At 68.1% G+C, this 47,805-nt stretch carries 50 protein-coding genes, 1 pseudogene and 1 riboswitch (1 of these 52 running past the window's edge); of the genes and pseudogenes, 28 read left to right on the top strand and 23 right to left on the bottom strand.

The features are described from left to right. Positions 1-258: pseudogene (locus ACFOMP_RS16515) on the bottom strand (class I poly(R)-hydroxyalkanoic acid synthase); the annotation flags it as partial. Positions 259-373: 115 nt separating this feature from the next. Between ACFOMP_RS16515 and phaZ the strand changes: the two are divergent. Continuing rightward, entirely contained in the window at positions 374-1,717 is a 1,344-nt protein-coding gene (gene phaZ, locus ACFOMP_RS16510; RefSeq protein ID WP_379032514.1) for a polyhydroxyalkanoate depolymerase, read from the top strand. A gap of 27 nt (positions 1,718-1,744) precedes the next feature. On the opposite strand, the gene ACFOMP_RS16505 is transcribed toward phaZ, so the two are convergent. Then, entirely contained in the window at positions 1,745-2,491 is a 747-nt protein-coding gene (locus ACFOMP_RS16505) for an alpha/beta hydrolase (RefSeq protein ID WP_379032511.1), read from the bottom strand. A 166-nt stretch (positions 2,492-2,657) separates the two neighbouring features. On the opposite strand from ACFOMP_RS16505, the gene thrS reads away from it, so the two are divergent. The 13 genes from thrS (at position 2,658) to ACFOMP_RS16440 (ending at position 17,008) form a co-directional block, all read left to right on the top strand. Next, positions 2,658-4,604, top strand: a complete 1,947-nt coding sequence (thrS, locus tag ACFOMP_RS16500; RefSeq protein WP_379032508.1) for a threonine--tRNA ligase — start codon at positions 2,658-2,660, stop codon at positions 4,602-4,604. A gap of 225 nt (positions 4,605-4,829) precedes the next feature. Then, positions 4,830-5,036, top strand: coding sequence for a cold-shock protein (locus ACFOMP_RS16495; protein ID WP_011747293.1), 207 nt, complete (start codon positions 4,830-4,832; stop codon positions 5,034-5,036). 184 nt (positions 5,037-5,220) lie between these two features. Further along, complete coding sequence (locus ACFOMP_RS16490; RefSeq protein ID WP_379032504.1) at positions 5,221-6,681, top strand: class I adenylate-forming enzyme family protein; 1,461 nt, start codon at positions 5,221-5,223, stop codon at positions 6,679-6,681. Further along, positions 6,678-7,337 (top strand): DsbA family oxidoreductase, encoded by a 660-nt coding sequence (locus ACFOMP_RS16485; RefSeq protein WP_379032501.1) that lies wholly within the window; start codon positions 6,678-6,680, stop codon positions 7,335-7,337. Before ACFOMP_RS16490 ends, ACFOMP_RS16485 begins: the two co-directional genes overlap by 4 nt. A 167-nt stretch (positions 7,338-7,504) precedes the next feature. Further along, on the top strand, positions 7,505-9,769 hold the full coding sequence (locus ACFOMP_RS16480; protein WP_289893582.1) for an adenosylcobalamin-dependent ribonucleoside-diphosphate reductase: 2,265 nt from the start codon (positions 7,505-7,507) through the stop codon (positions 9,767-9,769). 634 nt (positions 9,770-10,403) lie between these two features. Next, positions 10,404-11,936 carry an acyl-CoA carboxylase subunit beta gene (locus ACFOMP_RS16475; protein WP_379032498.1) on the top strand — a complete coding sequence of 511 codons (1,533 nt, stop codon included), beginning with the start codon at positions 10,404-10,406 and terminating at the stop codon, positions 11,934-11,936. Positions 11,937-11,962: 26 nt separating this feature from the next. Further along, positions 11,963-12,628, top strand: coding sequence for a DUF6497 family protein (locus ACFOMP_RS16470; protein WP_379032496.1), 666 nt, complete (start codon positions 11,963-11,965; stop codon positions 12,626-12,628). Between the two features lie 193 nt (positions 12,629-12,821). Beyond that, positions 12,822-12,956, top strand: coding sequence for a hypothetical protein (locus ACFOMP_RS16465; RefSeq protein WP_379032493.1), 135 nt, complete (start codon positions 12,822-12,824; stop codon positions 12,954-12,956). A 93-nt stretch (positions 12,957-13,049) separates the two neighbouring features. Next, positions 13,050-13,463 (top strand): hypothetical protein, encoded by a 414-nt coding sequence (locus tag ACFOMP_RS16460; RefSeq protein ID WP_289893604.1) that lies wholly within the window; start codon positions 13,050-13,052, stop codon positions 13,461-13,463. A 145-nt stretch (positions 13,464-13,608) separates the two neighbouring features. Next, positions 13,609-13,848 (top strand): hypothetical protein, encoded by a 240-nt coding sequence (locus ACFOMP_RS16455; RefSeq protein WP_199258365.1) that lies wholly within the window; start codon positions 13,609-13,611, stop codon positions 13,846-13,848. A 66-nt stretch (positions 13,849-13,914) separates the two neighbouring features. Further along, positions 13,915-14,142, top strand: a complete 228-nt coding sequence (locus tag ACFOMP_RS16450) for a hypothetical protein (RefSeq protein WP_289893605.1) — start codon at positions 13,915-13,917, stop codon at positions 14,140-14,142. A gap of 96 nt (positions 14,143-14,238) precedes the next feature. Then, entirely contained in the window at positions 14,239-16,296 is a 2,058-nt protein-coding gene (locus ACFOMP_RS16445) for an ATP-binding protein (RefSeq protein ID WP_379032488.1), read from the top strand. A 49-nt stretch (positions 16,297-16,345) separates the two neighbouring features. After that, positions 16,346-17,008, top strand: a complete 663-nt coding sequence (locus ACFOMP_RS16440; protein ID WP_289893607.1) for a hypothetical protein — start codon at positions 16,346-16,348, stop codon at positions 17,006-17,008. Here ACFOMP_RS16440 and ACFOMP_RS16435 read toward each other — a convergent pair. Beyond that, positions 16,974-17,165: a hypothetical protein gene (locus ACFOMP_RS16435; protein ID WP_289893608.1), complete on the bottom strand. Its 192-nt coding sequence runs from the start codon at positions 17,163-17,165 to the stop codon at positions 16,974-16,976. The two genes, ACFOMP_RS16440 and ACFOMP_RS16435, sit on opposite strands and share 35 nt — an antisense overlap. Before the next feature lie 102 nt (positions 17,166-17,267). After that, positions 17,268-17,792 carry a DUF4174 domain-containing protein gene (locus tag ACFOMP_RS16430; protein WP_379032484.1) on the bottom strand — a complete coding sequence of 175 codons (525 nt, stop codon included), beginning with the start codon at positions 17,790-17,792 and terminating at the stop codon, positions 17,268-17,270. Positions 17,793-17,849: 57 nt separating this feature from the next. On the opposite strand from ACFOMP_RS16430, the gene scpA reads away from it, so the two are divergent. From scpA to ACFOMP_RS16405, 5 genes are all read left to right on the top strand, one after another. Then, positions 17,850-19,994 (top strand): methylmalonyl-CoA mutase, encoded by a 2,145-nt coding sequence (gene scpA / locus ACFOMP_RS16425; protein WP_379032481.1) that lies wholly within the window; start codon positions 17,850-17,852, stop codon positions 19,992-19,994. A 116-nt stretch (positions 19,995-20,110) separates the two neighbouring features. Then, positions 20,111-20,599, top strand: a complete 489-nt coding sequence (locus ACFOMP_RS16420) for a GNAT family N-acetyltransferase (RefSeq protein WP_379032479.1) — start codon at positions 20,111-20,113, stop codon at positions 20,597-20,599. Between the two features lie 60 nt (positions 20,600-20,659). Beyond that, a complete protein-coding gene (locus ACFOMP_RS16415; protein ID WP_379032476.1) occupies positions 20,660-21,484 on the top strand; it encodes a glycosyl transferase in 825 nt (274 codons plus the stop codon). Next, positions 21,472-22,005 carry a hypothetical protein gene (locus tag ACFOMP_RS16410; RefSeq protein ID WP_019352253.1) on the top strand — a complete coding sequence of 178 codons (534 nt, stop codon included), beginning with the start codon at positions 21,472-21,474 and terminating at the stop codon, positions 22,003-22,005. Before ACFOMP_RS16415 ends, ACFOMP_RS16410 begins: the two co-directional genes overlap by 13 nt. Positions 22,006-22,096: 91 nt before the next feature. Continuing rightward, entirely contained in the window at positions 22,097-23,413 is a 1,317-nt protein-coding gene (locus ACFOMP_RS16405) for a homoserine dehydrogenase (protein ID WP_289893613.1), read from the top strand. 72 nt (positions 23,414-23,485) lie between these two features. Here the strand turns inward: ACFOMP_RS16405 and ACFOMP_RS16400 are convergent, their stop codons facing one another. Both ACFOMP_RS16400 and ACFOMP_RS16395 read right to left on the bottom strand, forming a co-directional pair. Further along, on the bottom strand, positions 23,486-24,130 hold the full coding sequence (locus tag ACFOMP_RS16400) for a GntR family transcriptional regulator (RefSeq protein WP_289893614.1): 645 nt from the start codon (positions 24,128-24,130) through the stop codon (positions 23,486-23,488). A 46-nt stretch (positions 24,131-24,176) separates the two neighbouring features. Beyond that, the gene (locus tag ACFOMP_RS16395; protein WP_379032472.1) at positions 24,177-24,860 is read right to left on the bottom strand and encodes a M48 family metallopeptidase; all 684 of its coding nucleotides are present in this window, start codon (positions 24,858-24,860) and stop codon (positions 24,177-24,179) included. Positions 24,861-25,009: 149 nt separating this feature from the next. Here ACFOMP_RS16395 and ACFOMP_RS16390 point away from each other — a divergent pair, with 149 nt between their 5' ends. Beyond that, complete coding sequence (locus tag ACFOMP_RS16390) at positions 25,010-25,333, top strand: FYDLN acid domain-containing protein (protein ID WP_289893616.1); 324 nt, start codon at positions 25,010-25,012, stop codon at positions 25,331-25,333. 71 nt (positions 25,334-25,404) lie between these two features. Continuing rightward, complete coding sequence (locus tag ACFOMP_RS16385) at positions 25,405-25,878, top strand: NUDIX hydrolase (protein WP_379032469.1); 474 nt, start codon at positions 25,405-25,407, stop codon at positions 25,876-25,878. 3 nt (positions 25,879-25,881) lie between these two features. Here the strand turns inward: ACFOMP_RS16385 and ACFOMP_RS16380 are convergent, their stop codons facing one another. Beyond that, a complete protein-coding gene (locus ACFOMP_RS16380) occupies positions 25,882-26,523 on the bottom strand; it encodes a TenA family protein (RefSeq protein ID WP_379032467.1) in 642 nt (213 codons plus the stop codon). A 78-nt stretch (positions 26,524-26,601) separates the two neighbouring features. Beyond that, a riboswitch (TPP riboswitch) is annotated at positions 26,602-26,717 on the bottom strand. 181 nt (positions 26,718-26,898) lie between these two features. Between ACFOMP_RS16380 and ACFOMP_RS16375 the strand changes: the two genes are divergently transcribed. Beyond that, a complete protein-coding gene (locus tag ACFOMP_RS16375) occupies positions 26,899-28,092 on the top strand; it encodes an AI-2E family transporter (protein WP_289893619.1) in 1,194 nt (397 codons plus the stop codon). A 91-nt stretch (positions 28,093-28,183) separates the two neighbouring features. Here the strand turns inward: ACFOMP_RS16375 and ACFOMP_RS16370 are convergent, their stop codons facing one another. The 4 genes from ACFOMP_RS16370 to rpiA form a co-directional block, all read right to left on the bottom strand. Continuing rightward, positions 28,184-29,323, bottom strand: a complete 1,140-nt coding sequence (locus tag ACFOMP_RS16370; protein ID WP_379032463.1) for an SPFH domain-containing protein — start codon at positions 29,321-29,323, stop codon at positions 28,184-28,186. Further along, positions 29,323-30,561, bottom strand: a complete 1,239-nt coding sequence (gene hflK / locus ACFOMP_RS16365) for an FtsH protease activity modulator HflK (protein WP_379032460.1) — start codon at positions 30,559-30,561, stop codon at positions 29,323-29,325. Before hflK ends, ACFOMP_RS16370 begins: the two co-directional genes overlap by 1 nt. Positions 30,562-30,627: 66 nt before the next feature. Next, on the bottom strand, positions 30,628-32,028 hold the full coding sequence (gene gorA, locus ACFOMP_RS16360; protein WP_289893622.1) for a glutathione-disulfide reductase: 1,401 nt from the start codon (positions 32,026-32,028) through the stop codon (positions 30,628-30,630). Further along, positions 32,025-32,750 carry a ribose-5-phosphate isomerase RpiA gene (rpiA, locus tag ACFOMP_RS16355; protein WP_289893623.1) on the bottom strand — a complete coding sequence of 242 codons (726 nt, stop codon included), beginning with the start codon at positions 32,748-32,750 and terminating at the stop codon, positions 32,025-32,027. Before rpiA ends, gorA begins: the two co-directional genes overlap by 4 nt. 167 nt (positions 32,751-32,917) lie before the next feature. On the opposite strand from rpiA, the gene ACFOMP_RS16350 reads away from it, so the two are divergent. From ACFOMP_RS16350 to ACFOMP_RS16340, 3 genes are read left to right on the top strand one after another with little or no spacing between them, the layout of a single operon-like run. Next, the gene (locus ACFOMP_RS16350) at positions 32,918-34,060 is read left to right on the top strand and encodes a bifunctional 2-C-methyl-D-erythritol 4-phosphate cytidylyltransferase/2-C-methyl-D-erythritol 2,4-cyclodiphosphate synthase (protein ID WP_379032456.1); all 1,143 of its coding nucleotides are present in this window, start codon (positions 32,918-32,920) and stop codon (positions 34,058-34,060) included. A gap of 2 nt (positions 34,061-34,062) precedes the next feature. Beyond that, the gene (locus ACFOMP_RS16345; protein ID WP_379032453.1) at positions 34,063-34,563 is read left to right on the top strand and encodes a phosphatidylglycerophosphatase A family protein; all 501 of its coding nucleotides are present in this window, start codon (positions 34,063-34,065) and stop codon (positions 34,561-34,563) included. After that, positions 34,560-35,027 carry a CinA family protein gene (locus ACFOMP_RS16340; RefSeq protein WP_379032451.1) on the top strand — a complete coding sequence of 156 codons (468 nt, stop codon included), beginning with the start codon at positions 34,560-34,562 and terminating at the stop codon, positions 35,025-35,027. The genes ACFOMP_RS16345 and ACFOMP_RS16340 overlap by 4 nt, the downstream gene beginning before the upstream one ends. Here ACFOMP_RS16340 and ACFOMP_RS16335 read toward each other — a convergent pair. From ACFOMP_RS16335 to ACFOMP_RS16290, 10 genes are all read right to left on the bottom strand, one after another. Beyond that, on the bottom strand, positions 35,024-36,067 hold the full coding sequence (locus tag ACFOMP_RS16335) for a threonine aldolase family protein (RefSeq protein ID WP_379032448.1): 1,044 nt from the start codon (positions 36,065-36,067) through the stop codon (positions 35,024-35,026). The genes ACFOMP_RS16340 and ACFOMP_RS16335 overlap by 4 nt on opposite strands. Next, a complete protein-coding gene (locus ACFOMP_RS16330; protein ID WP_019353490.1) occupies positions 36,064-36,504 on the bottom strand; it encodes a YcgN family cysteine cluster protein in 441 nt (146 codons plus the stop codon). Before ACFOMP_RS16330 ends, ACFOMP_RS16335 begins: the two co-directional genes overlap by 4 nt. After that, positions 36,504-37,433, bottom strand: a complete 930-nt coding sequence (locus tag ACFOMP_RS16325) for a bifunctional riboflavin kinase/FAD synthetase (protein WP_379032445.1) — start codon at positions 37,431-37,433, stop codon at positions 36,504-36,506. The genes ACFOMP_RS16330 and ACFOMP_RS16325 overlap by 1 nt, the downstream gene beginning before the upstream one ends. Positions 37,434-37,465: 32 nt before the next feature. Next, positions 37,466-37,909, bottom strand: a complete 444-nt coding sequence (locus ACFOMP_RS16320) for a MaoC family dehydratase (RefSeq protein WP_289894868.1) — start codon at positions 37,907-37,909, stop codon at positions 37,466-37,468. 106 nt (positions 37,910-38,015) lie between these two features. Further along, positions 38,016-38,885, bottom strand: coding sequence for a TIGR01459 family HAD-type hydrolase (locus ACFOMP_RS16315; RefSeq protein WP_379032442.1), 870 nt, complete (start codon positions 38,883-38,885; stop codon positions 38,016-38,018). Positions 38,886-38,901: 16 nt separating this feature from the next. Continuing rightward, a complete protein-coding gene (locus ACFOMP_RS16310; RefSeq protein ID WP_289893629.1) occupies positions 38,902-39,822 on the bottom strand; it encodes a manganese-dependent inorganic pyrophosphatase in 921 nt (306 codons plus the stop codon). Positions 39,823-39,888: 66 nt separating this feature from the next. Continuing rightward, complete coding sequence (locus tag ACFOMP_RS16305; protein ID WP_379032439.1) at positions 39,889-40,530, bottom strand: DUF1345 domain-containing protein; 642 nt, start codon at positions 40,528-40,530, stop codon at positions 39,889-39,891. After that, positions 40,530-40,865 carry a nuclear transport factor 2 family protein gene (locus tag ACFOMP_RS16300; protein WP_289893631.1) on the bottom strand — a complete coding sequence of 112 codons (336 nt, stop codon included), beginning with the start codon at positions 40,863-40,865 and terminating at the stop codon, positions 40,530-40,532. Before ACFOMP_RS16300 ends, ACFOMP_RS16305 begins: the two co-directional genes overlap by 1 nt. Further along, complete coding sequence (locus tag ACFOMP_RS16295) at positions 40,855-41,898, bottom strand: TraB/GumN family protein (RefSeq protein ID WP_379032436.1); 1,044 nt, start codon at positions 41,896-41,898, stop codon at positions 40,855-40,857. Before ACFOMP_RS16295 ends, ACFOMP_RS16300 begins: the two co-directional genes overlap by 11 nt. A gap of 60 nt (positions 41,899-41,958) precedes the next feature. Then, positions 41,959-43,260 (bottom strand): glycosyltransferase, encoded by a 1,302-nt coding sequence (locus ACFOMP_RS16290; protein ID WP_379032522.1) that lies wholly within the window; start codon positions 43,258-43,260, stop codon positions 41,959-41,961. A 190-nt stretch (positions 43,261-43,450) separates the two neighbouring features. On the opposite strand from ACFOMP_RS16290, the gene groES reads away from it, so the two are divergent. The 3 genes from groES to ACFOMP_RS16275 all read left to right on the top strand — a co-directional run bounded on the left by groES (position 43,451) and on the right by ACFOMP_RS16275 (position 46,149). After that, positions 43,451-43,738 carry a co-chaperone GroES gene (gene groES, locus ACFOMP_RS16285; protein ID WP_019353022.1) on the top strand — a complete coding sequence of 96 codons (288 nt, stop codon included), beginning with the start codon at positions 43,451-43,453 and terminating at the stop codon, positions 43,736-43,738. Positions 43,739-43,776: 38 nt separating this feature from the next. Continuing rightward, positions 43,777-45,414 (top strand): chaperonin GroEL, encoded by a 1,638-nt coding sequence (gene groL, locus ACFOMP_RS16280; RefSeq protein WP_289893634.1) that lies wholly within the window; start codon positions 43,777-43,779, stop codon positions 45,412-45,414. A gap of 267 nt (positions 45,415-45,681) precedes the next feature. Beyond that, positions 45,682-46,149, top strand: a complete 468-nt coding sequence (locus tag ACFOMP_RS16275) for a MarR family winged helix-turn-helix transcriptional regulator (RefSeq protein WP_379032432.1) — start codon at positions 45,682-45,684, stop codon at positions 46,147-46,149. A gap of 15 nt (positions 46,150-46,164) precedes the next feature. On the opposite strand, the gene ACFOMP_RS16270 is transcribed toward ACFOMP_RS16275, so the two are convergent. Next, positions 46,165-46,551: a putative zinc-binding protein gene (locus ACFOMP_RS16270; RefSeq protein ID WP_379032429.1), complete on the bottom strand. Its 387-nt coding sequence runs from the start codon at positions 46,549-46,551 to the stop codon at positions 46,165-46,167. A 103-nt stretch (positions 46,552-46,654) separates the two neighbouring features. Then, positions 46,655-47,805 carry the 3' portion of an ABC-F family ATP-binding cassette domain-containing protein gene (locus ACFOMP_RS16265; RefSeq protein ID WP_379032426.1) on the bottom strand. The gene runs 658 nt beyond the window's last position, so the window shows 1,151 of its 1,809 coding nt (coding positions 659-1,809); its start codon lies off the right edge, out of view — the gene reads right to left on this strand; the stop codon is at positions 46,655-46,657.

Here is a 47,805-nt window from a genome sequence, read left to right as displayed (position 1 = left end):
CGGGCCGGCGGCTGCGGCCGACCCCTTCGCCGGTTCCGCCGCAGGGCTCACGGGCTTGGCCGCCCGGCCGCGCGGCGCGGCGGATTTCGCGGCCGGCGCGGCGGCCGACTTGTCGGCGGCAGCGGGGACCGAATCGCCGGCGGGAGCGGCCGTTTTCGCCTCGGTCCGGGCTTTCGCCCTGCCGCCGCGGCCCCTGCCCGGTTTGTCCGCCGCCTGCGCTCCGGCGCCGGTCTCCGGCTTTTCGTCCTTGCCTGCCATAATTGACAATCCTCCCCTAACCGTAAAATCATTATGCCTAGCATAGAACGCAGGTAAAGCCGTGACCTCTTCCGTCCAGGCCAAATCCGGCGAACCCAACGGAGATCTGGTTACGATGGCGACTTACAAAGGGCTGAGGGGCATCATCTCCTATGATGCGATGGAGACGATCCGGAACACCAACGAATGGATGGGGGCGAGCGCGCGCGCCCTCGCCTCCTATCCCGCCTTTGCGATGATCCCCAATCCGCTGTTCAAGCTGATGTCGGCCTGGGGCCGCGTGACCGAGCGCAGCTTCTCGCGCATGGTGATCAAGCCGGACTGGGAAATCCCGCCGATCGTCTCCGAGGACGGTCAAGACCATATCGTCTATGTCGAGCCGGTGATCGAGCGGCCCTTCGGCGACCTGGTGCATTTCTGCGTCGCCCGGCGCGAGCCGATGGCCCGCAAGATCCTGCTGGTCGCCCCGATGTCCGGCCATTACGCCACCCTCCTTCGCACCACGGTGACATCACTGCTGCCCGATTGCGAAGTCTATGTGACGGATTGGCACAATGCCCGTGACATCCCGGTCAGCTGCGGCAAGTTCGACATTGAGGACTACACCCAGTATCTGGTCGACTTCATCCGCCATCTCGGCCCGGACGTGAACGTGATCGCCGTCTGCCAGCCGGCGCCGCTGGCGCTGGCCGCGACCGCCCTGCTCGCCGAGGAAGATCCCAAGGCCCAGCCTCGCTCGCTGATCCTGATCGGCGGCCCGATCGACCCCGACGCCGCCCGCACCGAGGTCACCGATTTCGGCAACCGCATCACCATGGGCGAGCTCGACTACCTGATGATCCAGCAGGTCGGCTTCAAGTATCGCGGCGCCGGGCGCATGGTCTATCCCGGCCTCGCCCAGCTCTCCTCTTTCATCGCCATGAATGCCGAGACCCATGCCAAGGCCTTCCTCGACAAGGTCTTCGCCGAGGCGCGCGGCCAGGCTTCCGAGGGCGACAAGCACAACACCTTCTACGACGAATACCTGGCGGTGATGGACATGACCGCCGAATTCTACCTCTCGACGGTCGAGCGCATCTTCAAGGAACGCGAGATCGCCCAGAACCGCTTCGCCGTGAACGGCAAGCCGGTGGACCTGGGCAAGATCAGCAATGTCGCGGTCATGACGGTCGAGGGCGCCAATGACGACATCTCGGCCCCCGGCCAGTGCGTCGCGGCGCTGGACCTGTGCACCGGCGTGCCGGCAAGCCGCAAGACCCAGCACCTGGAACCCGGCGCCGGCCATTACGGCATCTTCGCCGGCAAGAGCTGGCGGCTGAACATCCGCCCGCTGGTGCTCGACTTCATCGACGAACAGGTTCCCTCGGCTCCGCATCGCAAGCGCCGCCGCGGCGGCGCGGCGCCGGTCGATTGCGGCGCGATCAACCTCTCGGAACAGGATTCCAAGATCGCGGTCTGATCGCCCGGCAACCGGAGGCGGTCCGCCTCAGGTCGCCCGTGCCAGCACGTCCTCGACCGCCGCGCCGATCAGCGCCAGGCAATCGGGGGTCGAAAAGCGGTGATCGGCCCCCTTGACCAGCGCCAGCCGCATGTCTTCGCCCGCGGCATGGCCCAGCAGGTCCAGCGCCCAGGACATCGGCACATCGGCATCCGCCGTGCCCTGCAGGAAGCGTGCCGGGAAGGGCAGCGGCAGCGGCTGGTCCAGCACCAGATGCCCGCGCCCGTCCTCGATCAGCCGGCGGGTGATGACATAGGGATCGCCATAATCGCTCGGCTGCTCGACCCGGCCGCGCTCCAGCAGCGCCGCGCGCTCGGCATCCGAGAACCCGGCCCAATAACCGCGCTCGGTGAAATCCGGCGCCGCCGCCACGGTGACCAGCCCGGCCAGCCGCTCGGGCATGGTCCGTGCCAGCAGCAGGCCGATCCAGCCGCCCATCGAGGAACCGACCAGCACCTGCCGCCCCTCGGTCAGCCCGCGGATCGCGGCCATGGCATCGGCCAGCCAGTCGCCGACGCAACCCTCCTCGAAGGCGCCCGGGGATTCGCCATGCCCCGAATAGTCGAAGCGCAGGAAGGCCCGGCCCTGCGTCCGCGCCCAATCATCCAGCCACAGCGCCTTGGTGCCCTGCATGTCCGAGCGGAACCCGCCCAGGAACACCACGCCGGGCCCCCGGCCCTCGATCCGGTTATAGGCGATGCGCCGCCCCTGCGGCCCGTCCAGAAACTGCGTCATTTCTCCGTTTCCCAAATACCCTGCGGGGGAGTCGCGGAACGCGACGGGGGCGCAAAGCCCCCCCGCATCCCTAGCCGCATTGACAACGCCCGGCAATCGCGCCACACCCGCCCGACATACCCGCAACCGGGCGTTCCGTGGGCGCCAAACCGACGAGGAGGACTCCATGTCCCAGATCTCCCTGACTTTTCCCGATGGCAATGCGCGCGCCTATCCCGCCGGGGTCACGGCGGCCGAGGTCGCGGCCTCCATCGCCCCCAGCCTCGCGAAAAATGCCATCTCGGCCAGCCTCGATGGCCGGCATATCGACCTGCAATGGCCGATCACGGCCAGCGGCAAGATCGCCATCAACACCATGAAGGACAGCGAACCGGCGCTGGAGCTGATCCGCCACGACCTCGCCCATATCATGGCCCGCGCCGTGCAGGAGCTGTGGCCGGACGTCAAGGTCACCATCGGCCCGGTGCGCGATTACGGCTGGTTCTACGATTTCGACCGCGCCGAGCCCTTCACCCCCGAGGATCTGGGCGCCATCGAGGCGCGGATGAAGCAGATCATCGCCGCCCGCGATCCGGTCCGCACCGAGCTCTGGGACCGCGCCCGCGCGCTGGCCTATTACGAGGACCGCGGCGAGCCCTTCAAGGTCGAGCTGGTGAACCGCATCCCCGAGGGCGAGGATCTGCGGATGTATTGGCACGGCGACTGGCAGGATCTCTGCCGCGGCCCGCATCTGCAGCATACCGGCCAGGTGCCGGCCGACGCCTTCAAGCTGACGCATGTCGCCGGCGCCTATTGGCTGGGCGACGCCTCGCGGCCGATGCTGCAGCGCATCTACGGCGTGGCTTTCAGGAACCGCGACGACCTCAAGGCGCATCTGACCATGCTGGAGGAGGCCGCGAAACGCGACCACCGCAAGCTCGGCCGCGAAATGGAGCTGTTCCATTTCCAGGAGGAAGCGCCGGGCATGGTGTTCTGGCACCCGAACGGCTGGTCGATCTATCGCGAGCTGGAAGCCTATATGCGCCGCCGGCTGATCCGCGCCGATTACAAGGAAATCAAGACCCCGCAGGTCGTCGACCGGATCCTGTGGGAGAAGTCGGGGCACTGGGAAGCCTATCGCGAGAACATGTTCATCGTAGAGGTGGACGAGGAAGGCGCCAAGGAAAAGCGCGTCAACGCGCTGAAGCCGATGAATTGCCCCTGCCATGTCCAGGTCTATAATCAGGGCCTCAAATCCTATCGCGATCTGCCGCTGCGGCTGGCCGAATTCGGTTCCTGCCATCGCTACGAGCCCTCGGGCGCGATGCACGGGCTGATGCGGGTGCGCGGCTTCGTCCAGGACGACGCGCATATCTTCTGCACCGAGAACCAGATCGAGGCGGAATGCGCCGGCTTCATCGGGCTCTTGTCCTCGGTCTACAAGGATCTCGGCTTCGAGAAATTCGACATCAAGCTCTCGACCCGCCCCGAGGTGCGCGTCGGCTCGGACGAGATCTGGGACAAGGCCGAGGCGGCGCTGAAAGGCGCCATCGAGCATCTGGGCCTGCCCTATGAGGTCAATCCCGGCGACGGCGCCTTCTATGGCCCGAAGCTCGACTTCAAGCTGACCGACGCCATCGGCCGCGAATGGCAATGCGGCACCTTCCAATGCGACTTCAACCTGCCGCAGCGGCTCGAGGCGGAATATGTCGGCGAGGACGGGGCCAAGCACATGCCGGTCATGCTGCACCGCGCCGTGCTCGGCAGTTTCGAGCGCTTCATCGGCATCCTGATCGAGAACTATTCTGGCAAGCTGCCGCTCTGGTTGGCGCCGCGCCAGGTCGTGGTCGCCTCGATCGTCTCGGGCGCCGACGATTACGTGCATCGGGTGGTGGCCGCGCTGCGCGAAGCCGGGCTGCGGGCCGAGGCCGATACCCGCAACGAAAAGATCAACTACAAGGTCCGCGAGCATTCGGTCGGCAAGGTGCCGGTCATCATGGCCGTGGGTCTGAAGGAGGTCGAGGAGCGCAGCGTCTCGGTGCGCCGCCTCGACCGGCAGGGCAGCGAAAGCCTGGGGCTGGATCAGGCCATCCAGGCCCTTGTCGCCGAGGCCACGCCGCCCGATCTGCGCTGACGACGCAGATCAGCAAGAAGTTGCCCATGACACTGCGCGAGCTGACCGGGGGTCAATTTGCGCGGTGCATTATTGCTTGCGTTTTTTCGCGAATCGTTCATCCTCTCGTCCGCGTGAGCACGACTTTCTACCGCCTCCCTTCACGGGGCAGCCGGACTTGACGGGAAAGGGCTGCACGGCCCGGGCGCAATCTCGCCCCGGGAGACTTGAAGGAGAGACGGTAAAATGGCTACCGGCACCGTAAAATGGTTCAACGCCACCAAAGGCTATGGCTTCATCGCACCCGATGACGGCGGCAAGGACGTGTTCGTCCACATCTCGGCGGTCGAGCGCGCCGGCCTGACTGGCCTGAACGACAACCAGAAGATCGCCTACGAATTGCAATCCGGCCGCGACGGCCGCAGCTCGGCTTCGGATCTGAAGCTGCTCTGATTCGGCGGCACCCGGAATTTCGGAACCGGCCGGGCCGCAAGGCGCCGGCCGTTTTCATTGGGACGACTGCGTCTTCGTTGCGCCGATACCCTGGGGGAGTCGCGCAGCGACGGGGGCAAAGCCCCCTTCCCACCCGCGCCGCAAGCCTCTATCCCGAAACCCTGGACCGGGCGGAGGCGACGGAATGAATCTGGCCGAACATGTGCTGCAGGCGGGGCTGGCGGTGCCCGACAAGCTGGCCATGTCGGTGCTCGGCCTTGGCCGCGCCGATCGCTGGTCGCACGCCCGGCTGCGCCAGGCGGTGCTGGGCACCGCCACCGGCCTGCTGCGATCCGGCCTTGGGCCCGGCGACCGGCTGCTGATGCGGCTGGGCAACAATCCCGGCTTCCCGGTGACTTATCTCGGCGCCATCGCCGCCGGCATCGTGCCGGTCCCGACATCGCCGATGCTGACCGCGCCCGAGATCGGCAGGATCGCCGCCGCCATCCGCCCGGCGATGATCGTCGCCGATCAGGGCATCGCCCTGCCCGAGCACCCCGCCCCGGTGCTGTCCGCCGCCCGGCTCGCCGATTTCGCCACCCTGCCGCCGGCCGGCTTCGCGCAACGGGATCCCGACGACCTGGCCTATATCGTCTTCACCTCGGGCACCTCCGGACAGCCGCGCGCCGTCTGCCACGCGCATCGCGCCATCCTGGCCCGCGGGATGATGTTCGACGGCTGGTATGGGCTGACCGCGCAGGACCGGCTGCTGCATGCCGGCGCCTTCAACTGGACCTTCACGCTCGGCACCGGGCTCATGGACCCCTGGACCCTCGGCGCCACGGCGCTGATCCCGGCCGAGGGGGTGGCGCCCGAGCAGATCCCGCTGATCGCCAGCCGCCACGGCGCCACCATCCTTGCCGCCGCGCCCGGCGTCTTCCGTCGCATGCTGCGCGCCGACTGGCAGCCCTGGGCCGGGCTGCGCCATGGCCTCGCCGCCGGCGAAAGGCTCGATCCCGGCCTGCGCCGCGACTGGCAGGCGCGCACCGGCACCGACCTGCACGAGGCCATGGGCATGTCGGAATGTTCGACCTTCCTGTCCGGCAGCCCCGCCCGGCCGGCGCCCGAGGGCACCGCGGGCTTCCCGCAGCCCGGCCGCCGCATCGCCATCCTCGACGATGGCGGCGCACCGGGCCAGGGCCCCGGCATCCTGGCCGTGCACCGCTCGGATCCCGGCCTGTTCCTCGGCTATCTCGACCAGCCGGGGGAAACCGTCGCGCGTTTCCGGGACGAGTGGTTCCTGACCGGCGACCTGGCCGAGGTCACGCCCGAGGGCGCGATCCGCACTCTGGGCCGCGCCGACGACATGATGAATGCCGGCGGCTTCCGCGTCGCGCCGGGCGAGGTCGAGGACGCGCTTTCCACCCTGCCCGATGCCGGCGATGTCGCGGCCGCCGAACTTCCGGTCGGCCCCGGTTCCAGCATCATCGCCGCCTTCTGGACCGGCACCGCCACGGCCGAGACGATGCGGCAACAGGCCGAGGCGCGGCTGGCGCGCTACAAGCAGCCGCGCGAATACATCCGCCTGTCCGCCCTGCCCCGTACGCCGACGGGCAAGATCAACCGCCGCGCCCTGCGCGACGCCCATCGCAAGGACCAATCATGACCGAACCGCTGCCCGGCCAAGTCCGCCTCGACATCTTTGCCGACCCGGTCTGCCCCTGGTGCCTGATCGGCAAGGCCGAGCTGGACCGGGCGCTGGAAAGCCGCCCCGGCCACCCTTTCGCCATCACCTGGCAACCCTTCCGCCTGGATCCGCAGATGCCGCAGGCCGGGATGGATTACGTCGCCTATATGAAGATGAAATTCACCGACGAGAAGGGCATCATCGCCGCCATGAAGCCGGTGATGGAGGCCAGCGAGCGGCAGGGCCTGTGGATCAACCCCTCATTGATCGAGCGGATGCCGAACACGCTTGACGCCCACCGCTTGCTCTACTGGGCCGGGCTGGAGGGCGTGCAGACCCCGGTCATGTCCGGCCTGATGCGGGCGCATTGGCGCGAGGGCCGGAACATCTCGAACCCCGACGTGCTGGTCGAGATCGGCGAAAAGGCCGGCATGCAGGGCGCGATGATCCGCCGCCTGCTCGCCACGGCCGAGGATCGCGACCAGGTCGCCAGCCGCGAGCTGCATGCCCGGCAGCGCGGCATCAACTCGGTCCCGACCTTCATCGTCGCCGACGGCCATGTCGTCACCGGCGCCCAGCCGGCCAGCCTGTGGCAGAACGTCATCGACGAGCTGACCGGCGGTCAGGCCCAATAGGTTGCCCCCACAGGTTGCGCTGACCGCCCCGGGATCCTCAAGATCTGGAAATCGGCGCCGGTTTCGCCTATATTCCTATCTCTCATGTTTTTCCGACTCCAACCGGGCGGGCGCGGCTGTATAAGACCCGCTCGCCCCGATTCCGCCCCCAGCCAAGGACACCCGCCATGAGCCGATTCTCCGCCCCTATCGCCGAGCAGATCTGGGACATGAAGTATCGGCTCAAGAACGCCGAGGGGCAGCCGATCGACCTGTCGGTCGAGGACAGCTGGCGCCGCGTCGCCCGCGATCTGGCCCGCGTCGAGAAGGAGCCGGCGCTGTGGGAGGACCGCTTCTATGCCGCGCTCGAGGATTTCAAGTTCCTGCCCGCCGGCCGTATCCTGGCCGGGGCCGGCACCGGGCGCGAGGTGACGCTGTTCAACTGCTTCGTCATGGGCACCATTCCCGACAGCATGGCCGGCATCTTCGACATGCTGAAAGAGGCCGCGCTGACCATGCAGCAGGGCGGCGGCATCGGCTATGACTTCAGCACCATCCGCCCGCGCGGCGCCGAGGTGAAGGGCGTGGCCGCCGATGCCTCGGGGCCGCTGTCGTTCATGGATGTCTGGGACGCCATGTGCCGCACCATCATGTCGGCGGGCTCGCGCCGCGGCGCGATGATGGCGACGATGCGCTGCGACCATCCCGATATCGAGGCCTTCATCGAGGCCAAGCAGGACAGCGCCCGGCTGCGCATGTTCAACCTGTCGGTGCTGGTCACCGATGCCTTCATGCAGGCGGTCAAGGCGGATGCCGCATGGGATCTGCAATTCGACGGCAAGGTCTATCACACGGTCCAGGCCCGCGACCTGTGGAACCGCATCATGCGCGCGACCTATGACTATGCCGAGCCGGGCGTGATCTTCATCGACCGCATCAACCAGCAGAACAACCTGAACTATGCCGAGACCATCGCCGCGACCAATCCCTGCGGCGAACAGCCCCTGCCGCCCTATGGCGCCTGCCTGCTCGGCTCGGTCAACCTGGCCCGGCTGGTCGAGGCGCCCTTCACGGCCCAGGCCCGGCTGAACCCCGAGGCGCTGGACGAGCTGGTCCGCACCGCGGTGCGGATGATGGACAATGTCGTCGATGCCTCGCAATTCCCGCTGCCGCAGCAGGCGGCCGAGGCGCAGGCCAAGCGCCGCATCGGGCTGGGGGTCACCGGGCTGGCCGATGCGCTGCTGATGCTGGGCCTGCGCTATGGCGCTGCCGACGCGGTCGAGCAGACGCGGGTCTGGATGAAGGCCATCGCGCGCTCGGCCTATCTGGCCTCGGTCGATCTGGCCCGCGAAAAGGGCGCCTTCCCGCTGTTCGATGCAAAGAAATACCTGGCCTCGGGCTTCATGCAGCACATGGACGCGGATCTGCGCGCGGCGGTCGAGCAGCACGGCATCCGCAACGCGCTGCTGACCTCGATCGCGCCGACCGGCACGATCAGCCTTTACGCCGGCAATGTCAGCTCGGGCATCGAGCCGGTCTTCGCCTATGCCTATACCCGCAAGGTGCTGCAGAAGGACGGCTCGCGCACCGAGGAAGAGGTGGTGGATTACGCCGTGCAGATGTGGCGCGACCTTCATGGCGATGCGCCCCTGCCCGACTATTTCGTCAACGCCCAGACCCTGGCGCCGCTGGATCACGTCGCCATGCAGGCGGCGGCGCAGGACTGGGTGGACAGTTCGATCTCGAAGACCATCAACTGTCCCGAGGACATTTCCTTCGAGGATTTCAAGGATGTCTACCTGGCCGCCTGGGACAAGGGCTGCAAGGGCTGCACCACCTATCGCCCGAATGACGTGACCGGCTCGGTCCTGTCGGTCAGCGAAAAGGCCGAGGAGGCGCCGCAGGCCGACAAGGGCGCCGACGTGGTCTACCTGACCGAGCCGCTGGACCGCCCGGCGGCGCTGGAGGGCGCGACCTACAAGCTGAAATTCCCCGGCAGCGAGCACGCGATCTACATCACCATCAACGACATCGTGCAGGGCGGCCACCGCCGGCCGTTCGAGGTGTTCATCAACTCGAAGAACATGGAGCATTTTGCCTGGACCGTGGCGCTGACCCGGATGATCTCGGCGGTGTTCCGGCGCGGCGGCGACGTGTCTTTTGTGGTCGAGGAGTTGAAGGCGGTGTTCGATCCGCGCGGCGGCGCCTGGATCGAGGGGCGCTATGTGCCCTCGATCCTCGCCGCCATCGGCGGGGTGATCGAGCGTCACATGGTCGCCACCGGCTTTTTGGCCGGCGAGGGCATGGGCCTGAAATCCGATCCCCAGGCCGAGGTCATGGCGGTGGGCGAGCGCCCGCGCGGCCCGGCCTGCCCGGCCTGCGGCCAATATGGCATGCGCATGATCGAAGGCTGCATGACCTGCCCGTCCTGCGGTCATTCGAAATGCGGGTGACGGGCGGGCGGCTTCTTGTGCTGCCAGGCGTGAATTGAGCCCCGCGCGGTGTGTGGCTGCCGCGCGGCAGCCGAGAGCGGCCAGCGATGCTGGCCGAACCACGGCCGCCAGTGCATTGCCCTTTCTGGGCATCCTGCACCGTTTCCAACGAAAACCCCGCTCCGGGATGGAGCGGGGTCGGATTGGGGCCTGCGGGATGGTGGGTTAGTCCGCCCGCAGCGGAGAATCAAATGCCTTGGTACCAATATGTCCGAAGGATAGGATCGGAAACCGCCGGGCGATATTCGTAGATTTGCCTATCTCATGGGCCCCTGCCCTTACATCACCCCTCCCATCGCCACCCGTCGCGCATTCGGCTCGCAAGCGGCCTCAGGCTCGCCCGGTCTCGACCGGCCGGCTTGCCGCGTCGATCCGCGGCCTCGATCCGCCGGGCCGGCAGTTCCTCGACCGTCCCTCTGGGCGCCGCCCGGCCTGTGGCCATAGGCGCCCGAGACCGGCGATAACCGCAAAACGGCATTGCCTATTTTGCTATTTGCAGCGCGATGATCTAGCATAGTTTGCAAATATTCGCCTTTCCGCTTCCCGCCCGGACGGCAAGCCGATAGTTTGCCGCAAACCCCAAGGGAGACGGCTCATGAAGGACATCCTCGGCGAACTGGAATCGCGCCGCCGCGATGCGCGGCTGGGCGGCGGACAGCGGCGCATCGACGCCCAGCACGCCCGTGGCAAGCTGACCGCGCGCGAGCGGCTCGAGCTGCTGCTGGACGAGGGGTCGTTCGAGGAGTTCGACATGTTCGTCCGCCACCGCTCGACCGATTTCGGCATGGAGGAGGACCGCCCCTATGGCGACGGTGTCGTCACCGGCTGGGGCACGATCAACGGCCGCATGGTCTATGTGTTTTCGCAGGACTTCACCGTCTTCGGCGGCTCGCTGTCCGAGACCCATGCGCAGAAGATCTGCAAGATCATGGACATGGCGGTGCAGAATGGCGCCCCGGTGATCGGGCTGAACGATTCCGGCGGCGCGCGGATCCAGGAAGGCGTCGCCTCGCTGGCCGGCTATGCGGACGTGTTCCAGCGCAACGTCATGGCCTCGGGCGTGGTGCCGCAGATCAGTGTCATCATGGGGCCCTGCGCCGGCGGCGCGGTCTATAGCCCGGCGATGACCGACTTCATCTTCATGGTCAAGGACACGTCCTACATGTTCGTGACCGGCCCGGACGTCGTCAAGACGGTGACGAACGAGGTGGTGACGGCGGAACAGCTCGGCGGTGCCTCGACCCATACCAAGAAGTCCTCGGTCGCCGACGGCGCTTTCGAGAACGATGTCGAGGCCATGTCGGAGATCCGCCGGCTGGTGGATTTCCTGCCGCTGAACAACCGCGAGAAGGCCCCGACCCGGCCGTTCTTCGACGATCCGGCCCGCGTGGAATCAAGCCTGGACACGCTGATCCCCGACAACCCGAACCAGCCCTACGACATGAAAGAGCTGATCCTGAAGGTCTCGGACGAGGGCGATTTCTACGAGATCCAGAAGGATTTCGCCGCCAATATCATCACCGGCTTCATCCGCATCGAGGGCCAGACCGTGGGCGTGGTCGCCAACCAGCCGATGGTGCTGGCCGGTTGCCTCGACATCGACTCGAGCCGCAAGGCGGCCCGCTTCGTGCGCTTCTGCGACGCTTTCGAGATCCCGATCCTGACCTTCGTCGACGTGCCGGGCTTCCTGCCGGGCACCGGCCAGGAATATGGCGGCGTCATCAAGCACGGCGCGAAGCTGCTCTTTGCCTATGGCGAGGCCACCGTGCCCAAGGTCACCGTCATCACCCGCAAAGCCTATGGCGGCGCCTATGACGTCATGGCCTCCAAGCACCTGCGCGGCGATTTCAACTATGCCTGGCCCACCGCCGAGATCGCGGTGATGGGCGCCAAGGGTGCGGTCGAGATCCTGTATCGCAGCGAGCTGGGCGATGCCGAGAAGATCGCCGGCCGGACCAAGGATTACGAGGACCGCTTTGCGAACCCCTTCGTCGCCGCCGAAAAGGGCTTCATCGACGAGGTGATCCAGCCGCATTCGACCCGCCGCCGCGTGGCGCGCGCCTTCGCCTCGCTCCGGGGCAAGAAACTGTCGAATCCCTGGAAGAAGCACGACAACATCCCGCTGTAACCCGCAGCGGACCAAAGGGGGGAACGATGTCGAGACTCGCCGTGTTCGGCCTTGCGCTGTCATGTCCGGCCCTTGTCGCCGGGGTGACGCCGGCTGCCGGCGAGCCGGCCGAGATCGCGCTTCCCTCGGGCGCGACCGTCCTCTGGCAGGAGACCCGGCACGACAATTCCGCCGGCCAGGGCCTGACCTATCGCTTTCGCTTCGTCATGCCCGACCTGGCCGGCCGGGTGCCGGCGACCAGCGGCCCGGCCTCGGATTTCGATGCCGCCGGGTCGGGCGAGGATGAGGCCGGGCGTCCGCCGATCGACATCGACACCGAAACCGGCGAGGTCGTGGGCGCGCCGGCGGCCGCGGAGCCCGAGGCAGGGCTGATCGACCCGGCGCTGCCGGACGACCAGCCGGTCGAGGCGGATGCCGCCGAGGAAGCCGCCGACGCCCTGATCGACCAGCCGGTGCTGCCGGCCGCCCCGGACGTGCTGGCCCAGGATCCGGTGCATGACGACATCGTCTGGCTGTGCGAGCACTGGGTGCTGCCCCGGATCGCCAGTCCCGCGCCGCGTCCCAGCCAGATCATCATCAGCCTGGCGGATCGCAAGCTGGCCTTCGGCGCCTACGACCCCGAGGCGATCCAGCTTTTCGAGGCCTTCCGCCTGCCGCCCGACCGCGATGCCTGCGAATGGGAGCCGTGGTGATGCGCGCGATCCGGCCCGAACCTCCTGATGCAAGCCTGCCACAGACCCCGGCAGGCTCGGTCCCGGCCTTGCCGCGCGGCTGTCGGCCCCTGACGGCGCTGGCTATCATGCCGCCGCGGCCGTGTCTTGCTGCGGCCGAATCTCAACCGAGCAGTCGGGACAGAACCGTCCCGCCATACAGGAGCACGACCCCATGTCGAAGAAATTTGTTCTGGCCCTCGTCCTCGTCGGCCTCGCCGCGGCTTGCGCCAAGAAAGAGCCCGAAGTGGTTCCGGCCCCGGTCGTCCAGCCCGAGCCCGTGTTCCAGGGCAAATACGGCGCCAACTAAGCCGATTGCCGCGCGCGGGCTGCCAGGCGGCCCGCGCCAACCGCGCGCCGCCCTGCCCCCGCGCCGCGGTGCATCTTTTCAAGGGGGCATGACATGCTGAAGCATCGCGGCTTTCCGGGCCGCCTTCCCGGCACCGATTTCCAATTCACCATCCGTCGCGCCAACAAGAAGGGCGCCACGCCGCTGATCCGCCGCGAGCGGTTCCGCGACCGCAAGCCGGCCGACCGCCGTGCCGACATGGCCTTCCTGGCGGCGCTGATCGCGCATTTCGGCGAGGAACCGTTTCCGCGCGGCAATCTGGATGCCGGGCGCCTGTCCTGGCTGCTGGGCCGCGAGGTGGTCGCGGTCGGCAAGCTGGTTCCCACCGATTACGAACAGTTGCTGCGCGTCGACATGAAGCGCGCCGAGGCCGGATTCCCCGAGCTTTTCGCCGAGGAACCGCCCGAATTCGACTGGGACGAAGCCGGCTGGGACGACGAGGACTGGGACGAGGAGGCCGAGGATTGATGGCCTGCGGAGCGATGGGCGGAATGCCGCGTAGTCTTGTCTTTTCACACCGTTGTCAGTTTCTTCGGGGCATGGTGCGTGCAATATTATCTGCACCTCTATCATCCACGGCCCGGAAGCGGGTCCATAATACAGGCACAGAGCTATGCAAAAATCCGTCATCCTCCGACTCTCCGGCGTGGCGCTTATGGTCGCCGGCCTTGCGGCCTGCGACCAGGGCTATGGCGGCGGCATCTCGCCCGATGCGCAGCGCGCGGCGGGTGGCGCCCTGGCCGGGGCTGCGGTCGCCAAGATCATCGACGGTGACGTGGGGACCGGCGCGCTCATCGGTGCGGCTGGCGGCGCGCTCTGCGACGACGCCGGCGTCTGCCAGCAGCGCTACTAATCGCAACAGGGCTGCCGGCCCGGGGCACGCGCCCCGCGCCGCGGCCCGCATCCCGGAGCAAACGAGATGTCCAAGAAACTCGTTCTTGCGCTTGGCCTTGGCCTGTTCGGCCTGGCCGGCTGCACCCAAGGCATCAACCCGACCGACATGGACCGCGGCCTCATCGGCGCCGGCGTCGGTGCGACCGCTGCCTATGTCGGCGGCCATAACGTCGCCAAAGGCGCGGCCATCGGCGCTGCCGCCGGCGCGCTTTGCGACGACGTCCGCCTTTGCGAGCCAACCCGCCGCTACTAAGCCGCGCGGCGACGGCTCAATCCACTTTTCAAGCCGTCCCGGCATTGCGCCGGGGCGGCTTTTTCACGTCCGGGATCTGCCCCAAGGGAAAGAAGCATGTTCAAGAAAATCCTGATCGCCAACCGGGGCGAGATCGCCTGCCGGGTCATCAAGACCGCGAAAAAGATGGGCCTCCAGACCGTCGCCGTCTATTCCGACGCCGATCGCAACGCGCTGCATGTCAAGATGGCGGACGAGGCCATCCATATCGGCCCGCCGCCCGCGAACCAGTCCTATATCGTGATCGACAAGATCATGGAGGCGATCCGCCAGACCGGCGCCGAGGCGGTGCATCCCGGCTATGGTTTCCTGTCCGAGAACATGAAATTCGCCGAGGCGCTGGAGAAGGAGGGCGTCACCTTCGTCGGCCCGCCCTCGCCCGCCATCGAGGCGATGGGCGACAAGATCACCTCGAAGAAACTGGCGCAGGAAGCCGGGGTCAGCACGGTGCCGGGCTATATGGGCCTGATCGCCGATGCCGAGGAGGCGGTGAAGATCTCGGGCGAGATCGGCTATCCGGTGATGATCAAGGCCAGCGCCGGCGGCGGCGGCAAGGGCATGCGCATCGCCTGGAACGAGCAGGAAGCCCGCGAGGGTTTCGAATCCTCGAAGAACGAGGCGGCGAACAGCTTCGGCGACGACCGCATCTTCATCGAGAAATTCGTGACCCAGCCCCGGCATATCGAGATCCAGGTGCTGGCCGACAAGCACGGCAACTGCGTCTATCTGCACGAGCGCGAATGCTCGATCCAGCGCCGCAACCAGAAGGTGATCGAGGAAGCCCCCTCGCCCTTCCTCGACGAGGCGACCCGCAAGGCCATGGGCGAGCAGGCCTGCGCCTTGGCCAAGGCGGTGGGCTATACCTCGGCCGGCACGGTGGAATTCATCGTCGACGCGCAGAAGAACTTCTATTTCCTGGAGATGAACACCCGCCTGCAGGTCGAGCATCCGGTGACCGAACTCATCACCGGCATCGACCTGGTCGAGCAGATGATCCGCGTCGCCGCCGGCGAGCCCCTGCCCTTTACCCAGGCGGATCTGAAGATCAACGGCTGGGCCATCGAGAGCCGGCTTTACGCCGAAGACCCCTATCGCAACTTCCTGCCCTCGATCGGCCGGCTGACCCGCTATCGCCCGCCGGCCGAGACCGCCGCCGGCCCGCTGCAGGCGGCCGACAAATGGGTGCCCGCCCATCCCGGCGACCATCCGCCGGTCGCCGCCGCCGGGGTGCGCAACGATACCGGCGTCTACGAGGGCGGCGAGATCAGCATGTATTACGACCCGATGATCGCCAAGCTCTGCACCTGGGCGCCGAACCGGGCCGAGGCCATCGAGCAGATGCGCTTGGCGCTGGACGAGTTCGAGGTCGAGGGCATCGGCCACAACCTGCCCTTCCTGTCGGCGGTGATGGACCATCCCAAATTCGTCTCGGGAGACATCTCGACCGCCTTCATCGCCGAGGAATATCCCGAGGGCTTCCTGGGTGCGACCCTGCCCGAGGCCGAGATCACCCGCGTCGCCGCCTCGGCTGCGGCCATGCATCGCGTGGCCGAGATCCGGCGCGCCCGCATCTCGGGCCGGCTCGACAACCACGAGCGGCATGTCGGCGAGCATTGGGTCGTCTTCGTCGCCGGCAAGGAGATTCCGGTGCGCATCACCGCCGACCGTCAGGGTTCGACGGTGGAAATCGACGGGCGCAGGCTGCGCGTCGAAAGCGACTGGCTGCCCGGCCAGTCCCTGGCGCGGCTGTCGGTCGACGGCGAACCGCTGGTGATGAAGGTGGACCGGCTGCCCTCGGGCTTCCGGCTGCGGGTGCGCGGCGCGGACCTGAAAACCTATGTGCGCCGTCCGCGCGCCGCCGAACTGGCGCGGCTGATGCCCGAGAAACTGCCGCCGGACACCTCGAAATTCCTGCTCTGCCCGATGCCGGGCCTGGTCGTGCGGATCAATGTCGCGGCCGGTGACGAGGTGCAGGAGGGCCAGGCGCTGGCCACGGTCGAGGCGATGAAGATGGAGAACATCCTGCGCGCCGAGAAGAAGGCGGTGGTGAAATCCGTCAACGCCCAGCCGGGCGAAAGCCTCAAGGTCGATGACGTGATCATCGAATTCGAGTGACGGGAAACCGCCGGGCGCATCCGCGCGCCCGGCACAAGGATCGGGGATCATGCCGGTTTTCGACGACTATCTCAGCCCTCATGCGCAGCAGGCGGTGATCGCCGGGCTGTTCATTGCCGCGGGCTGGTGGGTCGTCGCTTTGCAGAACCGCCGGCGTGACGCCAAGCAGCGCGCCGAGCGGGTCGGCGATGTGCAGCGTGCGCTGCTGGCCGAGATCCGCGCCCATGTCGTGGCGCTGGAAGCGCAGCGGCTGGACGAGGACGAGGCGCGGCGGCTGCTGGACAGCCTGCGGGACAGCGGCCGGGTGCCGGTGATCCCGACCCAGGCCAACGACCGGATCTTCGCCGCCATCATCGACGAGGTGCATATCCTTCCGGCCTCGGTCATCGACCCGGTGGTGACCTATTACCGGCAGCTTTCGGTGATGGCGGCCTTTGCCGAGGCGATCCGCAATCAGGCCAGGAAGGACGCGGCCCGGGCGGTCGAGATGTTCGGGGATTACCTGGGACTGACCGAGGCGGCGCGCGAAACCGGACACGAGGCGATGCGGCTTTTGATGGCCAGCATCTTCGGCGGCGAACGTGCGGTTCAGGAATTGCTGGAGCAGGAAGAACAGGCGGGCGCCCGGCGCATCGCCGCCGCCCTGCCGGGCGAACTGGCGGACCTGCGCGACCGTCTCAGTAAGCGATCTTCGGACCGGAGCGGCCTTTGATGGGTTTCAGACCGACGATGATGGCCATCTCATTGGCGGTGCGGGCACGGGCCAGCCGTTCGGCCAGCGAAGCCGTGGCCGGACCCGGCTTGGGCTGGCCGGACACCGTCGCCGGGGCGGGTTCTTCCGTCGCGCGCAGCAAGGGCGATTTGGCCATCGGGCATCTCCTTGTCATCGGGCATCCGTGCTGCCCTGCCCCCAAGATAATGCCTGAACGGCCGTCCCGCAACGGAATCGCTGCGATTTTCGCAACCTTGCGTCACGGCAGCCCGGCCCGGCCGATCTCCTGCAGGCGCAGCGGGAACTTGTCGATGGCGCGGGTGATCTCGCGCACCGACCAGGGCACGGGCTTGCGCTGCTTGACCTGGCCGTCCTTGTCCATCAGCACCAGCGAGAATCCCTCGGGACGCAATCGCCGGCGCCAGAGGCTGGCCGCCGCCGGGTCGGTATCGGTCACCACCACCACGTCGCGCGCGATCAGCGGCGCCGGGTCGCGCTGCAGCGCCGCCAGCTGCTCGACGAAGGCGGGATCGGCGGCGGTGTCGGCAAAGACCACCACCGGCCGGGCTTGCCACAGGAATTCCGCCGGATCGGCCTCGGCCGCCGGCAGCACGGTCAGCTCGTGCGCCGCCGTGCCGGCCGGCGCGGCCGTGCCTTCGTTGCGCGCGGCGGGCACTTCGCCGCGGACATACGGGCGATGGCCGTCGGCCTCGCCCTCGGGCCTTGGACCCATCGCTGCGATCAGCGGCACCACCGCCAGAAAAATCAACCGTTTCAGTTTCATCGTCCCCTCTGCTCTCTCTTCATATAAGAGCCGAGGCGCCATGGGAAAGGATGCAAGATGACCGAAAGCACGAAAGCCGCACTGGAAGAATGGCGCCGGCTCGCCAGCAAGGAGCTCAAGGGGGCCGATCCGGACAGCCTGATCTGGCACACCCTGGAGGAGATAGAGGTCAAGCCGCTTTATACCCAGGCGGATGTGCAGAACCTGCCGCATCTGGGCAGCCTGCCCGGAATCGAGCCCTATACCCGCGGCCCGCGCGCCACCATGTATGCCGGCCGGCCCTGGACCATCCGGCAATATGCCGGGTTTTCCACCGCCGAGGAATCGAATGCCTTCTATCGCAAGGCGCTGGCCGCCGGGCAGCAGGGCGTCTCGGTCGCCTTCGACCTGGCCACGCATCGCGGCTATGACAGCGACCATCCCCGCGTCGAGGGCGATGTGGGCAAGGCCGGCGTCGCCATCGACAGCGTCGAGGACATGAAGATCCTGTTCGACGGCATTCCGCTGGATAAAGTTTCCGTGTCCATGACCATGAACGGCGCCGTGATCCCGATCCTGGCCAATTTCATCGTCACCGGCGAGGAACAGGGCCATTCCCGCGCCGTGCTGTCCGGGACCATCCAGAACGACATCCTCAAGGAGTTCATGGTCCGCAACACCTATATCTATCCGCCCGAGCCCTCGATGCGGATCATCGCGGACATCATCGAATACACCTCGAGCGAGATGCCCAAGTTCAACTCGATCTCGATTTCCGGCTATCACATGCAGGAGGCGGGCGCGAACCTGGTCCAGGAGCTGGCCTATACCCTGGCCGACGGCCGCGAATATGTCCGCGCCGCGCTGAAGACCGGCATGGACGTGGACCAGTTCGCCGGGCGGCTCAGCTTTTTCTTCGCCATCGGCATGAATTTCTTCATGGAGGCGGCCAAGCTGCGCGCCGCGCGGCTGCTGTGGACGCGGATCATGAAGGAATTCGACCCGAAGAAGCCGGGCAGCCTGATGCTGCGCACGCATTGCCAGACCTCGGGCGTGTCCTTGCAGGAGCAGGATCCCTACAACAACGTGGTGCGCACCGCCTATGAGGCGATGGCGGCGGCCCTGGGCGGCACGCAGTCGCTGCACACCAACGCGCTGGACGAGGCCATCGCGCTGCCGACCGAATTCTCGGCCCGCATCGCCCGCAACACCCAGTTGATCCTGCAGGAGGAGACCGGCATCACCCATGTCGTCGATCCGCTGGCCGGCAGCTATTACGTCGAGAGCCTGACCCACGAACTGGCCGAGAAGGCCTGGGCGCTGATCGAGGAGGTCGAGGCGATGGGCGGCATGACCAAGGCCGTCGCCTCGGGCATGCCCAAGCTGCGCATCGAGGAAAGCGCCGCCCGCCGCCAGGCCATGATCGACCGCGGCGACGAGGTGGTCGTGGGCGTGAACAAGTACCGGCTGGCCAAGGAAGAGCCGATCGACATCCTCGACATCGACAACATGAAGGTGCGCGAGGCGCAGATCGCCCGGCTGCAGGCGATGCGCGCGGCGCGGGACGAGGCGCAATGCCAGGCGGCGCTGGACGAGCTGACGCGCCGGGCGAAGGAAGGCGGCAACCTGCTCGAGGCGGCGGTCGAAGCCGCGCGCGCCCGGGCCAGCGTGGGAGAGATCAGCATGGCGATGGAGAAGGAATTCGGCCGCCACCGGGCCGAGGTCAAGACCCTGGCCGGCGTCTATGGCGCCGCCTATGAGGGCGACGACGATTTCGCGCGCATCCAGCGCGATGTCGAGACCTTCGCCGAACAGGAGGGCCGCCGGCCGCGCATGCTGGTGGTCAAGATGGGCCAGGACGGCCATGACCGCGGCGCCAAGGTGATCGCCACCGCCTTCGCCGATATCGGCTTCGACGTCGATGTCGGGCCGCTGTTCCAGACCCCCGAGGAAGCCGCGCAGGACGCCATCGACAACGACGTGCATGTCGTGGGGATCTCGTCCCAGGCGGCCGGGCACAAGACCCTGGCGCCGAAGCTGATCGCGGCGCTGAAGGACCAGGGCGCCGGCGACATCATCGTGATCTGCGGCGGCGTGATCCCGCAGCAGGATTACGATTTCCTGAAAAAGGCCGGGGTGAAGGCGATCTTCGGGCCGGGAACCAATATTCCGTCGGCGGCGCGCAACATCCTGGATCTGATCCGCGAGGCGCGGGCGGCCTAGGGGGCCGCCGGCAACGGCGGCTGTTGCCGGCGCCGTCGCATGGGTATTTGTGCAACGGTGAGATGACCGGCCGCCGCGCGAGAGATCGGGCGGCGGCTTCCAACCGGAGCAAGCCCATGATCATCCGACCTGCCGAGGATCGCGACCTGACCGCCATTCTGGATTTCTGGAATCCGCTGATCCGCGAGACCACGGTGACCTTCTCCAGCGAGGAGAAGACCGCCGAGGGTCTGGCGGGAATGATCGCCGCGCGCCGGGCGGCGGGGCGCGAATTCCTGGTCGCCGAGGCCGGTGGCGCGGTGCTGGGACTGGTGAGCTACGACCAGTTCCGCTCTGGCAACGGCTATGCGCATTGCATGGAGCATACGGTGATCCTGTCCGCTGCCGCGCGCGGGCGCGGGGTGGGCCGGGCGCTGATGGCCGCGGTCGAGGGCCATGCCCGCGCCGGCGGCGCGCATAGCATGATCGCCGGGGTCTCGGCCGAGAACGAGGCCGCCGTCGCCTTCCACCGCGCCATCGGCTACCGGCAGGTCGGGCAGGTGCCGCAGGCGGGGCGCAAGTTCGGCCGCTGGCTGGACCTGGTGCTGCTGCAAAAGATCCTCTGAGCCCGGCTTGCCTGTTTCCGGGCGCTGTGAAAAACTCGCCCCCGGAAACGCGAGGGCGGGATGAACGACGGGCGCAACGGCACGGTCAAGCAGATTATCTGCATCAAATGGGGCACGAAATTCGGCCCGGAATTCGTCAATCGCCTGCACGGGATGGTGGCGCGCAACATCACGCCGCCGTTCCGGCTTTACTGCTTCACCGATGACGGCGCCGGGCTGCATCCCGACATCGCCGTGCGGCCGCTGCCCGAATTCGACTACCAGGCGCCGGTCAACACCAAGGGCAAATGGCCGAAATCCCGGCTTTGGGGCGATCTGGGCGACGTGCAGGGCGTGGTGCTGTTTCTGGACCTGGACGTGATCGTGACCGGCAGCCTCGACGATTTCTTCGCCTATGGCGAGCCGGACGACACCGTGCTGGGGCTGAACCCGAACACGCCGTTGGAGAAGATGGGCCAGACCTCGGTCTACCGGATGCGCGTCGGCAAGCTGAAACCCTTGCAGGAGATCTTTCGCGCCGATCCGCAGGCCGCCGCCGACAAGTTCCGCTATGAGCAGCGCTTCGTCACCCGCAACGCGCCGGGCGGCGTGAAGTTCTGGCCCAAGGGCTGGCTGGCGCATTTCCGCATGCATTGCGTGCCGAACTTTCCGCTGAACTATCTGCGCCCGGCGCGCGTCCCTGACGGCACCCGCATCGTGATCTTTCCCGGCGATCTGAACCCGCCCGACGCCATCCTGGGCCGCTGGAGCGACAAGGACCAGCATCGCGCGCCGCTGGACCATCTGCGCGCCGCCTTCGACGGCCGCCGGCGCGAAAGCCTGTCGAAGCACTTGCGCCATTACCTGCTTCCCGTCGGCTGGGTCGGCGAGCTATGGCGAGAATAGGCGCGCCGCCCGAGACGCATTACACCCTGCCGCCGGATTTCGCCGCCGCGCTGGGACAATGCGTGGCGAATCTCGGCTGGCTCGAGGAGATCATCAAGCGCGCCATCTATGCGCTGGAGCGCGCCCGGCTGGCCGACGACCTGACCGAGGAGGAGCTGCAAAGCTGGCTGACCCGCATGGGCGCCATCGCCGACGATTCCATGGGCACGCTGATCGAGCAGCTCGACGCCGCCATGCGCCGCTATCCGGGGCTGCGCGACCGCAACCGCATTACCGACCGGCTTTACGAGATCCGGCAGCATCGCAATCTGCTTTGCCATGCCTCGTGGCGGCCGACCGAGGACAAGCTCCGCTGGCATCCGGCTTTCGTCAATACCCGCGGTGAGGTGCAGCGCCAGCCGCTGGGCGTTCCCGACCTCAACGCCATCAGCGAGGCCACGGTCGAAATGGGCGTGCGAGTGATGCGGGTGATGCGTGCCACCGGCGTTCCCGGCTACTGGGCGGGCGACGACGAAGCCTGAACCCCAGCCCGAGTCCCGCCCGGCATCCATGCGCGTTGCAACGTGCCGCACCATCCGCTAACACCGCTTCGTCCATAGATAAGAGTTTCATATGTCCGCCCAGAACCAGGGGCAAAACGCCTCTCCGCTTCGTCTCGGCATCGCTGGTCTCGGGACGGTCGGCACCGGCACCGTCAAGATCATCCAGAAACACGCCGCCCTGCTTGGGCTTCGCGCCGGCCGGCCGATCGCCGTCACCGCCGTCAGCGCCCGCGACCGGATGAAGAACCGCGACGTGGACCTGTCGGGCTATGCCTGGGAGGAGGACGCCCGTGCCCTGGCGCTGCGCGAGGATGTCGACGTCTTCGTCGAGCTGATCGGCGGCGAGGAGGGCATCGCCCGCGAGGCGGTGACCGCCGCGCTGCGCGCCGGCAAGGACGTGGTGACCGCCAACAAGGCGCTGCTGGCGATCCACGGCCAGGAACTGGCCGAGCTGGCCGAGGCCAATGGCCGGGTGATCCGCTTCGAAGCCGCCGTGGCCGGCGGCATCCCGGTGATCAAGGCGATGACCGAGTCGCTTTCCGGCAACGAGATCCGTCGCGTCATGGGGGTGATGAACGGCACCTGCAACTATATCCTGACCCGCATGGAAAGCGCCGGCCTGCCCTATGAGACGGTGTTCGAGGAGGCGCGGCAACTCGGCTATCTGGAGGCCGACCCGACGCTGGACGTGGGCGGCATCGACGCCAGCCACAAGCTGGCGATCCTTTCGGCCATCGCCTTCGGCACCAGGCCCAGTTTCGACGCGGTCGAGATCGAGGGCATCGAGCGGGTCAGCATCGACGACATCCGCCGCGCCGCCGACATGGGCTATCGCATCAAGCTGCTGGGCGTGGCGCAGATGACCGGGCGCGGGCTGGAACAGCGCATGTCGCCCTGCCTGGTGCCGGCCGACAGCCCGCTGGGCCAGTTGCAGGGCGGCACCAACATGGTGGTGATCGAGGGCGACTCGGTCGGCCAGATCGTCTTGCGCGGCGCCGGCGCCGGCGAGGGTCCGACGGCCAGCGCCGTCATGTCCGACGTGGTCGAGATCGCGCGCGGCGTGCGCATGCCCAGCTTTGGCCAGCCGGCCGAGACGCTGGCCAGCCCGCAGCCGGCGCGCACGGCGGTTCCAGCGGCCTATTACATCCGCCTGCAGCTGACCGACAAGCCCGGCGCGCTGGCCAAGGTGGCCTCGGTGCTGGGCGACAGCGGCATCTCGATCGACCGGATGCGGCAATACGGCCATTCCCGGACCGAGGGCGTGGCGCCGGTGCTGATCGTCACCCACAAGACCACGCCCGAGGCCATCGACCATGCCATCGAGGCCCTGCCCCGCACCGGCGTCATCGCCGGCGAGCCGGTCGAGCTGCGGATCGAGGAGGTCTGAACCGGGCCGCGGCGGCGCCCTGCCGCGCGGCCGGGTTCGGGTATTTTTGCAACGAAGATGCCGGGGGCCGGTTCAGGCGCTGCCCAGGTGGCGCAGGCCATGGGTCACGTCGGCCCGGACCGCCAGGCGCAGCCCCGGCTCGTCCCCGGCGCGCAGCGAGGCCAGGATCATCCGGTGATGGCGCGGCGGCTCGTTGCGCTTGACCCGGCCGTAGAGCGCCCGCATGGTCGGGCCGAGCTGCAGCCAGACCGTCTCGACGATGGCCAGCATCGCCGGCGCCTGGGCGCGCAGGTAGAGCAGCCGGTGGAATTCCAGATTGGTGCGGATATAGCCCACGGCGTCGTGGCTTTCGGCCGCCTCGCCGATGGCGGCGTTGATCACCGCCATGCGCTCGATCAGCGCCTGGTGGGCGCGCGGCAGGGCGCGGGCGGCCAGTTCCGGCTCGATCAGCCCGCGCAGGGCGGCCAGTTCCTCGATGCGCTCGATGGAGAGCTCCGGCGTGGTGATCCGCCCCGAGGAGGAGAGCGACAGCGCGCCTTCGGCCACCAGCCGCCGCACCGCCTCGCGCGCCGGGGTCATCGAGACGCGATGCTCGGCGGCGATGCCGCGCAGGGTCAGCGGCAGGCCGGGCGGCAATTCGCCCAGCATGATGCGCTGGCGCAGGTTGCGGTAAAGCCGCTCATGGGCCGAGGTTTCCGAGGAACGCGAAGCAGTCATGCGCCATGCTGTGATCACAAAACCGGCGGCCGTCAAGCCCTGCCCGTCAGAGGCGGAAGCGCCAGGCCAGCAGCTCGTGGCCATGCGCGCGCAGCCAGGCGCGATGGCGGTCGTAATCCGGCATCAGCCGCCCGGTCGCGGCCCAGAAGGCCGGCGAATGGTCCATATGGGCCAGATGCGCCACCTCATGCGCGGCGACGTAATCGAGCACCTCGGGCGGCGCCATGGCGAGGCGCCAGGAGAACATCAGCCGCCCGTCATGGGTGCAGCTGCCCCAGCGCGAGCGGGTGTCGCGCAGCGCCAGCGCCCGGAAGCCGCGCCCCAGCGCCGCCGCATGGCGGTCGCAGGCCGCGACCAGCCGGGCCTGGGCCAGGTGCTTCAGCCAGGCCTCGACCACCACGCCGGCCGGCCGGCCGAGCGGCACCAGCAGCGCCTCCTCGGTCAGCGCGACGCGCCGGGTCTCGGCCGGGGTGATGCGGCGCAGCCGACCCTCGACCGGCAGCAGCGCGCCGTGCTCGGCCCGCTGCAGCGCCGGCATCCCGGCCCGGGTGCGGCGCAGCCATCCCGCCCGCGACTCGGCAAAGGCGCGGCCGTCGGAAAGGCTGGCGCGGCTGGGCAGGGTCAGCACCACCTCGCCGCCCGCCCGCGCCACGCGCAGCGTCATGCGCCGCGCCCGGGCCGAGCGCCGCAGCGTCACCGGGATGTCGCCTCCGACCAGAATCCTGTCCATCTTGTCCCGCATCTTGCGACGGCCTGCCTGTTGCTCCATCTTTCCCCTGCACCGCCACCCGCCCGCAAGGGGAAAAGGCTTTGACAGCCCCGCCCGGCTATGGCAGGGGACAGCGGATTTACCTGAACGCGGCAGAAAAAGAGAATACCATGCCCAAAGAGGAATGGGGCACGAAACGCCTTTGCCCCCATTGCGCCACACGCTTCTACGACTTGAGAAACGACCCGATGACCTGCCCGGCCTGCGGCGCGGAATTCACCGTGGAAAGCCTGACCAACGGCCGGTCGCGCTCGCTGATCTCGGAAAAGACCGCGGCGCGGAACGAGGATCAGAACGAACTGGTCGATGACGACGATCTGGACGATGACGCCGATACCGGCGATCTGGACGATGATCTGCTGGACGATGACGACGATGACGGCGACGTGTCGCTGGACGATATCGCCGACGTGCCGGACAGCGACGAGGAATAATCCTCGCCAATGCGACAGCGGCCCCGGACGGCATCCGCCGGACCGGGGCTTTTCCTTGGCTCGGGGGCGCCATGCGGATCATCGACAGGCAGGCCATGCGTGCCATCCTGCTGACGCCCGATGACCGGGTGCTGCTGATGCGGGTGGATTACGGCAGCGGCGACTGGTGGATCACCCCCGGCGGCGGCACCGAGCCGGGTGAGACCGCCGAGGTGAGCTTGCGCCGCGAGCTGATGGAGGAGTTGGGCTTCGCCCTGCCCGCCCCCGGCCCGCTGGTCTGGCGCCGCCAGGTGACGATGACGCTGGGCCAGCGCCGCTGGCGGCAGTCCGAGGATTACTTCCTGATCGAGACCGCCGCCTTTCGCCCCGCCGTCCAGGCCGCGCCCGAGGCCGGCAGGATCCGCGAGTTCCGCTGGTGGCGCCTGTCCGAACTGCGGCACAGCGCCGAGCGCATCGCGCCGGCGGCGCTGCGGCGCATCGTGCTGGACTATCGGGAAAACGGGCCGCCGGCTGGCCCGCTTCCGGTCGAGATCGTCGGGGATTGACGGCTAGGGCTGATAGGCCGCGTCGAAGAACTCCACCTCCAGCCGCACCGCGCGGCGGAAGAAATCGCGGGCCTGCCCGGCCGCGGCGGGGTCGGTGCGATCCAGTTCGGCCTGCAGGAAAGCGACGAAATCCCGGAAGAAGGGATTATCGTGCAGGGTGATCCATTCGGCATGGACGAAGTTCTCGGGCAGCGGCTGCGGCGCCCGGCGCGCCCAGTCGAGATAGAGCCCCTCGGCCACCGCCAGCACCGCCAGCACGGCGGGATAGGCGCGCGTCGCCGCCGCCTCGCGCATCAGCGCCTGGAAACCGGCGGTGGGCGGCTTGTCGGGAATGGCGGCCCGCTGCGTCTCGCTGACGCCGAGCGCCGCGAAGGCGCGCAGGAAATAGTCGTTCTCCTCGCCCGAGACCATGCCGGCGAAGCGGCCGAAGCGCAGCCGCGATTCGAAACGGTCGGCCGAGGCGATGGCCGCACCCAGAAGCGTCAGGAAGGCGTCGAGGAAACGGTGGTCCTGAACCAGATAAGCCGCCATCGTCGCATCGGCGATGCTGCCGTCGCACAGGTCGGTCACGAAGCGGTGGCCGGTGGCCGCCGTCCAGTCGGCGGCGCATTCGCGGCGCAGGATTTCAGAGAAACGTTCGGACATGCTGTCCTCCTGTCATGGGGCGAGACCGGCTTTCCGTCATGGCCTCGCGGGTGAGGCCGGCCAGGGAGAGGCATGGGGCAGACAGGTCCATACCATCCCTTCGCCGGCATGATCCGGATCAGGTTCTAAGGGTCACCGCGCCGCTTGTGCCTGCAGTCTCTCAGCCCCTTGCCGGGACTCCCCTTGGTCGGGCGCGACCCTAGCCGCGCCGGCCGGCGCTGTCACGCCCCTGACATGCCCGTGGTCCACAGGATCGTGAGCGCGCCTTGCCGCGTCCGCCCGCCTTGCGCCGGCATTCCGGCTTGCAGCGGCGGGCGATCTGTTATCTCGTTGCAGCATGACGCGCCGGCCGGCGCCGAACCAGGACCGGAGACAATGACCACAGGCGATATGCCGGACCGACAACGCAGGACCGAATTCGCAGAGCAGCAGACGCAGCGCGGCGAACATGCCAGGCAGACCGGGTTGCGGCTGCATCGCCCGCCCCTGGTGACCAATATCTCGGCCGCGCGCTGGCTGCTGCTGGCCATCGTCGCGGCCTCGATCTATTTCTTCCACGGCTTCCTGGTGCCGGTGCTGGCGGCGATGGTGATCGCGCTGGCCAGTTGGCCGCTGCGCAACCGCGCCGCCTTCCGGTTGAACCTGGGCCGTACCGGAGCCGCGGCGCTGCTGGTGCTGGTGCTGGTCTGTTTCCTGGTGGTGCCGCTGACCCTGGCGCTGGTCTATGCCTTCCGCGAATTGCGGGACTGGATCAACTGGGCGATCCTGGTCAACAGCGCCGGGGCGCCCACGCCGGCCTGGATGGTCGATCTGCCGCAGATCGGCGACTGGCTGAACGAGAACTGGCAGACCTATATCGGCCGGCCCGGCGGGATCAGCGAGATCGTGCAACTGGTCAGCGGCTCGAATATCGGCGCGATCTATCGCGGCGCGGTGACGGCGGGCTCGCTGGCCTTCCATCTGGCGCTGACGCTGCTGTTCATGCTGATCACGCTGTTCGTGCTTTACCGCGACGGCGACCGGATCGTCGCGCAGGTGGACCGCGTCGGCCGACGCATCCTGCCGGACCGCTGGAGCCGGCTGTCGCGGGTGGTTCCGGCCACCATCAGCTCGACCGTGACCGGCATGACGCTGATCGCCATCGGCGAGGGGGTGGTGCTGGGTCTGGCCTATTGGCTGGCCGGCGTGCCCTCGCCGGTGACCTTCGGGGTCATCACTGGCTTCATGGCGCTGATCCCCGGCGGCGCGCCGCTCAGCTTCACGCTGGTTTCGATCTACCTGGCCGCCAGCGGCTCGCCGGTCGAGGGCGCGGCGCTGTTCATCTGGGGCACCTGCGAGCTGTTCGTCGTCGACAAGACCATCCGTCCGGTTCTGGTCGGCGGGCCGGTGAAACTGCCCTTCCTGCCGACCTTCTTCGGGCTGATCGGCGGGGTGAAGACCTTGGGCATCGTCGGCCTGTTCGTCGGACCGGTGCTGATGGCGCTGCTGGTCTCGATCTGGCGGGAATGGCAGCGCGAGATCGCCGAGGACGAGACGCGCCGCAACAGCCTGCTGGCCGAACCCGACTGAACCCGACTGAACCCGGTCCGGACCGTTGCGGCATGAAAAAGGCGGGGCGCCCAGAAGGCGCCCCGCCGTTTCTTTCGTCGTCGGCCGCGGTTCAGTCCGCCGGCGCCGGCGCCGGCGGCACCACCGATTCCTCTTGCGGTGGGCTCGCCAGGGTTTCGGGCAGCGGCGTCAGCGTCACCCCCGCATTCGAGCCGAGCGGCTGGCCCTCGCGATTGGTCTCGGTCGGCGCGGGCGTCTCGCCCGGCTGCAACGCGCCCTCGGTCTCGGCCGCAGGGTCCTCGGCCCCGGTCTCGGTCCCGGTCTCGGCCCCGGTCTCGGCTCCGGCCTTGGGGGCCGGCGCCGGCACCGGGTTGGCACGCTCGGACCCGTCATTGCGCAGATAGTCGAAGAACTCGCCTTGCGGCTGGATCACCAGCGAACTGTTCTCGCCCCGCAGCGCCCGTTCATAGGAGGTCATCGAGCGGGTGAAGGCGAAGAACTCGGGATCGCGGCCGAAGGCATCGGCATAGATGGCGTTGCGGCGGGCATCGGCCTCGCCCCGCACCACTTCGGCGCGCTTCCTTGCCTCCGAGGTCAGCTCGACCACGGTGCGGTCGGCGGCGGCCCGGACGCGCTGCGCGGCCTCGCCGCCGCGGGCGATCTCGTCGGCGGCCTCGCGCTCGCGTTCGGCCCGCATCCGCGCATAGGTCGCGGTCAGGTTCTGTTCGGGCAGATCGGTGCGGGTCAGGCGCAGGTCGATGACGCGGATGCCCAGATCCTTGGCATCCTCGCGCGCCAGGTCGCGGATGCGGTTCATCAGCGCCGTGCGGTCATCCGACAGCACCGTGGTCGAGGGCACCGAACCCAGCACCTGGCGGATGGCATTAGTCACGATCGGCTCAAGCCGGCTTTGCGCGAATTCGATGCCGCCGCCGCCGACGGCGCGGCGGAATTGCACCACATCGGTGATCTGCCAGCGCGCGAAGGCGTCCACCACCAGGCGGCGGTCGTCCAGCGGCGTGACCTCCATCGGCGGGGTCGGCAGGCCGAGGATGCGGGCGTCGTATTTCACCACATTGTCGAGGAAGGGCACCTTGACGCCAAGGCCCGGCTCCTCGCGCACCTCGACCACCTCGCCGAAGCGCAGCACCAGCGCCTTTTCGCGCACATCGACGATATAGAGCGCCGAGATCGCCAGCACGGCGACCACGACCAGGAAGGGCAGTGCCAGAAGCGAGATCGCACGGTTCATCACTGGTTCCCCCCGCTGGTATTGCCCGCATTGGCATTGCCCGAATTCCGGCTGCCCGCGGCGGGTGCTCCGCTGCGCAACTGATCCAGCGGCAGATAGGGCACAACGCCCTGCCCGGCCTCGCCGTCAAGGATGACCTTGTTCACCCCGCCAAGCACCTTTTCCATGGTTTCCAGATACATCCGGCGGCGTGTCACCTCCGGCGCCTTGATATATTCGTCATAGACCGAGTTGAAACGCGCGGCCTCGCCCTCGGCGGTGTTCACCGCCTCGGCGCGATAGGCTTCGGCGCGTTCGATCACCGCTGCCGCCTCACCGCGGGCGCTGGCCAGCACGCGGTTGGCATAGGCGTCGGCCTCCTTTTCCAGCCGGTCGCGTTCCTGCTGGGCGGCCTGCACCTCGCGGAAGCTGTCGATCACCTCGCGCGGCGGGTCGGCGCGGTCCAGGTTGACGCGCAGCACGTTGATCCCCGCCTCGTAATCGTTCAGCGTGTTCTGCACCGCCAGTTTCAGATCGTCGGCGATGGCGCCGCGGTCGCGGTTCAGGATCGGCGCCAGTTCCGAGCGGGCGACGATGTCGCGCATGGCGGATTCCGAGACGGCGCGGATGGTGCCTTCGGGATCGGCCAGGTTGAACAGGAATTTCTCGGGATCCGAGATGTTCCAGACCACCTGATAGGCCATGTCGACGATGTTCTGGTCACGGGTCAGCATCAGCCCCGAATCCATCGGCCCGGCGCGGCCGGTGCCGATCTCGGTGGTGCGCTCGCCCGAGACCTGCACCACCTCGGCGGTGACGAAGGGCCAGGGCGCGAAGTTCAGACCCGGATCGCCGGTGCCGACCGGCTTGCCGAACAGCAGCTCGACCGCGCGTTCCTCGGGCTTGACGGTGTAGAAGCTGGTGAAGGCCCAAAGCGCCACCGCCGCAAGCCCGACCAGCCCCCAGGTGCCGCGGCTCATCTGGAATTGCGGGCCCTGCGGGCGGCGCGGACCGTTGCCGCGACCACCGCCGCCGCCCTTGCCGCCCATCAGCACCCGCAGCCGATCCTGGCCCTTGCGCACCAGGTCCTCGATCTCGGGCATCTGGTCGCCGCGGCGCGGACCCTGCGGCCGGTCGTCGCGGCCGCCCTGATTGTTGCCCCCGGCACTTCCCCAGGGGCGTTGGCCCCCTTCCTGTGGCGGCTGCCTGCCGCCCTTGCCGTCATCTCCGCCGCCGCCCCAGGGGCCTTGTCCCGCCATCCGTCTCGTGCCTCGCTCTCTGCTTGTCTGTCGTCTCGTTGGAAACTGGTGCCTTCGGCCGGAAAATCAAGCCGATGCGTGCTGTTTGTCGGATTTGTCATCGCCCAGCCGGCGCGTGGGCTTGCGCATGGTGACCAGCTCCTCGGCCAGGGTCGGATGCACGGCGATGGCGGCGTCGAAATCCGCCTTGGTCGCCCCCATGCCCATGGGCACGGCGACCATCTGGATCATCTCGCCGGCCTCGGGGCCGAAGATGTGGCAGCCGAGCACCTTGTCGCTTTCCGCGTCCACGATCAGCTTCATCACCGCCCGCGCATCCGAGCCCGCGAAAAGCGAGCGCATGGGCCGGAAGCTGGCGGCATAGATGTCGACCGGGCCGCGCTTTTCCGCCTCGTCCTCGGTCAGGCCGATGCTGGCCAGCTCGTGCGGGCGGGTGTAGACGGCGCTGGCGACCAGCCCGTGATCGACCTTGCGGGGCTTCGCGCCGAAGACCGTGTCGGCGAAGCTGTGCCCCTCGCGGATCGCCACCGGCGTCAGGTTCACCCGATCGGTCACATCGCCCACGGCATAGATCGAGGGGACCGAGCTTTGCGACCATTCGTCCACCGCGATCTCGCCCTTGCGGCCCAGCCTGACGCCAAGCTCCTCAAGGCCCAGACCCTTAGTATAGGGCGCGCGGCCGGTGGCGAACATCACCGCGTCGAAGACCTCGGCGCCGCCGTCCTCGAAGCCGACGCGCAGGGCGCCCCCCTCGCGGTCCAGCCGCGCCGGGTTGCTGCCCAGCCGCACGTCGACGCCGATGGCGCGCAACTGCTCGGTGACATGGCGGCGCATCTCGCCGTCGAAGCCGCGCAGCACCGCGTCGCCGCGATAGGCCAGCACCGTCTCGCAGCCCAGGCCGCGCAGGATGGTGGCGAATTCGCAGGCGATGAAGCCGCCGCCCACCACCAGCACCCGGCCCGGCAGCGTCTCCAGCGTGAACAGGTCGTCCGAGATCAGCCCCAGCTCCTCGCCCGGGATGCCGGGCAGCGAGGGTCGGCCGCCGACCGCGATCAGGATATGCTTGGCGGTCAGCCGCTGGCCGTCGGCCAGTTCCACCGTATGCGCGTCATGGAGCCGGGCGCGTTGCTTGTGGATGTCCACATCCGCCGCCACCAGCCCGCCGGTATAGGCGCCTTCCAGCCGGGTCAGCTCGGCATCCAGCTTGTGGCGGAAGGCCTGCCAGTCGAACCGACCGGCATCGGCGCCCTGCCAGCCATAGCCGCGCGCCTCGGCGGCCTGGGCCTCGGCCTGGCTGGCGAAGATCATCAGTTTCTTCGGGACGCAGCCGCGGATGACGCAGGTGCCGCCCATGCGGCTTTCCTCGGCCAGGCCGACGCGGGCGCCGTATTCGCTGGCGGCGATGCGCGCCGCGCGCACCCCGCCCGAGCCGCCGCCGATGACGAAAAGGTCGTAGTCGAAAGTCATTCCATGTCCTCGCGCCGCAGTTCCACCACCGAGCCGTCCGGACAGCCGATGATCGCAAGCTGGCAGATATTCAGGAAAAGCCCATGTTCAACCATGCCGGCGATGGAAGACAGTTCCGCCGCCAGCGCCTCGGGGTCGGGGATGGCCTCCAGCGCCAGGTCCAGCACATAGTTCCCTTCGTCCGTCAGCAGCGGCTGGTCGTCGCGCTTGCGCAGCAGGATCGGGCGACGGCTCAGTTCCAGCCGGTCCAGCGCCCTCTGGATCAGCGTCCGGGTCGCCTGCCAGCCGAAGGGAATCACCTCGACCGGCAGGTGGAAGGCGCCCAGCCGGTCCACCACCTTGCCCTGGTCGGCGATCACCACCATGCGGTCCGAGGCGGTGGCGACGATCTTTTCGCGCAGATGCGCCGCGCCGCCGCCCTTGATCAGGTTCAGGTCCGGGTCCACCTCGTCGGCGCCGTCGATGGTCAGGTCCAGCCAGCCGATCTCGTCCAGTTCCTCGACATGCAGGCCCAGCGAGGCGGCAAGTTCGGCCGTGGCCTTCGAGGTCGCGGCGCAGCGCAGCGCGAAGCCCTCCTCCTTCACCCGTTGCGCCAGGCGGCGCACGAAGATTGCGGCGGTCGAGCCGGTGCCGAGGCCCAGGCGCATGCCCGGCTCGACCAGCGCCACGGCGGCGCGGGCGGCGGCGTCCTTGGAAAGATCGGTGACGGCGGGATCGGTCATGGCGATGGTCCTTGGCAGAATGTGCGTCTTGCCCGTCGCGGGCGGTCCGCGACCTTATACGCAGAAGCGGCGCAACAGACCATGGCCGCAAGCGTTTTTCGGCCGCGACGAAACCGGCCCGCAGCAGCGATTGCCTCGCCCGCCCGGCTGACCTAAAGCTGGCGGTCATGACGATACCGGACACATATGCCGCCATCATCACTGCCGCCGGCCGCGGTACCCGCGCCGGCGAGGGGCCGCCCAAGCAATGGCGTGCGCTGTCGGGCCGCTCGGTCGTGGCGCGCAGCATCGCGGCCTTCGCGGATTTCCCGCGCATCGTCGTGGTGCTGGCGCCCGAGGACATGGCGCGCGGCGTGGCGGAACTCTCCGGCCCGGTGACGCTGGTCGCCGGCGGTGCCACCCGCTCGGACAGCGTGCGCGCGGCGCTGGAAAGCCTGGAGGGCAGCGGCGTGACCCATGTGCTGATCCATGACGGCGCCCGGCCGCTGGTGTCGGATGCGGTGATCCGCGGCGTGGTCGCGGCGCTGGAGGCGGGCAGCCCCGCCGCCGCCCCCGCCCTGCCCGTCACCGATGCGTTGTGGCGGGCGGATGACGGCCGCGTGACCGGCACTGCCAGCCGCGACGGGCTGATGCGCGCCCAGACGCCGCAGGGCTTTGCCCTGGACGCGATCCTGGCCGCGCATCGCGCGTTCCCCAAGGGCGCGGCCGATGACGTGGAACTGGCGATCCGCGCCGGCCTGCCGGTCGCGGTGACGCCGGGCGACGAGGACAATCTGAAACTGACCTATGGCGCCGACTTCAAACGCGCGCGCCGCATCCTGGAGGGCGCGATGGACATTCGCCTTGGCAATGGTTTCGACGTGCATGCCTTTACCGAAGGCGACCATGTTTGGCTTTGCGGCGTGAAGATCCCGCATGACAAGGCGCTGCTGGGCCATTCCGACGCCGATGTCGGCATGCATGCGCTGACCGACGCCATCTATGGCGCGCTGGCGCAGGGCGATATCGGCCGGCATTTCCCGCCCTCGGACCCGCAATGGAAGGGGGCGGAAAGCCACATCTTCCTGCGCCATGCCGCGGCACTGGCGCGGCAGATGGGCTATGAGCTTTCCAATGCCGACGTGACGCTGATCTGCGAACGGCCCAAGGTCGGCCCGCATGCCGGCGCCATGGCGCTGCGCCTGTCCGAGATCGTCGGCGTCGAGCCCGACCGGGTCAGCGTCAAGGCCACCACCTCGGAACGGCTGGGCTTCACCGGCCGCGAGGAAGGCATCGCCGCCATCGCCACCGCGACGCTGATCCGGGGGTGAGAATGGAGCGGATGATCGCCAGCTTCTTCGGCATCGGCCATCTGCGCCCCGCGCCGGGCACCTGGGGCTCGGCCGCCGCCGTGGTGCTGGGGGTCGCGGCCTATGAAGGGCTCAGCCCCTGGCTGGTGCCGGCGGGCGTGGTGCTGGCGGTGCTGCTGGGATTCTGGGCGGTGCCGCGGGTGCTGGAGGGCAGCGCCGACAAGGATCCGTCCTGGATCGTCATCGACGAGGTGGCCGGGCAATGGCTGGCCATGAGCTTCACGGTGATCCCGCTGGCGCGGCACGGCGTCTCGATCCTGGAGGCCTGGCCGGGTTTCGTCGCGCCCTTCCTGCTGTTCCGGCTGTTCGACATCTGGAAGCCCTGGCTGGTGGGCCGGGCCGACCGGCGCGGCGGCGCGGCGGGGGTGATGCTGGACGATCTCTGGGCCGGGTTGTTCGCCGGGCTGGTCTCGGTCATGCTGGCCGGGCTTTACCATGCGGTGCTGGAGCCGATGCTGCCGTGACCGATCCCGCCGAAGTTCTCGATCTCGCCCGCCGTCGCGGGGTGATGATTGCGACCGCCGAAAGCTGCACCGGCGGGCTGATCGCCGGGCGGCTGACCGATGTGCCCGGCTCCTCGGACGCGGTCGACAGGGGCTTCGTCACCTATTCCAACGCCGCCAAGATCGAGATGCTGGGCATCCGCCCCGAGACGCTGGAGACGCATGGCGCCGTCAGCGAGGAGATCGCCGCCGAGATGGCCCGGGGCGCGCTGGCCCGCTCGCAGGCCGGCATCGCCGTGGCGGTGACCGGGATCGCCGGGCCGGGCGGGTCGGAACACAAGCCCGAGGGCCGGGTCTGCTTCGGCCTTGCCGATGCGGCCGGAGTTCGGACGGAAACGGTCGAGTTCGGCCCGCGCGGCCGCGCCGCGGTGCGCGCCGCCACCGTCGAGCACGCGCTGGCGCTGCTGAAGGCGGCGCTGCTCTAGGCCAGCGCCCGCAGCGCCGCGGTCACGTCGTCCAGCCGGGTGTCCCAGCCGCAGACCAGCCGGATCGACACCGGCTCCTCGTCCTTGGCATCCTGGGTATGCGGCCAGAGGTGATAGCAGATGCCGCTGGCGCCGGCCCGGCGATGCAATGCGCGCGGGATGGTGGCAAAGACCGTGTTCGATTCGACGCGCTGGTCGATGCGCACCCCCGGCAGGCGCGCCAGACCCAGCGCCAGCTCATGTGCCATGGCGTTGGCGTGGCGCGCCAGCTGCAGCCACAGCTCGCCCTCGAGCCAGGCCAGCACCTGCGCGGCCAGATAGCGGTGCTTCGAGACCAGCGCCCCGGCGCGCTTGCGGCGGAACTCGAATTCCTCGGACAGCGCCGGGTCGAAGATCACCACCGCCTCGACGCCCATGCAGCCGTTCTTGGTGCCGCCCAGCGACAGGATGTCCACCCCCGCCCGCCAGGTCAGGTCGGCGGGCGAGACATCGAGGCTGGCCAGCGCATTGGCGAAGCGCGCGCCGTCCATATGCACGCCCAGCCCCTGCGCGCGGGCCAGCGCGGCCAGCGCCGCGACCTCGTCCGGGCCATAGACCGTGCCCCATTCCGTGGCGTTGGTCAGGGTCAGCGCCGCGTTCCGCCCGGCATGGACCGCGTCGCGGCCATGGACATGCAGCGCCTCGGCCAGCGTCTCGGGGGTGATCCTGCCGCCGGTGCCCGGCACCGGGATCAGCTTGGCGCCGCCGCTGAAGAATTCCGGCGCCCCGGCCTCGCTGGTCTGCACATGCGCATCGGAATGGCAGAAGACCTTGCCCCAGCCGGGCGAAAGCAGCGACAGCGCCAGCGCATTGGCCGCGGTGCCGGTGGCCACGAAATGCACCGCCGCCTCGGGCGCGTCGAACAATTCGCGCACCCGGTCCTGCGCCGCCCGGGTGATGCGGTCCGTGCCATAGGATGGCACATGGCCTTCATTCGCGGCCGCCAGCGCCGCCATGATGCGGGGATGCACGCCGCCGGCGTTGTCCGAGGCAAAATTCATGAAAGATCCTCGATGATATGTTCGTCCCAATCGTCCTCGGTCACCGTAAGCTCGCTGACGGTCCAGCCGCGCACCGAGGCGCCGGCGCGGTGCACCGATTCGCGATCCCCTGAAATCAGGTAGTGCCAGTCGTAAAGCGGCTTGCCCTCGGCGCGCAACCTGTAGGCGCAGGTCGAGGGCAGCCACCAGGCGATCTCCTTGAGCTTGCCGGGCGTCAGGACCACGCAATCGGGAACGAAATCATGGCGATTGGCATAGCTTGAACATTGGCAGCTATGCCCGTCCAGCAACCGGCAGGCGACCCGGGTGAAGGCCAGTTCGCCGGTATCCTCGTATTCGATCTTGTTGAGGCAGCATTTGCCGCAGCCGTCGCACAGCGCCTCCCATTCCTGCTGGTCCAGGCTGGCCGGCGGCAATTCCCAGAACCGGGCGCGCATCAGCGGGTCGCCAGGATCTCGCGCGCCCGGACGCTGTCGCGGTCCATCTGCGCGATCAGCGCCGGCAGGCCGTCGAACTTCGCCTCGGGGCGCAGGTATTCGACCAGCGCCACCGACAGGTGCTGGCCATAAAGGTCGGCTGCGAAATCGAAGATATGCACCTCCAGATTGGGCCGGTTCTCGCCGAACATCGGCCGCACGCCGATGCTGGCCACACCCTTGTAGCTGCCGCGATCCGGCCCGGTCAGCACGTCGACCAGCACCGCATAGATGCCGAGCGCCGGCAGGTGCAGCCCGTCCACCGCCATGTTCGCGGTCGGATAGCCCAGGTCGCGGCCGCGCTTGTCGCCATGCAGCACCTCGCCGTCGATGCGGTGCCAATGGCCCAGCATGCGCTCGGCCTCGCGGGTGCGGCCCTCGGCCAGCGCCATGCGGATCGCGGTCGAGCTGTATTGCACCGCGCCATTGCCGACCAGCGGCGCCACGGTGACGCCGAAGCCCAGCTCGCGCCCCAGCCGCGCCAGAACCTGCGCATTGCCGGAGCGCTTGCGGCCGAAGCAGAAATCCGCGCCCACGGTGATGTGGCGCACCCCCAGCCCATCGACCAGCACCTCGCGCGCAAAGCCCTCGGGCGACAGTCCGGCCAGCACCGCGTCGAAAGGCAGTTCGTAAAGATGCTCGACGCCCAGCCGCGCCAGCCGGTTCGCCCGCGATTCCGCGTTCATCAGCCGGAAGGCGGGCGAGTCGGGGGCGAAAAATTCGCGCGGATGCGGCTCGAAGGTGATGACGCCCAGGGGCGCGTCGCAGGCGGCGCGGGCGGCGTCGATCACCGAGCGATGGCCAAGATGGACGCCGTCGAAATTGCCCATGGCGACGGTGGCCCCGCGGGCATCAAGCGGCAGAGCTTTCCAGTCGTGATGGATGCGCAATCGGGCCCCCGCCGGGCCGGAGCCGGCCCTGTCTAGTCGAATTTGCGGCTCGGCGCCAGGACGACGGCCTCACCTTTCAGGACGACCGTATCACCGACAAGGCAGCGGGTTGCAAGGGTCACGCGGCGCTTGGTATGGTCGATGGTCTCGACCGTGACCTCGGCGCGCACCAGATCGCCCGGCCGCACCGGGGCCATGAATTTCAGCGTCTGGCCCAGATAGACCGTGCCGTGGCCGGGCAGCTGTTCGCCGATCACCGCCGAGATCAGTCCGGCGGTCAGCATGCCATGGGCGATGCGGCCCTCGAAGATGGTGTCCTGCGCATAGGCCTCGTCCAGATGCACCGGATTGCGGTCGGTCGAGACCTTGGCGAACATCTCGATATCCTCGTCGGTCACTACCTTCTGCAGGTAGCGCATCATTCCGACCTCGAGATCCTCGATGACGATCGTGCCGCGCGGAAGGTTGTCCAGCATCATTCAATGCTCCCGATGAGTGGCTCCATGCTGCATAGCAGCAAAGAATCGGTCGCGCAACAAAATAACACCACACCCACCCAAAAGGACGGATTGTTGCCCGGGTTCAGCGCAGCCGGCCGATGCCATAGGCCGGGTTCTGGGCCCGCAGCGCCAGCCACTCGGCCAGTCGGGCCGGATCCGGGTTCTCGACATCCGGACCGAACTGGTCGAAGCCGAGCCCGCCGGTGACGAACAACGCATCCAGCCCCTCGCCCGCGGCGCCGGCGATATCGGTGGCGATGCCGTCGCCGATGGCCAGGATCCGGGCCTTGTCGTCCAGCCCCAGCCGGCGCCGCGCCAGGTCGTAGATCGGCGGATGCGGCTTGCCGAAGTAAAGCGAGGTGCCGCCCAGATCCTCGTAAAGCTCGGCCAGCGCGCCGGCGCAGTAGACCCGCTGCTCGCCCAGGTCGACCACCACGTCGGGATTGGCGCAAAGCAGTTTCAGCCCGCGTTCGCGCGCCAGCATCAGCCGGCCGCGGTAATCCTCGGGCACCTCGGTCAGGTCGTCGAAAAGGCCGCAGCAGACGATGCCCTCGGCCTCCTCCAGAGGCACGCGGGTGATCGACGGGGCATCGCGCCACTCTCCGGGGATGTCGGTGAAGAAGCCCTCGTCCTTGTGCTGGGCGACGGCCCAGACCCGGCGGCCGACCGCACCGGCGAACATCGCGTCCTGGGCCGCGTCGCCCGAGCTGACGATGACGTCCCAGGCGTCGCGCGGCACGCCCATGCGGTCAAGCTGGGCGGCCACGTATTGCTGCGGGCGCGGCGCGTTGGTCATCAGCACCACGCGCCCGCCGCCGGTCCGGAACGCCTGCAGGGCGGCGACGGCGGCGGCATAGGGCGCCTTGCCGTTGTGCAGGCACCCCCAGAGGTCGCAGAACAGGACGTCGTAATTGGTGCCGATCTCGTCGAGCGAGCGGATAATCTGCGTCATCTGGGGGCCTTCCGTCTCAGATCGCCAAAGCGGGGATGATCTGCTTCTTGCGCGACATGATGCCGGGCAGCACGACCGTATCACCCGAGACGGTGGTGTTGAAGCTCTTCTCGGCCACCTGCCTGACGAAGTCGTTCGGCACCAGCAGCGTGGCTTCTTCGTTCAGGATGTCGACGATGAACAGCAGCACCTCGTCGGCGCCGTCGGCGGCGGCGACGGCCGGCATGGCGGCGATCAGCGCCGCCTTGCGGTCCAGCAGCACCTGCGGCGCCGTGGTCTCCAGCACCGAGACGCGCAGCTGCTTGCCGCCCAGTTCGTATTCCTTGCTGTCCATGCGCAAGAGCGCCTCGTCGGCAAAGGCCGACACGTCCGATTTGGCCGCGAACATCTCGGCCGCGTATCCGGGGATCGAGACGCCCAGGTCCTTGGCCAGCTTCTCGGCCACGAAACGGTCATGCGGGGTGGTGGTCGGGCTGCGGAATTCCAGCGTGTCCGACAGGATGCAGGTCAGCATCGCGCCCTTGACGGCGCGGGGGGCGCGGGCCAGGTCCTCGTCGCCGATCAGGTCATGCATGATCGTCGCGGTGCAGGCCAGCGGACGGATGGTGATGTTGATCGGCAGGCGGGTCTTGATGCCGCCGGCCAGCAGGTGGTGGTCGATGATCTCGATCACCTCGGCCTCGGCCAGCGAGGCGGGCAGCTCGGCGGGGTTGTTGGTATCCACGATCACGCATTGCTCGCCCGGTGCCACATCGGCGATGATCTCGGGCTTGTCGAGGCCCCATTTCGCCAGCATCCAGGCGGCCTCGGTGTTCGGCTCGCCCTGCAGCACGGCCTGGGCCGGGGTCTTGCGCACTTCGGACAGATACCAGGCCCAGATGATGGGCGAGCCGGTCGAATCGGTGTCGGGGGCCTTGTGGCCGAAAACCTTGATCATGGGGATCCCCTGAAGCTTGGGCGGAAAAGTCGCGCGCCTTATATGGCCCGGGCCGGGGATTGTCTATCAACCCAGCGCCATGCCGGCATTCAGCGCCAGCGCCAGAAGCACGGTGTTGTAGTAGAACGAGAAGGCCGAATGCAGCAGCGTCAGCCGCCGCACCCGCGTGTCGAGCGCCGGCACGTCGGCGGTCTGGGCCGCCATGCCCAGCGTGAAGCTGTAATAGAGGAAATCCCAGATCTGCGCGTCCTCGTCGGCGCCCAGGCCGGGAAAGCCCAGGTTGCGCGTCTCGCGGCCGTCGGGGCGGCGCGCATACCACAGGCTCGCGTAATGGAAGGCCATGACGGTATGGATCATCACCCAGCCCAGCGGCACCGAGACCAGCGCCATGACCGGCCGCAGCCAGAAGCCGGAATGCGGGTCGCGGATGGTCAGCAGGATGGCGACCAGGCTGATCGCCACCGAGCCGATGGCGATGGGCACGATCACGCTGATGCCCTCGTCCTCCAGATCGGCGCGGCCGCGCATCATGTCGGCGGTCATGCCCCGCATCAGCGCCGCCGTCAGCAGCAGGTAGCCCAGGCAAAAGCTGACCGAGAACAGTAGCAGCCGGTCCACCGCCTGCATGCGCCAGGCGCCCAGGCCGACCGCCAGCCCCAGCCCGAAGCTCAGCAGGAAGCGCAGGTGCCGGCGCAGGTCGGCCAACATCAGACCGGGGTCTGCTGATGCTGGACGATGCGCCAGTCCCCGTCGCGGCGGATCCAGGTGGTGGTGCAGAGCGCGCGATAGGTCTCGGCCGCGGCACGGCGGGCGGTGACGCGATAGGCGAGTACGCAAAGCTCGTCGGTCTCGATGCTGGCGCGGTCGGTCATGGTGATCTCCTGCCAGCGCGGGGTCGAGGACAGGCTCTCGACCACCCGGCGCCGGGTCAGGATGCCCGTGGGCGCAAAGGCCATCAGGCAGGCCTCGTCGAGCTTGCGCGTGGCCTCGGCCACCCCCGTCAGCCAGAATTCGCGTTCCTCGCGCCAAAGCTCATCCGCCATCGCCTATCCCCTCCACCGTGACCGGGCTGATGGTCCAGCCCCTGTTTTCCAGCAGGCGCAGCACGCCATGCTCGCCCGGCAGGTGCAGCGCGCCGAAGCCGGCGACGACGCCCTTGCCCTGCGCGGCCGCCTTTGCCGCCGCCTGCTCAATGGGTTCGATCCAGCTTTCGTTCCGCTGGTCCATCAGCTTTTCCTGCGCCAGCCGCATCTGCTCGTCCACCTCGTCACGCGAAAGGCCGGATTTGTCATAGGCGTCGAAGCGGCCGAATTCCCAGATCATCCAGCTGTCGCCCGAGAAATAGGCGTCGGTCAGCGTCACCGTGTAATCGTCGGCATATTCCGCCGCCGGCATGGCGGCGCGGATCATGTCCTCTTCCTCTTTCGCGGTCATGCCCTCGAAAAGCGTGAAGACGGTGTCCCAAGGCTCCAGCGCTTGCACCGGCACCTCGGCCGCCCGGGCGCGGTCGATCAGCAGATGGTCCAGCCCGCCGGTATCGCCCCGGGTCTCGACGATGCGCATCATGCAGGGCGAGATGCCCAGCATGACCGCCACGTACCAGGGGCGCAGCCGACTGGCGATCACCGCCGGCAGCCCCCGCTGTTCCAGCGCCGCCGAGAGCGATTTCCATTCGGCGTCGGATAGCCGCTCGGGCAGGGTCGGCCCTTGCGGGTTCACGATCAGCGTCGGATCGGCGGTCATGGCTTCGGCCAGCTTCGCCTCCTCCTCGGGGCCGGCCTCGACCAGCAGCGCGGCGGCGCGGTCGATCTCGGGGCCGAAGCGGGTCATCGCCAGGTCGTGGCGCGGATCGGCGAAATGATAGGTGCCCAGCAGCGTCACCCGCTGTCCCGCCTTTTCCGCCCGCCAGAACAGGCCCTGGTGATAGGGCACGCCGCTGGTGGCGGCGCGCAGTTCGGCCAGGCGCTCGGGCGCCATGGTATCGAACAGGTTGCGGCCGACGCATTCCTGCGCCCCGGCCGGCAGGGCCAGGGTGGCGGCGGCGAAAAGGGCGGTCAGGGTCGGCTTCAGGCGCATTTTCGGTTCCGGCATGGTCATCGGCGCCCAGCATGGCACGGGCGCCGGCGCGGTGCCAGCCTAGCGCGGCAGCCGCAGGTCCTGGGGCGGCGGCGCCCCGGCCAGCACGGCCCGCCAGATCCGCTCGACCTGCGCGGCCTTGGCAGGCCAGGTGAAATCGCGCATGACCCGCGCCTGCGCCGCCGCGGCCATGGCGGGCAAGGCTTCGGGCGCGGCCGCGATGGCCTGCAGCCGCTCGCGCAGCCCCGCCACCAGCTCGGCGCGGCTGCCCATCGGGATGCGGAAGCCGGTGGCATCGTCCACCAGCTCGCCCGGCCCGGCATAATCCGCGACCACCGGCACCACGCCAAGCGCCATGGCCTCCAGCACCACGCCGCCGCCGAATTCCCGCACCGAGGGAAAGACCAGCAGCTGCGTCCGCGCCGCAACGCCCTGCACCTGCTCGTGCGGCAGCCAGCCGTGAAAAGTCACCGCCTGCCCCAGGCCCTCGCGCGCCACCATCTCGCGCAGGCCGTCGCCCTGCGGCCCGTCGCCGATGATGTCGAGCGTCATCTGCCCGGCGCGCAGCAGCGGCAGCGCCGCCTCGATCGCCATGTCGGCGCCCTTGTAAGGCACCAGCCGGCCGATGAAGCAGCCGCGCAACGGCAGGGTGCCGGGTTGCGGCGCGGTCAGGCTGAAGCGCGACGGGTCGATGGCGTTCTCGGGCAGCCAGACGGTCTTGTCGCGGTACCGCGCCGGGATCTCGCCCAGCGTGTGCATCGAGCCGCAGATGATCGCCGTGGCGTGACGCAGCATCGCCCCCCTGCCCGGCAGCGCCTTGTAGGCGCCGCGGATATAGGAGAGCCATTCCTTCTCCCGCCGCCTTTCGCTGTCGAACCCTTTGGGCCAGGGGACGCCGCCATTCAACGGTCCCAGCAGGAAGGGCACCCCGGCGCGGGCGCAAAGCGGCGCCATGCGGCTGTTGGCGGTGGGGGTCAGCGGCGTCACCCGATGCACCAGGTCGTATTTTCCGGCGCGGATCTGGTCGCCGAAGGCGCGCCAGACCAGCCGCTCGAAATAGCCGTAGCCTAGGGTCGAGATCGCGGTCTTCATGGTCCAGCCGACGCCCTTGCCCATGCTGAGCCGCTCGGCCAGCCGCCACATCGGTGCGGCCAGCTTTTCGCTGTCGATGGCGGTGAAGTCGCGCCCCTCGACCAGGCCGGCGCGCAGGATCGCCTCGCGGTTGCGGACCTGGGTGACGATATGCACGTCGGCGACGGTGCGCAGCGCATGGGCCAGCGCCCAGCCGACCAGCGGCACCGAGACCCATTCCGGGTTCGCCGCCTCGGCGATCACCAGAACTCTGAGCCGCCTGTCCAAGATGCTATCCCCCGCCGCTTGCCTTGAACCGGCGTAGCCGCGGTGCAGAAACCCCGTCAAGCGGATTTCGCGCGGTTTTTTCTTGGCCATGCCCGTTGACAGGTTCGGAGGCCGCGCCTAGATGGGCGACATTGGCACTCACCATGACAGAGTGCCAACAATGCATAACAACCTGTAACACCGGAGTGTTCACATGGCTTTCAAACCGCTGCACGACCGCGTTCTGGTCCGTCGCGTCCAGTCGGACGAGAAAACCAAGGGCGGCCTGATCATCCCCGATAGCGCCAAGGAAAAACCCGCCGAGGGCGAGATCATCGCCGTTGGCGAAGGCGCGCGCAAGGATTCGGGCGAACTGATCGCGCCCGCGGTCAAGGCCGGCGATCGCGTGCTGTTCGGCAAGTGGTCGGGCACCGAAGTCACCGTCGACGGCGAAGAGCTGCTGATCATGAAGGAAAGCGACATCCTGGGCATCATCGCCTGATCGTCCCCTTCCGATAACCCATTCAAGGAGCAGAGCAAATGGCTGCGAAAGAAGTCAAGTTCAACAGCGACGCCCGCGACCGCATGCTGAAGGGCGTGAACATCCTGGCCGATGCGGTCAAGGTGACGCTGGGCCCGAAAGGCCGCAACGTGGTGATCGACAAGTCCTTCGGCGCGCCGCGCATCACCAAGGACGGCGTCTCGGTCGCCAAAGAGATCGAACTGGCCGACAAGTTCGAGAACATGGGCGCCCAGATGGTCCGCGAAGTCGCTTCGCGCACCAATGACGAGGCCGGCGACGGCACCACCACCGCCACCGTGCTGGCCCAGGCCATCATCAAGGAAGGCCTGAAGTCGGTTGCGGCCGGCCTGAACCCGATGGACCTGAAGCGCGGCATCGATCTGGCCACCACCAAAGTGGTCGAAGCCATCAAACTGGCGTCGCGTCCGGTCAATGACAGCGCCGAAGTCGCCCAGGTCGGCACCATCTCGGCCAACGGCGAAGCCTTCATCGGCCAGCAGATCGCCGAAGCCATGCAGCGCGTCGGCAACGAAGGTGTGATCACCGTCGAAGAAAACAAGGGCATGGAGACCGAAGTCGAAGTCGTCGAAGGCATGCAGTTCGACCGCGGCTACCTGTCGCCCTATTTCGTCACCAATGCCGACAAGATGATTGCCGAGCTGGAAGACGCCTACATCCTGCTGCACGAGAAGAAGCTCTCGTCGCTGCAGCCGATGGTGCCGCTGCTGGAAGCCGTGATCCAGTCGCAAAAGCCGCTGATCATCGTCGCCGAAGACGTCGAAGGCGAGGCTCTGGCCACGCTGGTCGTCAACAAGCTGCGCGGCGGCCTGAAGATCGCTGCCGTCAAGGCTCCGGGCTTCGGCGATCGCCGCAAGGCCATGCTGCAGGACATCGCGATCCTGACCGGCGGTCAGGTCATCTCGGAAGACCTGGGCATGAAGCTGGAAAACGTCACCATCGACATGCTCGGCCGGGCGAAGAAAGTCTCGATCAACAAGGACAACACCACCATCGTCGACGGTGCTGGTGAGAAAGCCGAGATCGAAGCCCGCGTCGCCCAGATCCGCCAGCAGATCGAGGAAACCACCTCGGACTACGACCGCGAGAAGCTGCAGGAACGCGTCGCCAAACTGGCCGGTGGCGTTGCCGTCATCCGCGTCGGCGGCATGACCGAAATCGAAGTCAAAGAGCGCAAGGATCGCGTTGACGATGCACTGAACGCGACCCGTGCGGCCGTTCAGGAAGGCGTTGTCGTCGGTGGCGGCGTGGCCCTGGTTCAGGGCGGCAAGGCTCTGGAAGGCCTGACCGGCGCGAACTCGGATCAGGACGCCGGCATCGCCATCGTCCGCCGCGCGCTGGAAGCTCCGATGCGCCAGATCGCCGAGAACGCTGGCGTTGACGGCGCTGTCGTGGCCGGCAAGGTCCGCGAATCGTCGGACAAGGCCTTCGGCTTCAACGCCCAGACCGAAGAATATGGCGACATGTTCAAGTTCGGCGTGATCGACCCGGCGAAAGTCGTGCGCACCGCGCTGGAAGACGCCGCCTCGGTCGCCGGTCTGCTGATCACCACCGAAGCGATGATCGCCGAAAAGCCCGAGCCGAAAGCTCCGGCCGGCGGCATGCCCGACATGGGCGGCATGGGCGGCATGATGTAATCAGCCGCGCCTGTCGCGAAGATTGGGCCGTCCCGAAAGGGGCGGCCTTTTTCAAGCATCATGGCAAGAAAGAAGCCCGGCCGGTGTCCTTGGGCAGCGGGGAAAGGTGCGTGAGGGGGCGTTCGGACCGGGAAGCGCAATCGCTCGCGCGCTACTGGTCACCATTGGTCCTATAAAAGTCGCGAGCGATTGCATCGCGTGCGGTATAAATTCCGGGGCCGGTTGTCAAGCCTTGCGATCCTATCGCGGGCGATATAATTTCCGGGCATGAGTGATCCTGCAAGACCCACGCTCGACGACATGCTCTGCTTTGCCACCTATGCGGCAAGCTTGGCCTTCGGCCGCATCTATCGTCCGCTTCTGGACAGGCTGGGCCTGACCTATCCGCAATTCCTGGTCATGCTGGCGCTGTGGTCCGAGGATGGCGTGCCCATCGGCCAGTTGGGCGAACGGCTGTCGCTGGAAACCAACACGCTGACGCCGATGTTGAAGCGGCTGCAGGGGATGGGGTTTCTGGACCGCGTCCGCGACACGGCGGATGAGCGGCGGGTCATCGTGACGCTGACCGAAAAGGGCCGCGCCGTCCAGATCGACGCCGGCGAAATCACCCGCTGCGTCGCCGCCGCCTCGGGCCTGTCCGAGGCGCAGATCGTCCATCTGCGCCATGAGATGCGCGAGTTGCACCGGCGGCTGGATGCCCACGCATCCGGAAAGGCCGGGCCGGGCCCGGCCTGATCCTGCCCGGCCCGGTCAGGCGGTCACTTGTGAACGGGCCGGCGCGTCCAGCCTTTCGGCCAGTTCGGACAATACCCGCTCGGCCTCGTCAGTGTCGAAATCGGTCTGGTAGCGTTTGCGCACGCCGTGGTCCGACAGCAGGTGGTAGTCCGAGGCCTGCACGCCATGGCGGGCCAGGCAGTTGCGCACGCAGGCCAGTGCGCAGCCGTCGATGGCGATGATGCGGCGGCCCGAAGTGGCGAGGCGCACCAATTTCGGCACGTCGCCGCCCACTCCGGCGATGCAGGACATCTGGGCCAGCCCGCGGCGATCCATCTGCACGGCCAGGTAATTGGCCATCTGCGCGGCGCTGGAACAGCCGGAGCAGGAATAGACAAGGGGCAACTGGGCGGGTGGGTTCATCCTTGGGCCTCGCATGGCTTTCGGCCAGGGGACCATGCCTTTCCGGCCCTGTCGAGAGACAGGACGTCGCAGGAAGGCGCCGCGCGGACCACGCGGACCGCGCCTAGGCCTGATCCTTTTCCGCCAGATCCAGCCATTCCTCCTCGGCCGCGGCCAGCGCCTGCTGGCGCTCGGCCAGGCCGCCGCTTGCCTTGGCGAATTTCGCCGGGGCGGTCTGGAACAGGTCGGGCTGGGCAAGGAATTCGGTCAGCTTGCCGATCTCGGCCTCCAGCCGCTCGATGATCGCGGGCAACGCCTCCAGCCGCTTCCGCTCGGTGAAGCTCAGCCCCGGGCGTTCGGCCGCAACCTTCGCCTGGGGCCTTGGCGCGGCGGCGGGCTTCGGCGCGTCGGTCAGCGGGGCGTCTTCGGGCCGCTGCGCGCGATAGTCCGACCAGCCGCCGGGATAGATCGTGGCGTGGCCGTCGCCCTCCATCGCCACCGTGGTGGTGGCCACGCGGTCGATGAAGTCGCGGTCGTGGCTGACCAGCAGCACGGTGCCGTCGTAATCGCCCAGGATGTCCTGCAAGAGGTCCAGCGTTTCCACGTCCAGATCGTTGGTCGGTTCGTCCAGCACCAGCAGGTTCGAGGTTCTGGCCATGATCCGCGCCAGCAGCAGCCGGGCCTTTTCCCCGCCCGACAGGCTGCCGACCGGCGCCCTTGCCTGCGCCTCGTCGAACAGGAAATCCTTGAGATAGGCCACGACATGACGCGGATTGCCGCGCACCATGACCTGATCCGACCGACCCGAGACCCGCATCGACGGGTCGGCCGCCAGCGCATCCCACAGCGTCGCCGTCTCGTCTATGGCCGAGCGCGCCTGGTCGAAGACCGCGATCTCCAGGTTGGTGCCGTGCCTGACCTCGCCGGTATCGGGGGCGATCTCGCCGGTCAGCATCTTGATCAGCGTGGTCTTGCCGACGCCGTTCGGGCCGACGAAGGCCACGCGGTCGCCGCGCAGCACCCGCAGGTCGAAAGGTTTCAGGATCGCCCGCTCGCCGAAGGATTTCGAGATGCCCTTGGCGTCGATCACCCGTTTGCCGGATTGCGGCCCGGCGTCCAGTTCCATCGCCGCGGTGCCCTGGCGGCGGATCTGGCCGGCGCGTTCCTCGCGCAGCGCCGCCAGCGCGCGGACCCGGCCCTGGTTGCGCTTCCTGCGCGCGGAAATGCCCTCGACCGCCCAGCGGGCCTCGGCCTTGATCTTGCGGTCGAGCTTGT

It is taken from the genome of Paracoccus simplex (assembly GCF_042648325.1).
Lineage (GTDB): Bacteria > Pseudomonadota > Alphaproteobacteria > Rhodobacterales > Rhodobacteraceae > Paracoccus > Paracoccus simplex.
Note: the sequence above shows the minus strand (reverse complement) of the source record. Positions and strands in the feature narration are given on the sequence as shown.

Excerpts from the sequence above, each read along its gene's own strand:
- groES (WP_019353022.1), top strand. The coding sequence starts at position 43,451 with ATGGCTTTCAAACCGCTGCACGACCGCGTTCTGGTCCGTCGCGTCCAG.
- ACFOMP_RS16490 (WP_379032504.1), top strand. The coding sequence starts at position 5,221 with ATGAATCTGGCCGAACATGTGCTGCAGGCGGGGCTGGCGGTGCCCGAC.
- scpA (WP_379032481.1), top strand. The coding sequence starts at position 17,850 with ATGACCGAAAGCACGAAAGCCGCACTGGAAGAATGGCGCCGGCTCGCC.
- thrS (WP_379032508.1), top strand. The coding sequence starts at position 2,658 with ATGTCCCAGATCTCCCTGACTTTTCCCGATGGCAATGCGCGCGCCTAT.
- ACFOMP_RS16470 (WP_379032496.1), top strand. The coding sequence starts at position 11,963 with ATGTCGAGACTCGCCGTGTTCGGCCTTGCGCTGTCATGTCCGGCCCTT.
- ACFOMP_RS16445 (WP_379032488.1), top strand. The coding sequence starts at position 14,239 with ATGTTCAAGAAAATCCTGATCGCCAACCGGGGCGAGATCGCCTGCCGG.
- gorA (WP_289893622.1), bottom strand. The coding sequence starts at position 32,028 with ATGACTTTCGACTACGACCTTTTCGTCATCGGCGGCGGCTCGGGCGGG.
- ACFOMP_RS16455 (WP_199258365.1), top strand. The coding sequence starts at position 13,609 with ATGCAAAAATCCGTCATCCTCCGACTCTCCGGCGTGGCGCTTATGGTC.
- phaZ (WP_379032514.1), top strand. The coding sequence starts at position 374 with ATGGCGACTTACAAAGGGCTGAGGGGCATCATCTCCTATGATGCGATG.
- ACFOMP_RS16370 (WP_379032463.1), bottom strand. The coding sequence starts at position 29,323 with ATGAACCGTGCGATCTCGCTTCTGGCACTGCCCTTCCTGGTCGTGGTC.
- ACFOMP_RS16435 (WP_289893608.1), bottom strand. The coding sequence starts at position 17,165 with ATGGCCAAATCGCCCTTGCTGCGCGCGACGGAAGAACCCGCCCCGGCG.
- ACFOMP_RS16275 (WP_379032432.1), top strand. The coding sequence starts at position 45,682 with ATGAGTGATCCTGCAAGACCCACGCTCGACGACATGCTCTGCTTTGCC.
- ACFOMP_RS16440 (WP_289893607.1), top strand. The coding sequence starts at position 16,346 with ATGCCGGTTTTCGACGACTATCTCAGCCCTCATGCGCAGCAGGCGGTG.
- ACFOMP_RS16465 (WP_379032493.1), top strand. The coding sequence starts at position 12,822 with ATGTCGAAGAAATTTGTTCTGGCCCTCGTCCTCGTCGGCCTCGCCGCG.
- ACFOMP_RS16405 (WP_289893613.1), top strand. The coding sequence starts at position 22,097 with ATGTCCGCCCAGAACCAGGGGCAAAACGCCTCTCCGCTTCGTCTCGGC.
- ACFOMP_RS16430 (WP_379032484.1), bottom strand. The coding sequence starts at position 17,792 with ATGAAACTGAAACGGTTGATTTTTCTGGCGGTGGTGCCGCTGATCGCA.
- ACFOMP_RS16305 (WP_379032439.1), bottom strand. The coding sequence starts at position 40,530 with ATGTTGGCCGACCTGCGCCGGCACCTGCGCTTCCTGCTGAGCTTCGGG.
- ACFOMP_RS16320 (WP_289894868.1), bottom strand. The coding sequence starts at position 37,909 with ATGCTGGACAACCTTCCGCGCGGCACGATCGTCATCGAGGATCTCGAG.
- ACFOMP_RS16475 (WP_379032498.1), top strand. The coding sequence starts at position 10,404 with ATGAAGGACATCCTCGGCGAACTGGAATCGCGCCGCCGCGATGCGCGG.
- hflK (WP_379032460.1), bottom strand. The coding sequence starts at position 30,561 with ATGGCGGGACAAGGCCCCTGGGGCGGCGGCGGAGATGACGGCAAGGGC.
- ACFOMP_RS16295 (WP_379032436.1), bottom strand. The coding sequence starts at position 41,898 with ATGCGCCTGAAGCCGACCCTGACCGCCCTTTTCGCCGCCGCCACCCTG.
- ACFOMP_RS16395 (WP_379032472.1), bottom strand. The coding sequence starts at position 24,860 with ATGGACAGGATTCTGGTCGGAGGCGACATCCCGGTGACGCTGCGGCGC.
- ACFOMP_RS16450 (WP_289893605.1), top strand. The coding sequence starts at position 13,915 with ATGTCCAAGAAACTCGTTCTTGCGCTTGGCCTTGGCCTGTTCGGCCTG.
- ACFOMP_RS16335 (WP_379032448.1), bottom strand. The coding sequence starts at position 36,067 with ATGAATTTTGCCTCGGACAACGCCGGCGGCGTGCATCCCCGCATCATG.
- ACFOMP_RS16420 (WP_379032479.1), top strand. The coding sequence starts at position 20,111 with ATGATCATCCGACCTGCCGAGGATCGCGACCTGACCGCCATTCTGGAT.
- groL (WP_289893634.1), top strand. The coding sequence starts at position 43,777 with ATGGCTGCGAAAGAAGTCAAGTTCAACAGCGACGCCCGCGACCGCATG.
- ACFOMP_RS16485 (WP_379032501.1), top strand. The coding sequence starts at position 6,678 with ATGACCGAACCGCTGCCCGGCCAAGTCCGCCTCGACATCTTTGCCGAC.
- rpiA (WP_289893623.1), bottom strand. The coding sequence starts at position 32,750 with ATGACCGATCCCGCCGTCACCGATCTTTCCAAGGACGCCGCCGCCCGC.
- ACFOMP_RS16415 (WP_379032476.1), top strand. The coding sequence starts at position 20,660 with ATGAACGACGGGCGCAACGGCACGGTCAAGCAGATTATCTGCATCAAA.
- ACFOMP_RS16380 (WP_379032467.1), bottom strand. The coding sequence starts at position 26,523 with ATGTCCGAACGTTTCTCTGAAATCCTGCGCCGCGAATGCGCCGCCGAC.
- ACFOMP_RS16410 (WP_019352253.1), top strand. The coding sequence starts at position 21,472 with ATGGCGAGAATAGGCGCGCCGCCCGAGACGCATTACACCCTGCCGCCG.
- ACFOMP_RS16390 (WP_289893616.1), top strand. The coding sequence starts at position 25,010 with ATGCCCAAAGAGGAATGGGGCACGAAACGCCTTTGCCCCCATTGCGCC.
- ACFOMP_RS16310 (WP_289893629.1), bottom strand. The coding sequence starts at position 39,822 with ATGATCAAGGTTTTCGGCCACAAGGCCCCCGACACCGATTCGACCGGC.
- ACFOMP_RS16330 (WP_019353490.1), bottom strand. The coding sequence starts at position 36,504 with ATGCGCGCCCGGTTCTGGGAATTGCCGCCGGCCAGCCTGGACCAGCAG.
- ACFOMP_RS16350 (WP_379032456.1), top strand. The coding sequence starts at position 32,918 with ATGACGATACCGGACACATATGCCGCCATCATCACTGCCGCCGGCCGC.
- ACFOMP_RS16505 (WP_379032511.1), bottom strand. The coding sequence starts at position 2,491 with ATGACGCAGTTTCTGGACGGGCCGCAGGGGCGGCGCATCGCCTATAAC.
- ACFOMP_RS16400 (WP_289893614.1), bottom strand. The coding sequence starts at position 24,130 with ATGACTGCTTCGCGTTCCTCGGAAACCTCGGCCCATGAGCGGCTTTAC.
- ACFOMP_RS16495 (WP_011747293.1), top strand. The coding sequence starts at position 4,830 with ATGGCTACCGGCACCGTAAAATGGTTCAACGCCACCAAAGGCTATGGC.
- ACFOMP_RS16345 (WP_379032453.1), top strand. The coding sequence starts at position 34,063 with ATGGAGCGGATGATCGCCAGCTTCTTCGGCATCGGCCATCTGCGCCCC.
- ACFOMP_RS16480 (WP_289893582.1), top strand. The coding sequence starts at position 7,505 with ATGAGCCGATTCTCCGCCCCTATCGCCGAGCAGATCTGGGACATGAAG.
- ACFOMP_RS16300 (WP_289893631.1), bottom strand. The coding sequence starts at position 40,865 with ATGGCGGATGAGCTTTGGCGCGAGGAACGCGAATTCTGGCTGACGGGG.
- ACFOMP_RS16270 (WP_379032429.1), bottom strand. The coding sequence starts at position 46,551 with ATGAACCCACCCGCCCAGTTGCCCCTTGTCTATTCCTGCTCCGGCTGT.
- ACFOMP_RS16315 (WP_379032442.1), bottom strand. The coding sequence starts at position 38,885 with ATGACGCAGATTATCCGCTCGCTCGACGAGATCGGCACCAATTACGAC.
- ACFOMP_RS16375 (WP_289893619.1), top strand. The coding sequence starts at position 26,899 with ATGACCACAGGCGATATGCCGGACCGACAACGCAGGACCGAATTCGCA.
- ACFOMP_RS16385 (WP_379032469.1), top strand. The coding sequence starts at position 25,405 with ATGCGGATCATCGACAGGCAGGCCATGCGTGCCATCCTGCTGACGCCC.
- ACFOMP_RS16460 (WP_289893604.1), top strand. The coding sequence starts at position 13,050 with ATGCTGAAGCATCGCGGCTTTCCGGGCCGCCTTCCCGGCACCGATTTC.